The 56,885-nt window shown below is 69.3% G+C and carries 54 protein-coding genes and 2 tRNA genes (1 of these 56 running past the window's edge); 25 read left to right on the top strand and 31 right to left on the bottom strand.

The annotated features are described in order from the left end of the window. From AB0H49_RS15430 to AB0H49_RS15395, 8 genes are all read right to left on the bottom strand, one after another. Positions 1–45 carry the start of a translation initiation factor IF-2 N-terminal domain-containing protein gene (locus AB0H49_RS15430; protein ID WP_357251674.1) on the bottom strand. The gene continues 3,102 nt to the left of window position 1, outside the view, so 45 of the gene's 3,147 nt are visible here — the first part of the coding sequence; its start codon is at positions 43–45; its stop codon lies off the left edge, out of view. 533 nt (positions 46–578) lie between these two features. Next, entirely contained in the window at positions 579–995 is a 417-nt protein-coding gene (gene ndk, locus AB0H49_RS15425) for a nucleoside-diphosphate kinase (RefSeq protein WP_355000843.1), read from the bottom strand. A gap of 44 nt (positions 996–1,039) precedes the next feature. Continuing rightward, positions 1,040–1,231, bottom strand: a complete 192-nt coding sequence (locus AB0H49_RS15420) for a hypothetical protein (RefSeq protein WP_357251671.1) — start codon at positions 1,229–1,231, stop codon at positions 1,040–1,042. Then, on the bottom strand, positions 1,201–1,668 hold the full coding sequence (locus AB0H49_RS15415; protein WP_357251668.1) for a hypothetical protein: 468 nt from the start codon (positions 1,666–1,668) through the stop codon (positions 1,201–1,203). Before AB0H49_RS15415 ends, AB0H49_RS15420 begins: the two co-directional genes overlap by 31 nt. 87 nt (positions 1,669–1,755) lie before the next feature. Further along, positions 1,756–2,193: a DUF4233 domain-containing protein gene (locus AB0H49_RS15410; protein WP_357251665.1), complete on the bottom strand. Its 438-nt coding sequence runs from the start codon at positions 2,191–2,193 to the stop codon at positions 1,756–1,758. Positions 2,194–2,231: 38 nt separating this feature from the next. Further along, positions 2,232–3,602 (bottom strand): folylpolyglutamate synthase/dihydrofolate synthase family protein, encoded by a 1,371-nt coding sequence (locus AB0H49_RS15405; RefSeq protein WP_355001155.1) that lies wholly within the window; start codon positions 3,600–3,602, stop codon positions 2,232–2,234. Positions 3,603–3,685: 83 nt separating this feature from the next. After that, entirely contained in the window at positions 3,686–6,364 is a 2,679-nt protein-coding gene (locus tag AB0H49_RS15400) for a valine--tRNA ligase (RefSeq protein WP_357251662.1), read from the bottom strand. Positions 6,365–6,602: 238 nt separating this feature from the next. Further along, positions 6,603–7,553 (bottom strand): NAD(P)/FAD-dependent oxidoreductase, encoded by a 951-nt coding sequence (locus tag AB0H49_RS15395; RefSeq protein ID WP_357251658.1) that lies wholly within the window; start codon positions 7,551–7,553, stop codon positions 6,603–6,605. 91 nt (positions 7,554–7,644) lie between these two features. Here AB0H49_RS15395 and AB0H49_RS15390 point away from each other — a divergent pair, with 91 nt between their 5' ends. Further along, positions 7,645–8,244: an XRE family transcriptional regulator gene (locus AB0H49_RS15390; RefSeq protein WP_357251655.1), complete on the top strand. Its 600-nt coding sequence runs from the start codon at positions 7,645–7,647 to the stop codon at positions 8,242–8,244. Between the two features lie 103 nt (positions 8,245–8,347). After that, a complete protein-coding gene (locus AB0H49_RS15385; RefSeq protein ID WP_357251652.1) occupies positions 8,348–9,040 on the top strand; it encodes a hypothetical protein in 693 nt (230 codons plus the stop codon). Positions 9,041–9,044: 4 nt separating this feature from the next. On the opposite strand, the gene AB0H49_RS15380 is transcribed toward AB0H49_RS15385, so the two are convergent. Together AB0H49_RS15380 and AB0H49_RS15375 are read right to left on the bottom strand one after the other, a co-directional pair. Further along, positions 9,045–10,010, bottom strand: a complete 966-nt coding sequence (locus AB0H49_RS15380; RefSeq protein ID WP_355000850.1) for a YegS/Rv2252/BmrU family lipid kinase — start codon at positions 10,008–10,010, stop codon at positions 9,045–9,047. After that, on the bottom strand, positions 10,010–11,584 hold the full coding sequence (locus tag AB0H49_RS15375; RefSeq protein WP_355001156.1) for an FAD-binding oxidoreductase: 1,575 nt from the start codon (positions 11,582–11,584) through the stop codon (positions 10,010–10,012). The genes AB0H49_RS15380 and AB0H49_RS15375 overlap by 1 nt, the downstream gene beginning before the upstream one ends. Positions 11,585–11,723: 139 nt before the next feature. On the opposite strand from AB0H49_RS15375, the gene AB0H49_RS15370 reads away from it, so the two are divergent. Next, positions 11,724–12,347, top strand: a complete 624-nt coding sequence (locus tag AB0H49_RS15370) for a TetR/AcrR family transcriptional regulator (protein WP_355001157.1) — start codon at positions 11,724–11,726, stop codon at positions 12,345–12,347. Further along, positions 12,344–13,891 (top strand): glycerol-3-phosphate dehydrogenase/oxidase, encoded by a 1,548-nt coding sequence (locus AB0H49_RS15365; RefSeq protein ID WP_357251647.1) that lies wholly within the window; start codon positions 12,344–12,346, stop codon positions 13,889–13,891. The genes AB0H49_RS15370 and AB0H49_RS15365 overlap by 4 nt, the downstream gene beginning before the upstream one ends. A gap of 128 nt (positions 13,892–14,019) precedes the next feature. Here the strand turns inward: AB0H49_RS15365 and AB0H49_RS15360 are convergent, their stop codons facing one another. Continuing rightward, a complete protein-coding gene (locus AB0H49_RS15360; RefSeq protein ID WP_357251644.1) occupies positions 14,020–14,547 on the bottom strand; it encodes a GNAT family N-acetyltransferase in 528 nt (175 codons plus the stop codon). A gap of 382 nt (positions 14,548–14,929) precedes the next feature. Between AB0H49_RS15360 and AB0H49_RS15355 the strand changes: the two genes are divergently transcribed. The 4 genes from AB0H49_RS15355 to AB0H49_RS15340 all read left to right on the top strand — a co-directional run bounded on the left by AB0H49_RS15355 (position 14,930) and on the right by AB0H49_RS15340 (position 20,178). Further along, the gene (locus AB0H49_RS15355) at positions 14,930–16,099 is read left to right on the top strand and encodes an FHA domain-containing protein (protein ID WP_357251641.1); all 1,170 of its coding nucleotides are present in this window, start codon (positions 14,930–14,932) and stop codon (positions 16,097–16,099) included. Positions 16,100–16,181: 82 nt separating this feature from the next. After that, complete coding sequence (locus AB0H49_RS15350) at positions 16,182–18,491, top strand: FdhF/YdeP family oxidoreductase (RefSeq protein WP_357251637.1); 2,310 nt, start codon at positions 16,182–16,184, stop codon at positions 18,489–18,491. Positions 18,492–18,709: 218 nt separating this feature from the next. Beyond that, a complete protein-coding gene (fdhD, locus tag AB0H49_RS15345; RefSeq protein WP_357251634.1) occupies positions 18,710–19,546 on the top strand; it encodes a formate dehydrogenase accessory sulfurtransferase FdhD in 837 nt (278 codons plus the stop codon). Between the two features lie 98 nt (positions 19,547–19,644). Next, positions 19,645–20,178, top strand: a complete 534-nt coding sequence (locus AB0H49_RS15340; RefSeq protein ID WP_357251631.1) for a hypothetical protein — start codon at positions 19,645–19,647, stop codon at positions 20,176–20,178. 174 nt (positions 20,179–20,352) lie between these two features. Here the strand turns inward: AB0H49_RS15340 and mihF are convergent, their stop codons facing one another. Next, positions 20,353–20,667 carry an integration host factor, actinobacterial type gene (mihF, locus tag AB0H49_RS15335; protein WP_067787445.1) on the bottom strand — a complete coding sequence of 105 codons (315 nt, stop codon included), beginning with the start codon at positions 20,665–20,667 and terminating at the stop codon, positions 20,353–20,355. Positions 20,668–20,849: 182 nt separating this feature from the next. On the opposite strand from mihF, the gene AB0H49_RS15330 reads away from it, so the two are divergent. Then, positions 20,850–21,461 carry a dihydrofolate reductase family protein gene (locus tag AB0H49_RS15330; RefSeq protein WP_357251627.1) on the top strand — a complete coding sequence of 204 codons (612 nt, stop codon included), beginning with the start codon at positions 20,850–20,852 and terminating at the stop codon, positions 21,459–21,461. Positions 21,462–21,754: 293 nt separating this feature from the next. Then, positions 21,755–22,132, top strand: coding sequence for a nuclear transport factor 2 family protein (locus AB0H49_RS15325; protein ID WP_355000858.1), 378 nt, complete (start codon positions 21,755–21,757; stop codon positions 22,130–22,132). A gap of 68 nt (positions 22,133–22,200) precedes the next feature. Here AB0H49_RS15325 and AB0H49_RS15320 read toward each other — a convergent pair whose 3' ends face one another. From AB0H49_RS15320 to AB0H49_RS15295, 6 genes are all read right to left on the bottom strand, one after another. Then, positions 22,201–22,605: an STAS domain-containing protein gene (locus tag AB0H49_RS15320; protein ID WP_355000859.1), complete on the bottom strand. Its 405-nt coding sequence runs from the start codon at positions 22,603–22,605 to the stop codon at positions 22,201–22,203. Positions 22,606–22,836: 231 nt separating this feature from the next. Continuing rightward, positions 22,837–24,117 carry an ATP-dependent Clp protease ATP-binding subunit ClpX gene (gene clpX / locus AB0H49_RS15315; protein ID WP_141812266.1) on the bottom strand — a complete coding sequence of 427 codons (1,281 nt, stop codon included), beginning with the start codon at positions 24,115–24,117 and terminating at the stop codon, positions 22,837–22,839. Between the two features lie 441 nt (positions 24,118–24,558). Beyond that, positions 24,559–25,224 (bottom strand): ATP-dependent Clp protease proteolytic subunit, encoded by a 666-nt coding sequence (locus tag AB0H49_RS15310; protein ID WP_067787453.1) that lies wholly within the window; start codon positions 25,222–25,224, stop codon positions 24,559–24,561. 72 nt (positions 25,225–25,296) lie between these two features. Next, a complete protein-coding gene (locus AB0H49_RS15305; RefSeq protein WP_355000860.1) occupies positions 25,297–25,884 on the bottom strand; it encodes an ATP-dependent Clp protease proteolytic subunit in 588 nt (195 codons plus the stop codon). Between the two features lie 297 nt (positions 25,885–26,181). Further along, positions 26,182–27,543 (bottom strand): trigger factor, encoded by a 1,362-nt coding sequence (gene tig, locus AB0H49_RS15300; protein WP_355000861.1) that lies wholly within the window; start codon positions 27,541–27,543, stop codon positions 26,182–26,184. Between the two features lie 149 nt (positions 27,544–27,692). Beyond that, positions 27,693–28,250: an FKBP-type peptidyl-prolyl cis-trans isomerase gene (locus AB0H49_RS15295; protein ID WP_355000862.1), complete on the bottom strand. Its 558-nt coding sequence runs from the start codon at positions 28,248–28,250 to the stop codon at positions 27,693–27,695. Positions 28,251–28,486: 236 nt separating this feature from the next. Here AB0H49_RS15295 and AB0H49_RS15290 point away from each other — a divergent pair, with 236 nt between their 5' ends. From AB0H49_RS15290 to AB0H49_RS15280, 3 genes are all read left to right on the top strand, one after another. Next, on the top strand, positions 28,487–30,961 hold the full coding sequence (locus AB0H49_RS15290) for a phosphoketolase family protein (RefSeq protein ID WP_357251620.1): 2,475 nt from the start codon (positions 28,487–28,489) through the stop codon (positions 30,959–30,961). Positions 30,962–31,040: 79 nt separating this feature from the next. Next, positions 31,041–32,861, top strand: coding sequence for a 3' terminal RNA ribose 2'-O-methyltransferase Hen1 (locus AB0H49_RS15285; protein WP_357251617.1), 1,821 nt, complete (start codon positions 31,041–31,043; stop codon positions 32,859–32,861). Continuing rightward, positions 32,858–35,536, top strand: a complete 2,679-nt coding sequence (locus AB0H49_RS15280) for a polynucleotide kinase-phosphatase (protein WP_357251614.1) — start codon at positions 32,858–32,860, stop codon at positions 35,534–35,536. The genes AB0H49_RS15285 and AB0H49_RS15280 overlap by 4 nt, the downstream gene beginning before the upstream one ends. A gap of 447 nt (positions 35,537–35,983) precedes the next feature. Here AB0H49_RS15280 and AB0H49_RS15275 read toward each other — a convergent pair whose 3' ends face one another. Further along, entirely contained in the window at positions 35,984–36,490 is a 507-nt protein-coding gene (locus AB0H49_RS15275; RefSeq protein WP_357251611.1) for a hypothetical protein, read from the bottom strand. A gap of 22 nt (positions 36,491–36,512) precedes the next feature. Next, a complete protein-coding gene (locus AB0H49_RS15270; RefSeq protein ID WP_357251608.1) occupies positions 36,513–36,734 on the bottom strand; it encodes a hypothetical protein in 222 nt (73 codons plus the stop codon). A gap of 378 nt (positions 36,735–37,112) precedes the next feature. On the opposite strand from AB0H49_RS15270, the gene AB0H49_RS15265 reads away from it, so the two are divergent. Beyond that, positions 37,113–38,357, top strand: a complete 1,245-nt coding sequence (locus tag AB0H49_RS15265) for a serine hydrolase domain-containing protein (RefSeq protein WP_357251605.1) — start codon at positions 37,113–37,115, stop codon at positions 38,355–38,357. Between the two features lie 3 nt (positions 38,358–38,360). Here AB0H49_RS15265 and AB0H49_RS15260 read toward each other — a convergent pair whose 3' ends face one another. Continuing rightward, on the bottom strand, positions 38,361–38,753 hold the full coding sequence (locus AB0H49_RS15260) for a DUF1801 domain-containing protein (RefSeq protein WP_357251602.1): 393 nt from the start codon (positions 38,751–38,753) through the stop codon (positions 38,361–38,363). Positions 38,754–38,934: 181 nt separating this feature from the next. Here AB0H49_RS15260 and AB0H49_RS15255 point away from each other — a divergent pair, with 181 nt between their 5' ends. From AB0H49_RS15255 to AB0H49_RS15240, 4 genes are all read left to right on the top strand, one after another. After that, positions 38,935–39,303 (top strand): hypothetical protein, encoded by a 369-nt coding sequence (locus tag AB0H49_RS15255; protein WP_355000870.1) that lies wholly within the window; start codon positions 38,935–38,937, stop codon positions 39,301–39,303. After that, a complete protein-coding gene (locus AB0H49_RS15250) occupies positions 39,300–39,884 on the top strand; it encodes a hypothetical protein (protein WP_357251599.1) in 585 nt (194 codons plus the stop codon). The genes AB0H49_RS15255 and AB0H49_RS15250 overlap by 4 nt, the downstream gene beginning before the upstream one ends. Further along, positions 39,881–40,600, top strand: coding sequence for an ESX secretion-associated protein EspG (locus AB0H49_RS15245; RefSeq protein ID WP_357251596.1), 720 nt, complete (start codon positions 39,881–39,883; stop codon positions 40,598–40,600). The genes AB0H49_RS15250 and AB0H49_RS15245 overlap by 4 nt, the downstream gene beginning before the upstream one ends. A 221-nt stretch (positions 40,601–40,821) precedes the next feature. Beyond that, entirely contained in the window at positions 40,822–41,310 is a 489-nt protein-coding gene (locus AB0H49_RS15240; RefSeq protein WP_357251593.1) for an FBP domain-containing protein, read from the top strand. 172 nt (positions 41,311–41,482) lie between these two features. Here AB0H49_RS15240 and AB0H49_RS15235 read toward each other — a convergent pair whose 3' ends face one another. The 3 genes from AB0H49_RS15235 to AB0H49_RS15225 form a co-directional block, all read right to left on the bottom strand. After that, a complete protein-coding gene (locus tag AB0H49_RS15235; RefSeq protein WP_357251590.1) occupies positions 41,483–41,722 on the bottom strand; it encodes a hypothetical protein in 240 nt (79 codons plus the stop codon). Positions 41,723–41,766: 44 nt separating this feature from the next. Beyond that, positions 41,767–41,843, bottom strand: a tRNA-Pro gene (locus AB0H49_RS15230). A 47-nt stretch (positions 41,844–41,890) separates the two neighbouring features. Continuing rightward, positions 41,891–41,961: transfer RNA gene (locus AB0H49_RS15225), tRNA-Gly, on the bottom strand. A 673-nt stretch (positions 41,962–42,634) separates the two neighbouring features. Here AB0H49_RS15225 and AB0H49_RS15220 point away from each other — a divergent pair. Further along, complete coding sequence (locus tag AB0H49_RS15220) at positions 42,635–43,591, top strand: GGDEF domain-containing protein (protein ID WP_141812251.1); 957 nt, start codon at positions 42,635–42,637, stop codon at positions 43,589–43,591. A gap of 48 nt (positions 43,592–43,639) precedes the next feature. Here the strand turns inward: AB0H49_RS15220 and AB0H49_RS15215 are convergent, their stop codons facing one another. Then, positions 43,640–44,437 carry a DNA-formamidopyrimidine glycosylase family protein gene (locus AB0H49_RS15215; protein WP_357251586.1) on the bottom strand — a complete coding sequence of 266 codons (798 nt, stop codon included), beginning with the start codon at positions 44,435–44,437 and terminating at the stop codon, positions 43,640–43,642. 14 nt (positions 44,438–44,451) lie between these two features. Further along, on the bottom strand, positions 44,452–44,925 hold the full coding sequence (locus tag AB0H49_RS15210; protein ID WP_357251583.1) for a ribose-5-phosphate isomerase: 474 nt from the start codon (positions 44,923–44,925) through the stop codon (positions 44,452–44,454). Positions 44,926–45,653: 728 nt separating this feature from the next. Here AB0H49_RS15210 and AB0H49_RS15205 point away from each other — a divergent pair. Next, positions 45,654–46,550, top strand: a complete 897-nt coding sequence (locus AB0H49_RS15205; protein WP_355001158.1) for a M48 family metallopeptidase — start codon at positions 45,654–45,656, stop codon at positions 46,548–46,550. Between the two features lie 45 nt (positions 46,551–46,595). Here the strand turns inward: AB0H49_RS15205 and AB0H49_RS15200 are convergent, their stop codons facing one another. Next, positions 46,596–47,237, bottom strand: coding sequence for a disulfide bond formation protein DsbA (locus AB0H49_RS15200; RefSeq protein WP_357251580.1), 642 nt, complete (start codon positions 47,235–47,237; stop codon positions 46,596–46,598). A gap of 180 nt (positions 47,238–47,417) precedes the next feature. Here AB0H49_RS15200 and AB0H49_RS15195 point away from each other — a divergent pair, with 180 nt between their 5' ends. The 4 genes from AB0H49_RS15195 to AB0H49_RS15180 all read left to right on the top strand — a co-directional run bounded on the left by AB0H49_RS15195 (position 47,418) and on the right by AB0H49_RS15180 (position 51,152). Continuing rightward, positions 47,418–48,650 carry an FAD-dependent oxidoreductase gene (locus AB0H49_RS15195; protein WP_357251577.1) on the top strand — a complete coding sequence of 411 codons (1,233 nt, stop codon included), beginning with the start codon at positions 47,418–47,420 and terminating at the stop codon, positions 48,648–48,650. A gap of 106 nt (positions 48,651–48,756) precedes the next feature. Further along, on the top strand, positions 48,757–49,158 hold the full coding sequence (locus tag AB0H49_RS15190; RefSeq protein ID WP_355000880.1) for a YciI family protein: 402 nt from the start codon (positions 48,757–48,759) through the stop codon (positions 49,156–49,158). Further along, positions 49,155–50,387 carry a DUF6596 domain-containing protein gene (locus tag AB0H49_RS15185; protein WP_357251573.1) on the top strand — a complete coding sequence of 411 codons (1,233 nt, stop codon included), beginning with the start codon at positions 49,155–49,157 and terminating at the stop codon, positions 50,385–50,387. The genes AB0H49_RS15190 and AB0H49_RS15185 overlap by 4 nt, the downstream gene beginning before the upstream one ends. Positions 50,388–50,666: 279 nt before the next feature. Next, on the top strand, positions 50,667–51,152 hold the full coding sequence (locus tag AB0H49_RS15180; protein WP_357251570.1) for an NUDIX domain-containing protein: 486 nt from the start codon (positions 50,667–50,669) through the stop codon (positions 51,150–51,152). Between the two features lie 48 nt (positions 51,153–51,200). On the opposite strand, the gene AB0H49_RS15175 is transcribed toward AB0H49_RS15180, so the two are convergent. Next, a complete protein-coding gene (locus tag AB0H49_RS15175; protein ID WP_357251567.1) occupies positions 51,201–52,031 on the bottom strand; it encodes a phosphoribosylaminoimidazolesuccinocarboxamide synthase in 831 nt (276 codons plus the stop codon). Positions 52,032–52,357: 326 nt separating this feature from the next. Between AB0H49_RS15175 and pepN the strand changes: the two genes are divergently transcribed. Then, entirely contained in the window at positions 52,358–54,946 is a 2,589-nt protein-coding gene (pepN, locus tag AB0H49_RS15170; protein ID WP_357251564.1) for an aminopeptidase N, read from the top strand. 208 nt (positions 54,947–55,154) lie between these two features. Here the strand turns inward: pepN and AB0H49_RS15165 are convergent, their stop codons facing one another. The 3 genes from AB0H49_RS15165 to AB0H49_RS15155 form a co-directional block, all read right to left on the bottom strand. After that, the gene (locus tag AB0H49_RS15165) at positions 55,155–55,355 is read right to left on the bottom strand and encodes a DUF6186 family protein (protein WP_357251561.1); all 201 of its coding nucleotides are present in this window, start codon (positions 55,353–55,355) and stop codon (positions 55,155–55,157) included. Continuing rightward, positions 55,352–55,768: a hypothetical protein gene (locus tag AB0H49_RS15160; protein ID WP_357251559.1), complete on the bottom strand. Its 417-nt coding sequence runs from the start codon at positions 55,766–55,768 to the stop codon at positions 55,352–55,354. The genes AB0H49_RS15165 and AB0H49_RS15160 overlap by 4 nt, the downstream gene beginning before the upstream one ends. 111 nt (positions 55,769–55,879) lie before the next feature. Then, positions 55,880–56,683: an NAD(P)H-binding protein gene (locus tag AB0H49_RS15155; protein ID WP_357251556.1), complete on the bottom strand. Its 804-nt coding sequence runs from the start codon at positions 56,681–56,683 to the stop codon at positions 55,880–55,882. Positions 56,684–56,885 lie beyond the last annotated feature (202 nt).

Below are 56,885 nucleotides of genomic sequence, written 5' to 3'. Positions count from 1 at the left end.
ATCGGCATCCTGTGATGTTGTTTCCAGCGGCTCTTGATCGGCCACGAAGTCTCCTCGAGCCCCCGGGCGCGTCCCTCCCGGTACGGAGTGACGCGGCCAACGCGGGGGCGCTGTCCGTACACCTCACGCCGTCGACGCGAGGTCCTGTGGTCTCGCCCCGCGTGCCCGGTAGTCACCTGGTTCTTCGTCTTCGGGCTAACTGGTCACGCGGCGCCTGGCTGTTGGCTGAACTCCGCGGAAACGAGCGCTCATCCAGCGTGCCGACGCGAACTCCCACACCCTCAGCAACCGGGCGCGGCTGTCCGTGGCAGCGATGATCGGCATCGAACCGCGGTGTCATCCGGTCGGCATCGCCACCCACGATTCGCGTACCTGCGCGAACTGCCGGTGTCGTTGACGACCACTGCCAGTATCCCACACCGCGCGCCAGTGGTTCGCCATCGGCGCGTGACCGGCCCGATGCTCGGGGTTTGCCGCTTCGCTTCGACCCAGTGCGACAAGGGCCGATGCGGTGCGCGGGCCGTGCGGGCTTCGCCGCGCCGACGTGGTGCGGCGGCGCGGCGAGTACGCGGGGAAGCTCAGGCAGGGAACTCCGGGAACCAGAGTCCGATCTCGCGCTTGGCCGACTCCGGGGAGTCCGAGCCGTGCACGAGGTTGTACTGGGTCTCGAGGGCGAAATCGCCGCGGATGCTGCCCGGCACCGCCTTCTCCACGGGGTCGGTGCCGCCGGCGATCTGCCGGAACGCGGCGATGGCACGCGGGCCTTCCAGGACTGCGGCGACGACCGGGCCGGAAGTGATGAACTCGATCAAGGAGCCGAAGAACGGCTTCTCGGCGTGCTCGGCGTAGTGTTCCCCGGCCAGTTCCTCGGACACCTGCTTCAGCTCGAGGGCCGCGATCTTCAGGCCCTTGCGCTCGATACGGGCCAGCACCTCGCCGACCAGGCCACGGGCCACGCCGTCCGGCTTGATGAGTACCAACGTCTGCTCAGTCACGGCGCACAGCCTAATTGACTACTACTCCCGGTACCGAACCAGCGTCAGCCGCGATGCTCCCATCCCCGTTCGGTGCGCGTCAGCTCGACGAAACCGCAGTCCAGCAGCAGCGGCAGCGACTCGTCGCCGGGGTCGAGGTAATCGAGCAGACGGTCGATCCCGCCGAGCCGCAACCAGGGCGCGACCTGGCCGAACAGCCACCGGACTACCTCCGGCTCACCCTCTGTCCGACACACGTCTGCCCAGCCGCCGAGCCGCGAGATCCGCTCCGGCGGCGCCAGATCGGTGTCGATCTCGAGGTAACCGAGATCCGCGCCGCCGCGGGCGCAGCCGAGCGCAGCCAATCCTCCGGGCCGGTCGGGTCCCAGTTCGCGGCGACGAGCCACTCCAGTACTCCGGCATCGCGGTAACTGTCGGACACCTGCGAGCCCACGCCGTACCGCAGCAGATGCGCCGCGGCTACCACCGCACCGGCTTGTTCGGCGACCAGGGTGACCCGTTCGACGACCCACGGGTCGATGATCGTTTCGGTCGGACGCCGTTCCATCTGGCTCAACACGGTGTTGACGGAAAGGGATACGCCGGGGATGACGGCCGCGATGTGCGCGTTGACAAGCCTGGTCAGCTGGTCGCGATCGTCGCGGCGGAAGGAACGGATGACGAAATCGGGCATGACGAATCTCCGGTGTTCGGTCGAGAACGCTCGACGAGGGGATCCGCCAGGGGGACGGTACGGCGAAAACTATAGCAGCGCAGCCGGTTACGCCCGCCGGTTCATCCGCTGGCTGGGCAGCAGCCCCTGGTCCATGCGGCGCTTGACGTCGGAACGCAGGATCAGAATGAATGCCCAGACGGCCAAGAACAGCAAGCCGATGACGCCGATGGAGATGTGGATGAACGCGCCGAGAATCACCAGCACCTGAAGACCGAGGTTGAACGCGAGCGCCCACGGACGGCGCTGCAGACCGGCGCCGAGGATCATCAGCAGCGCGAGGACAACCAGATAGCTGCCGGAGAGCCAGCTGATCCCGCCGCCGACGTCGGCGACGACCGGCAGCGCGAGCAGCACCACGATGGACTCGAGGACCAGCGTGCCCGCCATGACGCCGCGCAGACCCTTCCACGGATCGGGCGCGGACGCCGCGGCCGGTTGTTCGGGCGCGGCCGCGTCCTTGTCGCGCTCGCTTGGCTCACTCATGCCGTGTTCACCGGCCCCTTCGTGGTTTTCGCCGCCACTCACGCGGGATCCTTTCCGAACAGTGCGCGCGCCGCCCCCGCCGTGACGACCGAACCGGTGACGATGACACCCGCCCCCGAGACAGCCTCGCCGGGATCGCCGACCTCTTCGGCGATGGCGATCGCGGTCTCCAGCGCGTCGGGCAGCGTGTCGGCGGTGACCACGCGCTCGTCGCCGAAGCGCTGCACCGCCAGGTTCGCCAGGCTGTCGACGTCCATGGCGCGCGGTGAGCCATTGGTGGTGACGACGATCTCGTCGAACACCGGCTCCAGCGCCTCCAGGATCCCCGCGGCGTCCTTGTCGCCGAGCACCGCGATCACGCCGACCAGCTTGCGGAAGTCGAATTCCTCGCCGAGCGTCGCGGCCAGCGCCCGCGCGCCCGCCGGGTTGTGCGCGGCGTCGATGAAGATGGTGGGCGCGCTGCGCATCCGCTCCATGCGGCCAGGGCTGGTGACCGAAGCGAAACCGGCGCGCACCGCGTCGATGTCGAGCTGACGTTCGGCGCCCGCGCCGAAGAACGCCTCCACCGCGGCCAGCGCGAGCACCGCGTTGCGCGCCTGGTGCTCGCCGTGCAGCGGCAAGAAGATGTCGTCGTAGACCCCGCCGAGGCCCTGCAGTTCGAGCTGCTGGCCGCCGACGGCGACGCGGCGCGCGAGCACCCGGAACTCGGAGCCTTCGCGGGCCACCGCGGCGTCCACCTCGACGGCCCTGCGCAGCAGGACGTCCATCGCCTCGGGTTCCTGCTGCGCGATCACCGCGACGGTGTCGCGCGGAACCAGGCTCTCCGGCGCGCGTTTGATGATCCCGGCCTTCTCCCCCGCGATCGAGGCGAGGTCGGGGCCGAGATAGTCGACGTGGTCCAGCCCGATCGGGGTGATCACCGCGACCTGTCCGTCGATCACGTTGGTGGCGTCCCAGGTGCCGCCCATGCCGGTCTCCACGACCGCCACGTCGACAGGGGCTTCGGCGAACGCCGCGTAGGCCATGCCGGTGAGCACCTCGAACTTGCTCATCGCGGGACCGCCTGCCGTGGCCGACTGCGCGTCGATCATCTCGACGTAGGGCTGGAGTTCGCGGTAGGTCTCGACGTACTTGGCCGGGCTGATCGGCGCGTTGTCGATGCTGATCCGCTCGGTGGCCAGCTGCAGGTGCGGGCTGGTGATGCGGCCGGTGCGCCGGTGCAGCGCGGTGAGCAGCGCGTCGATCATCCGGGTGACCGAGGTCTTGCCGTTGGTGCCCGCGATGTGGATCGCCGGATAGCTCTGCTGCGGCGAACCGAGCAGATCCATCAGGGTGGCGATGCGGGTGAGCGACGGCTCGATCTTGGTTTCCGGCCAGCGCTGGTCGAGTTCGGCCTCGACCAGCGCCATCTCGGCGAGTTCCACCGGCGACGGCCCGGACCCGAGCCGGGCGCCTCCGTCGTCGTCGCGGTACTGCCGCTCCGGCTCCTCGTTCACTTGACCGCCAGTTCCGCGAGCCGCGCCCCGATGCGCTCCACCTCGGCGGCGGCGACATCGCGACGGTTCTTGATCTTGGCAACCACCGGTTCTGGCGCCTTGGCGAGGAACGCCTCGTTGCCGAGCTTGGCCTCGGTACCCGCCAGTTCCTTCTCCGCGGCGGCCAGATCCTTCTCCAGGCGGCGGCGTTCGGCGTCCAGGTCGACCGCGCCGGAGGTGTCCAGCTCGACGGTCACCGTCGCGCCGCTCAGCCGCACCTCGACCGAGGCGGTGGCGGCGAACTCGGGGCCGGGCGCGGTGAGCCTGGCCAGGTTGGCGACCGACGGCTCCAGCGCCGTCAGATCGGCCTGCTCCAGACCGATCAGCTTGGCCGCCACCTTCTGCTTGTCGGCGAGGCCCTGGTCGCTGCGGAACCGGCGGATCTCCGTGATCAACCGCTGGGCGTCCGAAACACGCTGCGCCGCAACGGTGTCGGTGGCGATTCCGCTGGCCTGCGGCCATGCCGCGATCACCACGGACTCACCGCCGGTGAGCACCTGCCACAGCGACTCGGTGACGAACGGGATCACCGGATGCAGCAGTCGCAGCACCGAATCCAGCACGTTGCCGAGCACGGTCCTCGTCGCGGCCGCCCGCTCCTCGTCCTCCGAGAACTGCACCTTGGCCAGTTCCAGATACCAGTCGCACAGCTCGTCCCAGGCGAAGTGGTAGAGCGCCTCGCACGCCTTGCCGAACTCGTAGGCGTCGAAAGCCGAATCCACTTCCGCCAGAACCTGATCCAGGCGATCGAGGATCCACCGGTCGGGGTCGGTGAGCGCGGCGCGGTCGGGAAGCTCACCGGGCTGGGCGCCGTTCATCAGCGCGAACTTGGTGGCGTTGAACAGCTTGGTGACGAAGCTGCGCGAGGCCAGCGCGTGCGGCTCGCCGACGGACAGGTCACCACCCGGCTGCGCGCCGCGGGCCAGGGTGAAGCGCAGCGCGTCCGCGCCGTAGGCCTTGATCCAGTCCAGCGGGTCGATGCCGTTGCCGCGCGACTTCGACATCTTCTTGCCGAACTGGTCGCGGATCAGGCCGTGCAGGAAGACGTCCTTGAACGGCACCTGCACCGCGCCGGACTTGCCAGCGAGGATGGCCGGATCCGCGGAGACGAACATGCCGAACATCATCATTCTGGCGACCCAGAAGAAGAGGATGTCGTAGCCGGTGACCAGCACGCTGGTCGGATAGAACTTCTCCAGCTCCGGCGTGGCCTCCGGCCAGCCCATCGTGGAGAACGGCCACAGGCCCGAGGAGAACCAGGTGTCGAGCACGTCCGGGTCCTGCACCCAGCCCTCGGGGGCGGTCTCGTCCGGGCCGACGCAGATCACTTCGCCCTCGGGGCCGTACCAGATCGGGATGCGGTGGCCCCACCACAGCTGGCGCGAGATGGTCCAGTCGTGCATGTTGTCGACCCACTCGAACCAGCGCGGCTCCTGGCTGGCCGGGTGGATGACGGTGTCGCCGTTGCGCACCGCGTCACCGGCGGCCTTGGCCAGCGACTCCACCTTGACCCACCACTGCATGGACAGCCGCGGCTCGATGGGCTCGCCGGTGCGCTCGGAGTGGCCGACGCTGTGCACGTACGGACGCTTCTCGGCGACCACACGGCCCTCCGCGGCGAGCCGCTCGCGGACCTTGACGCGGGCCTCGAAGCGGTCCATGCCGTCGAATTCGGTTCCGGTGTTGGCGATGCGGCCGCGCTCGTCCATGATCGTCGGCATCGGCAGGTTGTGCCGCAGGCCGATCTCGAAGTCGTTCGGGTCGTGCGCGGGGGTGATCTTCACGGCGCCGGAGCCGAACTCCGGGTCGACGTAGTCGTCGGCGACGATCGGGATCTGACGGCCGGTGATCGGGTGCTCCAGGGTGGCGCCGATCAGCGCCTGGTAGCGCGGGTCGTCCGGGTGCACGGCCACCGCGGTGTCACCGAGCATCGTCTCCACGCGGGTGGTCGCCACGATGACGTGCGGTTCGTCGTCGTTCAGCGAGCCGTAGCGCAGCGAGATCAGCTCGCCCGCGACTTCCTCGTGCTTGACCTCGATGTCGGAGATGGCGGTGCGTAGCTCGGGCGACCAGTTCACCAGTCGCTCGGCGCGGTAGATCAGGCCCGCGTCGTAGAGGCGCTTGAAGATGGTCTGCACGGCACGGGACAGGCCCTCGTCCATGGTGAAGCGGTCGCGGCTCCAGTCGACGCCGTCGCCGAGGGCGCGCATCTGCCACTGGATGGCGCCGCCGGACTCGCGCTTCCAGTCCCAGACCTTCTCGACGAACAGTTCGCGGCCGAAGTCTTCCTTGGTCTTGCCGTCGACGGCGAGTTGCTTCTCCACCACGGTCTGGGTGGCGATGCCCGCGTGGTCCATGCCGGGCAGCCACAGCACCTCGTATCCCTGCATGCGCTTGCGGCGGGCGAGGGTGTCCATCAGCGTGTGGTCGAGGGCGTGGCCCATGTGCAGGGTGCCGGTCACGTTCGGCGGCGGCAGCACGATCGAGTACGCGGGCTTGCCGCTCGCGGTGTCGGCCTGGAAATAGCCAGCGGCTACCCAGCGCTCGTACGTCTCGGCCTCCACGACGCTGGGGTCCCAGCTCTTGGGGAGGGCATCGGCACGATTACGCGAGTTGTCAGGGGCTGCGCTGGTCACTCCGTGATTCTAGGGGTTGGCTCGACATGACCTCGCCGCCTCCCCGCGCCCACGCTCCCGGCGCGGACTCGGCGGCACGAACCACAGGGGTGCGGAAACGAAAGGAGGCGGAGTCTTCGGTGGATGAGGGACACCGAACACTCCGCCTACGCCTCACAGCTTACCGGCGATCCGCGGAACAGCCCCGAATCCTCGAGCAATTCTCAGCTTTGGGCGGCACCCCGGGAACGCGACCGTTTCAGCGCATCGGAACAGAGACCGTGGACTCCTCTTCGACCAGGTCACCGTTGATCGCGATGGCGGCCGCCGAGCCCGCGCCCGCGGCGGAGATCACCTGGGCGCCCGGGTCGGCGACGTTACCCGCCGCCCACACCCCTGCCACGCTGGTCCGTCCGCGCGCGTCGGTGACGACCCAGCCGTCCGGACCCGTCGCGCAGCCGAGCGCGGCCAGCACGTCGCCGTTGGGCACGAAGGTGGGTGCGACGAACACCGCGGCGCGCGGCACCGCTCGCCCGTCGGCCAGCTCCACGCCGCGCAGCTCGCCGTCCTCGACCACCAGCCGCGCGACCTCGCCGGGCACGACCCGCACGCCACGCGCGGCCAGCCGGGCCAGATCGTGCTCGGACAACTCCATCGTGTGCGGGAAGAACGCCACGTCGGCCGACCATTGCGGCAGCAGCAACGCGACGTGCACAGCCCGCGCTACAGCACCAGGCTCGGTGCCGCCGAGCACGCCGAGCGGTCGATCACGCACCTCGTAGCCGTGGCAGTACGGGCAGTGCAGCACGTCCGCGCCCCAGCGCTCGCGTACGCCGGGCAGGCCGGGCAGCACGTCGCGCAGGCCGGTGGCGACGAGCACCCGCCGGGTCGTCAACCGCCCGCCGCCCGCCAGATGGAGCGTGAATTCGCCCGTGTCCTCGTTCTTTTCGGCGCCGATCACCTCGTCGTCGATCAGCTCGCCACCGTATCCCGCGACTTCCGCGGCGCCGATCGTCAGCAGCTCGCCGGGCGGGAGCCCGTCCCGCGACAGGAAACCGTGCATCTGCGTGGCGGGGGCGTTGCGCGGCGCTCCGCCCCTGACCACCGCGACCCGCCGCCGCGCCCTGCTCAACACCAGCGCCGCCGACAATCCCGCCGCGCCGCCGCCGACGACGACCACGTCGTGGATCGTCTTGTCTCTTTCGCTCATTCGCGATCACCTCCGGCGTTCAGGCTGCCGAGGAGGACCGGTATCGGCAACAATATTTGCCGTTTCCGGGAAGTGAGCGTGCACTGGGAACATGTACGACCAACCAGGCGTCACACAGGCGCTGGCCGAGATCGGCCCACGGCTGAAGGCGTTGCGCACCCACCGCGGCATCACGCTGACCGCGCTCTCGGCGACCACCGGCATCTCCAAGAGCACGCTCTCGCGGCTGGAGTCCGGACAGCGCAGGGCCAGTCTGGAATTGCTGCTGCCGATCGCGCTGGTCTTGCAGGTGCCGCTCGACGAACTGGTCGCGGCGCCCAAAATCGCCGACCCCCGCGTGCACACCACGCCCCGGCAGGTCAACGGCTACACCGTCCTGCCGCTGACCGCGCGGCCCGGCCCGCTACAGGCGTTCAAGATGATCCTGCCGCCCGAGCGCAAGGATCCCGATCCTCGCGTGCACGAGGGATACGAGTGGCTCTACGTGCTGTCCGGCAGGTTGCGGCTGGTCCTCGGCGAACACGACCTGATCATGGGTCCCGGCGAGACCGCGGAATTCGATACCCGGCAACCGCATTGGTTCGGCAGCACCGGGCGTGGGCCGGTGGAGATTTTGAGCCTGTTCGGCAGCCAGGGTGAGCGGATGCACGTGCGGGCGAGGCCGCGTCGCGCGGCGGCAACCCATCGGTAGGCCGACGACAAACCGGCCGGTCGCGACGAATCATCCTTTCCGTCGCGCGATCTCAGGGTTTTCCCGGTTGCCGAATCGGACCGGACTAGGGAGTCTGGAAGGGGTGAACCCCCCGCTCGATGCGCTACCCCTGCACTCCCCCGAGCCGCGCATGCCGCTGGCCGCCGTCGGCGCGCTGACACCGGTCGGCGTGCACGACCTGCGCGGTCGGACGATCGATGAATTGCGTTACCCCACAACGGCGGCCCTGATCTTCGCCGGAGTGCCCGGAGCGGGCAAGAGCACAGCGCTGCGGAAGTTCTTCGGTGCGACGGCGCAGGCCGAGGAGCCGCCCACCGGACCGTCCGGTTCGATCGTCCTGGATTCCCAGCACGCGCGGAACCGCTGGCGGCACCGGCTCGGCTGGCTTCCCTATCCGCTGTGGCGTCCGGTCGTGCACATCGCGCACTACGCGGGGATCAAGGCGGCGCTGCGGGACGCCGACGGCCCGGTGGTGATCCACGATTGCGGCACCTTCGGCTGGAGCCGCAGGATGATCGCGCGCTGGGCGGCCGCCTACCGCAGGGATCTGCACGTCGTCATGCTCGACGTGCCCCCGACGGTCGCCAGGGCCGGACAGTACGCCCGCGGCCGCCGCATCAACGGAATGTTCTTCACGTTGCACTGCCGCCGCTGGGACCGCCTGATCCGGGACCTGGACACCGAGGACCGGGACGCGCCCGTTCCGTCCTCGTCCGTCGTCATCGTGGACCGTTCCACCGTCGATCGCATGAGTCGCGTCGCGTTCGACGGCTGAACGCTCAGGGCACGAGCACCGTCAGCGCCTCGGGCACCGCGCGCAACGTGATCGGCAGCGTCCCCGCCGGTTCGCCGTCCGCAGTAGCGGGCGCGCCCGGCGCGGTGAGAGTCACCGCGGCGGCACGGTATTGGGCCACGGCGGGATGGTCGATGCGTTTGCCCGCGGAGAGGGCGGGCAGCAGCCGCAGCATCTCCAGCCGCGGCACCGCGCCGACGACCGTGAGATCCAGCAAACCGTCGTCCATCTCGGCGTCGGGGCAGATCAGCATGCCGCCGCCGTAGGTGCGGGTGTTGCCCACCGCGACCATCACCGCGTCGGTCTCGATCACGCCGTCGCCCGGCGGATTGTCCACCGCGCCTTCGGCCACGCCGGACAGCTCGATCCGGTAGGGCACGGTGAAACCGCCGGTGATCTCGGCCAGCGCGGCGAACGTGTAGCGGAGCCTGCCCTTGGGCCAGCTCATGCTGTTCGCGCGCAACGTGACTCGCGCGTCGAAGCCGGTGCCGGTCACGGTGGCGAACCACATCGGAGTGAAATCCGGTGCGGGCGACTCGATCCGGCCCAGGTCCATCGCCTTGCGGCGCCCGGCGAGCACCACGTCGACCGCGGCGGCGGGATCGTCGGTGGGGATGCCGAGCGCCCGCGCCAGGTCGTTGCCCGTGCCGCTCGGCACCAGACCCAGTGGGACGCCGGTCTGCGCGACGGCCTCCAAGATCACGCAGATCAGGCCGTCGCCGCCGACACACACCACCGCGTCGGGACGGGCGTCGGGATCCGGGTTCGCCAGCGAATCACGCACCAGCCGGACGGATTCGGCGGCGGACGGCGCGCGGATCTCGGTGACCTCGACACCGCGCTCGGTGAGCCGGGCGATGGCCGCCGTCGCGGTGTCGTGCCCCTTGCCCGCGCCGGAGAGCCGGTTCGTGACGACCAGCGCCGAGCGAAGGGCGCTTACCTGCCGATCCATCAGATCAGTTTTCCAGGATTGAGGATGCCCGCGGGGTCCAATTCCCGTTTCACCGCGCGCAGCACCCGGATGCCCAGCTCACCGACCTCGGCGGGCAGCCACGGGCGGTGGTCGGCGCCGACGGCGTGGTGGTGGGTGATGGTGCCGCCCGCGGCCATGATCGCGTCACCCACCGCGCGCTTGGCGATCTGCCACTGCGCGATCGGATCGTCGAGCTGTTTGGCGACGATGGTGAAGTACAGCGAGGCGCCGGTCGGATAGGTGTGCGAGATGTGGCACATCACCAGCGGCGGCGTGCCCTGCGCGCCGAGCGAGTCGGTCAGCGCCGCGGTCACCTTCGCCTTCAGTTCGGCGACGTTGGACCAGGTCGTCGCGGTCTCCAGCGTCTCGCACAGCACCCCGACGTCGAGCAGCGCGTCGCGCATGTAGGGCGCGGCGAACCGGCCGTGCTCCCATTCGCGGGCGGGCTGTTCGCCGAGCGCTGTGCCGCCCGCGGCTGTCAGCAGCGCGGTGGCCTCGGCGGAGCGGGCCGCGACATGCTCGGCGCTGCCCTCGAAGGTGGTGATCGCGAGGCAGCCCGTCACCGCCTGGCCGCCGATGTCGCCGGAGCGGGCCAGGTTCAGGCCGGTCTCGGCCTCGTCGGACAGCCGGAACACGGTCGGCGCGGCGCCCGCCTGCACCACGGTGCGCAGCGCGGCCGCGCCGGCGGCGAAGTCGGGGAACGACCACGCCTGGTACGCAGTGGTTTCCGGGAGCGGATGCACGCGCAACGTGACCTCGGTGATCACACCGAGCGCGCCCTCGGAGCCGACGAACAGCTCGCGCAGATCCGGCCCTGCGGCGGAGGCGGGCGCGCGGCCCAGTTCCAACGAGCCGGTCGGAGTGGCGACCTTCAGGCGCTGCACCATGTCGTCGAAGCGGCCGTAGCCCGCCGAGGCCTGACCGGAGGACCTGGTCGCCGCGAAACCGCCGATGCTGGCGAATTCGAAACTCTGCGGGAAGTGGCCGAGCGAAAGTCCGTGCGCGGCAAGCAGTTCCTCGGCTTGTGGTCCGGTGAGGCCAGCGCCGAGCGTCGCGGTGCCGCTCACCGGGTCGACCTCGGTGAGTCCGTCGATGCGGCGCAGGTCGAGTGCGATGACGGTGTCGAACTGGCCGCGCACCGGATCGACGCCGCCGACGACGCTGGTGCCGCCGCCGAAGGGCACCACCGCGATACCGTGCTCGGCGCAGTAGGCGAGCACCGCGAGCACCTGCTCGTGGTCGGCGGGAAAGACGATGGCGTCCGGCGCGTCTTGCGGACCCTCGGCGCGGCGCCGCAGCAAATCCAGGGTGCTCTTGCCACCGGCGCGCCGTAGTCGATCGTGATGGTCGGCCGACACGTTGTCCGCGCCGACCACCTCGACCAACCCGTCCCGCTGCGCCGGCGTCAACGCCGACGCGCGGAGCGGCACGTCACCCTCATCGCGGCGCGCCACCGGATCGCCGGACACCCCGAAGACCTGCGCGAGCAGGCCGCGGATCTGCGCCGAAAGTGGCTTGTGTCCGGCCGGGATACCCCAGGCGTCCCACACCATACTCGGTACCCGCGCGTCCGCGCCCGGGTTTGCCGCGGGAACGGAATGCCCGCCTGGCTGCTGCGTCTCGACCATGCGTTACAGTTTGACATAGACTGTCAAGCAGTAACTGTCCGTCCCCGCTCGAAGCCCGGTGGTGATTCTCGTGACCGACGACCCGGACGCCGAACTTTCGGCCATCGACCTGGCCATCTTCGACGCCGCGCGCGCCTGCGTCCAGGAGTTCGGTGTCCGCCGGACCACGCTCACCGAGGTGGCGCGGCGCGCCGGCGTCAGCAGGCCGACCGTGTACCGCCGCTGGCCCGACACCGGCGCGCTGGTCGCCGAGCTACTGGTCCGCGAACTGCGCGGCATCCTCACCGCGGCCATGCCCGAGTCCGGCCCGGCGCGGGCACGACTGGTCGAAGGCGTGGTCGAGGGCGCGGGGATGGTGCGCTCGAATCCATTGTTCGGCAAGATCTTCCGCACCGACACCGATCTGATGCTCACCTACGTCTTCGGCAGGCTCGGCCGCAACCAGCGCACCCTCATCGAACTGTTCGCCGCGGGGATCCTGGACGGCCAGCGCGATGGCTCCATCCGGCCCGGCGATCCGCTCCAGCTGGCCACCATGCTGCTGCTGATCGTCCAGTCCGCGGTGCAGTCGGCGGGGACGGTCGCGCCATTGCTGCCCGCCCCCGAGCTGGACACCGAACTGGCCCGCGCCATCGATGGCTACCTCCGCCCCGGCGAACCCGAAGGACGACGAAAGGTTCTGGCATGACCGACAATCCGGTGACCCGCGGGAATTCCGCGCTCAATGCCGAGCGCCGCGCGCGCGAGCTGCGCGCACTCGGCGACGGCGGCGCGATCGATGTACTGGTGATCGGCGGCGGCGTCACCGGGGCGGGCGCGGCGCTGGACGCCGCCGCGCGCGGGCTGCGCACCGTGCTGGTGGAGCGGCACGATCTCGCGTTCGGCACGAGCCGCTGGAGTTCCAAGCTGGTGCACGGCGGTTTGCGCTATCTGGCCAGCGGGCGGATCGGGATCGCGCACGAGAGCGCGGTCGAGCGCGGCATCCTGATCACCACCACCGCACCGCATTTGGTGCGTCCGCTGCCGCAGCTTGTTCCGCTGCTGCCGAATATCAGTGCGGCGCAACGGTCATTGATTCGCGCTGGGTTCGTCGCAGGTGACGCACTGCGCCGCGGCGCGGGCACGCCTGCCTCGATCTTGCCGCGGTCGCGGCACGTCGCCGCCGCGGAGGCACTGCGTTTGGCGCCGACCGTGCGCAGGGCGGGTCTGCGCGGCGGGCTTCAGGCATGGGACGGGCAGCTGGTGGACGACGCGCGGCTGGTCGTCGCGCTGGCCCGCACCGCGGCGGCCGAGGGGGCGACAGTTCTCACGAGAGTGGAAGCCTCTGACGTGACCGGAGATTCGGCCACCCTGCGCGACACGCTCTCCGGCGAGACCCTTTCCATCCGGGCCCGCGCGGTGGTCAACGCCACCGGCGTGTGGGCCGACCAGGTCGACCCGAGCATCGAACTGCGCCCGAGCCGCGGCACCCACCTGGTGTTCTCCGCCGAGTCCTTCGGCGGGCTCAGTGCCTCGCTCACAGTGCCGGTGCCCGGTAGCACCAGCCGATTCGTCTTCGCCTTCCCCGCCGCGCACGGGCGGGTCTACCTCGGGCTGACCGACGAAGACGCGCCGGGCCCGGTGCCCGACGAGCCGCAGCCCACCGAGGCCGAGATCGACTTCCTGCTCGACACCATCAACACCGCACTGCGAGAACCGTTGACCCGCGCCGACATTCGCGGCCGGTACGCGGGCTTGCGCCCGCTGCTGAAGACCGACGACGGCAGCACCGCCGACATCTCCCGCCAGCACGCCGTGCTGAACTCGCCGACCGGCGTGATCACGATCGTCGGCGGCAAACTCACCACCTACCGGCAGATGGCCGAGGACGTCGTCGACGCGGCGGTGCGCCACGCCCGCCTCGACGCGGCACCCTGCTCGACCAAGCGGCTACCGCTGGTCGGCGCGGTCTCCGGCGCGGCACGGGATCGCCTCGCCGCCGCCCCGCTGCTGGTGGAACGCTACGGCAGCGAGGCGCCCGCCGTCACCGCCCTCGCGGCCCTCGACCCGGCCTTGCGCGAATCGGTCGCCCCCGGAATGGATGTCATCGGCGCCGAATTCGCCTTCGCCCTTTCCCACGAGGGCGCACTGCACGTCGACGACCTACTCGACCGCCGCACCCGCATCGGCTTGGTTCCGGAAGACCGCGCCGCCGCCCTCCCCGCGGCCACCGCGGCACTCGCCACGATCTGAGCGAGCTTCGCGAATCGCCTATGCTCTGGAACCGCCGCCTGGCACCCCACTTGCGTACGGAATGAGGCGATTAGAAGGTGTCGACCGGGCCTCGAAGCCACCTGATCAGTGTTGCGAGGCGCTGATGATCAGTCGCTGACCCACGTCGCCAGTTCCGCGCGCATGCAGGCGCGGGGCCAGCGGTCCAGGCCATGGTCGGCTTCGGCCGCACGCAGGGCGCGCAGGCCCGGCGTTTCCTCGGCGGGCGCCAGGTAGCGGAAGCCGAGGCGCTCGTAGTACGGCCCGTTCCAGGTCACTTCGGTGAAGGTCGTCAGGGTGATGGCGGGCAGGTCGTGGGTGCGCGCCCAGTCGACGGCGCGGTCGATGAGCCGCTTGCCGATGCGACGACCGGCGTATTCCGGGTCGACCGACACCTGGTCGACGTGCGCGTTGCCGTCGACGATGCCGAGGACGAGGTAGGCGATCGGCCGGTCGGCGTCGTCGGTCGCGACCCAGGCACGCCCGGCGCGCTGGAATCCACGGAGGGTGTCGAGCGGCGGCGGCTCGTCGTCCGCGACAGCCGTCATGCCGATGTCGGCGAAAGGTTTTCCGGCCGCGCGTTCGATGTCCTGGAGAACGGGCAGGTCGGCCTCGGTCGCCGGTCTGATGGATGCCATGCCAGGAGTATTGCCGGACAGCCGGACGAAGTCGCGCGGATTTCCCGCTTCGTCCGTTCCACTAGGTTCAGCCGCCGGAGCCGCGATACCGGCGACGCGAGTCGACTCTCGGTCACGTATCAGCAACCCGGCAGCGGCAGACCGCGACCGCAGTGATCGGAACGACAACGAAGCGCCCGACAACACCGGTCGGCCGCGAAGTCGACTCGATCACGGCCGACCGATCCGCCGGGCGCGTGTCTTCGCCCGACTCTCCGGGTTGCCCTGCGGATTCCCGGTGCGGAGCGACCGGTCGGCCGGTTGCCCGCTCCTCGATCTGCCCGATCACGTACCGTGCGAACCTCTATGCTGGACGCCGGTAGTGCGCGGGAAGGAGGCGCGGGTGCGCAAGAACCCGTCGACCGTAGGGATCGCGCCGGGCGATGGTCTGATTGCACGCTTCGGCGCGGTGGTGGTGTATCTCGCGGGTGAAACCGCTTCCACCGACCGGATTCTCGGTGCGATCGAGGCGGTCGCCGAGGGTGACCATCCCGGGGCCGCGATCGCCCAGCGACTGGCCGCCGTGGTATTCGTCAGCGGCTCCGAACCACCGCCGTTCGGTGTGGTCGCACCGACCGACGACGGCACGGTGATCCTGCTGCGCGGAAAGGTCGCCGCCGAGATCCACGGCGCGGAGGGCGCACGCAGGATTTCCGGCGCGCGTGCGTTCACCTGGGTGGACGAGATCGTGCGCGAGCCGGTGCGCCGGATCACCGTGGGTGCCGACACCGGCTCCGCGATCACCGCCCTGCCTCGCACCGACCTGCGCGCGGGCACGGTGCCCGGCGGCGGCTTCGAATGGCGTGTTGCCGTGCGTCGCGCGGGCGCGCCGAAGTCCCCACAGCGCGCCGCTGTCACCGCGAAACCCGGCGCCACCGAACCGCCCGCGACCGCGCCCGCGGGCTTCGAGGCCCTGACCGACGACTCCGACGACGCTCGAAGCAACGACGTCCCCGTCGACACCAGCGCCGGTCGACCGTCCGCGACCGATCGCCCCCAGGACATCGGCACCAGGGCGATGCCACTCGCCTGGTCGCAAACCGCCGGCTTCCGACCCGAACCCGTTGCCTTGCAGAAGAACCCGGCAACCCACGGCGTCCGCGTCCCACCGCCTCGGCCGCCGAAGGGCTCGCCGCAGGCCGACGCCCCCACGGGCGCGCTGGTCTTCGAGGACACCGCCTACCCGCTGGACCGCCCATACGTCATCGGCCGCAGCCCCGCCGCCGACGACTCGGTGCGCAACGCCATCGCGTCCCCGCTGGCGGTGCCGAGGGACCGCCACGTCTCGCGGGTGCACGCCTACGTCTCGCTCAATCGCGGCAAGGTCTTCGTCCGCGACGCGTCCACCCCCGCGGGCACCTACGTCGCGGGTCCCGGCACGGACGCCTGGACCCGGATCGGGACCGCACCGGTCGAGCTGCCGCCGGGCTGGCGTATCCGGATCGGTGAGAAGGTCCTCACCCACCGCACCGACGAGCGCCATCCGGCCACGGCCCAGACCCGGAGATCCTGAAGCGACCGGCCCCGCTCCGCGGCCTACGATGCGAAGACTGCGCCAGCTGAGACAGTCATCGCGCGGAGAGGACAATAGGGACATGCATCGTCACGGCCCCACCGAGGACATCGACGAAACCGCGCTGACCGTCACCGCGCCGAAAGAGCAGGCCGCGGGGGTCACGGCGGTGGCCGTGGCGCTGAAACGCTCGGTCGAGGAGATGGGCGTCGTCCGCACCGCCCGCACCCTGGCCAGGCTCAACCAGGTCGACGGCTTCGACTGCCCCGGCTGCGCGTGGCCGGAGCCGAGCGGGCACCGCCGGCCCGCGGAGTTCTGCGAGAACGGAGCCAAGGCCGTCGCCGAGGAGGCGACGCTGCGCACCGTCACGCCGGAGTTCTTCGCCGCCCACTCGGTCGACGAACTGGCCGGGAAATCCGGCTACTGGCTAGGTCAGCAGGGCAGAATCACCCATCCGATGGTGCTGCGACCCGGCGACACGCACTACTCCCCCATCGCCTGGGACGAGGCCTACCGCCTGATCGCCGACCAGCTGCGCGCGCTGTCCTCGCCCGACGAAGCCGTGTTCTACACCTCGGGCCGCACCGCCAACGAGACGGCGTTTCTCTATCAGTTGCTGGTCCGCGGTTACGGCACCAACAATCTGCCGGACTGTTCGAACATGTGTCACGAGTCCTCCGGCGCGGCGCTGCTCGGCTCCATCGGCATCGGCAAGGGCTCGGTCTCGATCGACGACTTCGGCAAGGCCGATCTGATCATCGTCGCGGGCCAGAATCCCGGCACCAATCATCCACGCATGCTCAGCGCGCTTGCCGACGCGAAGGCCAACGGGGCCAGAGTGATCGCGGTCAATCCGCTGCCGGAGACCGGCCTGCTCGGCTTCCGCGACCCGCAGACCGTGCGCGGCGTCACCACCGGCGTCGCCATCGCCGACGATTTCCTGCAGATCCGGCTCGGCGGCGACATGGCCCTGTTCCAAGGCCTCGGCAAGCTGCTGTTCGACGCCGAGGACCTGGCCCCGGGCACCGTGGTCGACCGCGCGTTCGTCGACGCGCATTGCGCGGGGTTCGCCGACTACGAAAAGCACACGCGCGCGGTCGATCTCAGCGCCGTGCAGACCGCGACCGGACTGTCCATGGCGGAGCTCGAGCGCACCGCGCGGCTGCTCGCCGAGTCGCGCAGCACCATCATCTGCTGGGCGATGGGTCTGACCCAGCAGGCGCACGGCGTCGCCACCATCGAGGAGGCGACCAACCTGCTGTTGCTGCGCGGGATGATCGGCAAGCCGGGCGCAGGCGTCTGCCCGGTGCGCGGGCACTCCAACGTGCAGGGCGACCGCACGATGGGCATCTGGGAGAAGATGCCCGACGCCTTCCTCGACGCGCTCGACCGCGAGTTCGGCATCACCAGTCCGCGCGAACACGGCTGGGACACAGTGAATTCCATTCGGGCGATGCGCGACGGCCGCGCCAAGGTGTTCTTCGGTATGGGCGGCAACTTCGTCTCGGCGACCCCCGACACCGAAGTCACCGAGGCCGCGCTGCGTAATTGCGCACTCACCGTGCAGGTCTCGACCAAACTCAACCGCAGCCACGTGGTGCACGGGCGCACCGCGCTGATCCTGCCCACCCTCGGCCGCACCGACAAGGACGTCCAAGCCGGGACGAAACAGCAAGTGTCGGTCGAGGATTCGATGTCGATGGTGCACCTGTCCACCGGTCGGCTCGAACCCGTCAGCGATCAGCTGCGCAGCGAGGTCGCCATCGTCTGCGAACTCGCCCTCGCGCTGTTCGGCCCGGACCATCCCGTACCGTGGGCGCGCTACCAGCGCGACTACGACAAGATCCGCGACGCGATCGCCCGCGTGGTGCCCGGTTGCGCCGACTACAACACCCGCGTCCGGCAGCGCAACGGTTTCGTCCTGCCGCATCCGCCGCGCGACAGCCGCGAATTCCGTACGTCCACCGGTCGCGCCAACTTCGCGGTCAACGAGCTGACCTGGGTGCCGGTCCCCGAAGGCAGGCTCATCCTGCAGACACTGCGCAGCCACGACCAGTACAACACCACCATCTACGGCCTCGACGACCGCTACCGCGGCGTGCACGGCGGACGGCGGGTGGTCCTGGTGAACCAGGACGACATCGCCGAATTCGGCTTCGCGGACGGCGATCTCGTCGATCTCGTCTCCGAGTGGACCGACGGCGTGGAGCGTCGCGTGCGAGGCTTCCGCGTGGTCGCCTACCCGACGCCGCGCGGCAACGCCGCCGCCTACTATCCCGAGACCAATCCGCTCGTCCCCCTGGACCACGTTGCGGCGCGGTCCAATACGCCGGTCTCCAAGGCGGTGACCATCCGGCTGGAGCGGCACGTGCACATCGGAGCAGTGTCGTGAACCATCAGCACAGCGTGCACCGACGCGCGACGCGGACGAGCGCCAGCGAGGCCGGGTCGTGAACGAGCGTCAGCGAGCGAACCATCAGCACAGCGTGCACCGACGCGCGACACGGACGAGCGCCAGCGAGGGCGGGTCGTGAACGAGCGTCAGCGAGCGAACCATCAGCACAGCGTGCACCGACGCGCGACGCGGACGAGCGCCAGCGAGGCCGGGTCGTGAGTCGGGTTACCGCGCGCCGCCGCACGCTGCGACTTTCTCCCACCGGCGAGATCCAGCGTCCGGACACGCTGGCCGTGGAGGAGCCGCTCGAGATCCGCCTGAGCGGGCAATCGCTGACGGTCACCATGCGCACCCCGGGCTCCGACATCGACCTCGTGCACGGATTCCTGTTGAGCGAGAACATCATCGGGTCCGCCGAAGACGTGGTCAGCGCCCGATACTGCGCGGGAACCGACGCCGAGGGCCGCAACACCTACAACGTGCTCGACGTAGAACTGCGCATCCCCGCACCCGCTCGCGCCCGCAACTTCCTCACCACCAGTTCGTGCGGACTCTGCGGGAAGACCGCACTGGACGACGTCCGGGCCCGCACCCGCTACCCGCTCCCGGCCGACGCGGTGGCCGTGGATCCGGCCGCGCTCGCCGCGATGCCCGAGACCCTGCGGGCGCGGCAGTCGGTCTTCGATGCCACCGGCGGTTTGCACGCCGCGGGCCTGTTCACTGCCGACGGGACCGCGCTCGCGGTGCGGGAGGACATCGGCAGGCACAACGCGGTGGACAAGGTACTCGGCTGGGCGTTGCGCGAAAACCGCGTTCCGGCATCGGATCTGGTGCTCATTGTGAGCGGAAGGGCGTCCTTCGAGCTGGTCCAGAAGGCGGTGATGGCGGGGGTGCCGATGCTCGGCGCGGTGTCGGCGCCGAGCTCGCTCGCGGTCGACCTGGCCGATGAATCCGGCCTGACCCTGGTCGGTTTCCTGCGCGGGGACACCATGAACGTCTATTCCGGCGCGCACCGCTTGGAGCGGCGGTCCTCCGCGCGTCCCGCGAGCTGACTCCGGCTCGCGGCCGAGGCGGCTATTGCCCGGTACCCGATGTCCGTTTTACCGTGACTGCACCCCCGAACGCTCTTCGGCGAGGAACGGAGCCAACGATGCGGATCTCGGTAGAAGGAAAGTCTGGCGGCGTGCGCGTCCGTATGCGTTTCGAGCAGCACCGTCGCCGCTGGCTCGCCGTACGAATCATGTTGGGAATATTGACCTTCCAGGGCGCGGTGATCGGCCTGTGGGCGGTGCTCGCGCCGCACTCCTGGTACACCAGCTTCCCCGGATTCGGTATGCACTGGATCGCCGTCGACGGCCCCTACAACCACCATCTGGCCGGCGACGTCGGCGCCTTCTTCCTGGCCCTCGCCGCGGTGAGCGGCTTCGCGCTGTGGCGCGGGGGCAGCGCGCTGTCGCAGGCCGCAGGGCTGGGTTGGCTGGTCTTCGCCACCCCGCATCTGATCTACCACGCGTTTCACCGGCCGGACGCGATGAGCGGCGTGAGCTTCACGCTGAGCCTGCTCGCCGCCGCGGCCCTGCTGGCGCTCGGCACGGCCTGCCTGCTGGTGCCGCCGCGCGGTCCGCAGGCGACGGATCCCAAGCCGATCGACTTCCATTTCCCGCGCCGCCGCCCGACGCGCTGAGCGCGGGTCGTGCCGAACGACCGTTCCGACCCGGCCGAAGCGCGGGAAGTGCCTGGCCGGAGGCGATGCGCGTCGCACGGGAAGCCCGGGGAGACCGTCGGCGCGAGCCGCTGGTAGGTCACCTCGGGCGTGCTGGCGTGCGCCTCCGGCTCGAGCCAGGTCGCTGCGGCGCCCTCAGTCCTTGAGTGCCTCGAGCAGCGCCGCCCGCTGCCGAGCACCCAGTCCGCCGATGCGGCGATCCTCGGGGATCTCGGCCTGATCCATCAGCTTCGCGGCCTTCACCGGACCGACGCCGGGCAGGGCCTTGATCACCGCCGCGACCTTGGTCTTCTTCACCAGATCGTCGGACTCCGCCTTCTTCAGCAGGTCGGCGACCGACACCTTGCCGGCCTTCACCTTGCCGATCAATTCGGAGCGCGCCTTGCGCACCGCAGCCGCTTTGGCCAACGCCTCGGTGCGTTGCTCGGCGGTCATCGTGGGCAGTGCCATGTCTCCTCCGCTTTCACTCGTCACTCGAACATCTGGTTGACCGCACCGAGTAAACAGCACCGCACCGGCGGCACACCGACGACACACCGGTCAGAGTTTGCGATGAGTTTTCTGGCGCGCCGCCGTCAGAACCGGTGAAGGGCAGGCGCGAAGCGCGCGAACCGGACGAAAGGAAGCCCGCCATGGAACTGTCGCTCACCCAGTTCGTCACCATCGACGGCGTCTGCCAGGCCCCGGGCGGACCGCAGGAGGACACCGAGGACGGCTTCACACACGGAGGCTGGACCGCGCCCTACTTCGATGAGGCGGGGGGCGAGTTCATGAACCAGGTGTTCGCTCGCGCCGACGCCTTCCTGCTCGGCAGGCGCACCTACGAGATCTTCGCGGGCTACTGGCCGCAGCACGACGACCCCGCGGACCCGATCGCCTCGAACCTCAATGCCCTGCCGAAATATGTTGGCACCCATACTCTCTCGCACGCCGACTGGGCGGGCACCGAACTGCTGCGCGGCGATCTGGCCGAACGAGTCGCCGACCTGAAGTCCCGCCCGGGCCGCGAGATCCAGATCCATGGCAGCGGCAACCTCGCCCAGACCTTGCTCGCCGCCGGCCTGATCGACACCCTGCACCTACTGACCTTCCCGGTCCTCCTCGGCACCGGCAAACGCCTCTTCTCCACCGGAGCCACCGCGACCGCCTTCCACCTGACCGACTCCCGCACCACCCCCACCGGCGTCCACATCACGACCTACCGCGCCGCGGGCATCCCCGAATACGGCACCGTCGGCGAGTAGCCATCCGTCCATCGCCGCGATCTTTGTGATCTACGTAACACATCGAGCGGCGGCAGCGAAAGTCAGTACGTCAGCATTCGTTCGGGATCAAGGTTCAACGGCGAACCAGGGGGATCAACGGAGCTCCCCATCTCGGGCGCGATTCGTCGACGACGAATCGTCACCGCGTCCCGGCGAGGCAGGCACAACCGCACAACGATCCGCGTCCCGATGAACGGCCTTCGGGCTACACGGCGCGGGCCCGGGCTGCTAGCCTCCGAATTGGAACACGTTTCAATTCGTCAGGGGTTGACATGACAGAACAGATTCGCGACGTCGTCGAGCAGTACGTCAAGCTGGTCGGCACCGGGCCCACGGAAGCCATCGTGGAGCTCTACGCACCGAATGCGACCGTCGAGGACCCCGCGGGCACGCCGCTGCGGCAGGGCCACGACGCCATCCGCGAGTTCTACTCCGTGTTCGACAACCTGGACCGCTCGACCGCGCTGCACGCCGATACCGTGCGGGTCGCGGGCAACCACGCCGCCTTCATGTTCGACGTGATCACCAAGGTCGGCGATCAGCGCTTCACGCTGACGCCGATCGACACGATGGAGTTCGACGAGCAGGGCAAGATCGTCAAGATGCGCGCCTACTGGAGCCAGGACGACATGCGCGCCGAACCGATCTGATCCGAGCCACCCACGACGCGGACGCCGCCCCGGAATCGCATCCGGGGCGGCGTCGAGTCGTCTGGAAGTTATGCCGCGTCGAGCAGCGCGCCCGTCAGGGCGGTCGCCGTCTCGAAGGTCACGACATCGGCGGCCACTCGGAGCAGCCGGTCCACGCACGGCGGGCCGGTCACCAGAAGCAACCGCCCTCCGGTCTGTTCGAGCACGGAACGCGCCTCGAACAGCACGCGCAGCCCTGGAATGCCGAAGAACGTCACCATGGACAAATCGACGACCACGCGCGGGGCGGCGGTGTCCAGAGAGCCGATCAGATGCCGCCGAAACTCCTCGACGGTGAATTGGTCCACCTCGCCCGCCACGGCGCACAGCGTGATCTCGTCACCCGGGGCGGTGATCGAAACCCGTACCCGCGCAGCGGGATCGGGCTGGTGCGTTCGGGCGTCGGTGGATTGGGTGGCGAATACGGTCGACATGCGGACCCCGGTCCCGTCGCGCCCGGCACCGAACATGCGCCGGGCGAATTTTCGTCCCGGCTGCCCGAGGCCCCGGAACTGAGCTGGCTACTCAACCCTGACCTCCGAGTACCCGGACAGACAGGTCAGTACACCACCGATTACGAATCAATCTCGACAATTCGGACATGTCCGAAACAAATCCGGGCCCGCGGGACAATTTCCCGCGGGCCCGGATTTCGAGTTCCGAAATTACGCCGACTTCTCCCGGCGCTCGGCGCGCTGCTGCTTGCGCGGCACGATGGTCGGCAGCACGTTGTCGTTGACGGTGTCGGCGTTGACGACCACCTTGGCGACATCGTCGCGGCTCGGGATGTCGTACATCACCGGCAGCAGGACTTCCTCCATGATGGCGCGCAGACCGCGAGCGCCGGTGCCACGCAGGATGGCCTGGTCGGCGATGGCCTCCAGCGCGTCCTGGGTGAACTCCAGCTCGACGCCGTCCATCTCGAACAGCCGGATGTACTGCTTGACCAGCGCGTTCTTCGGCTCGGAGAGGATCTTGACCAGCGAGTCCTTGTCCAGGTTCGTCACCGACGCGACGACCGGCAGACGGCCGATGAACTCCGGGATCAGACCGAACTTGATCAGATCCTCGGGCATCACCTCCGCGAAGTGGTCGGTGGTGTCGATCTCGGCCTTGGAGCGCACCTCGGCGCCGAAGCCGATGCCGCGGTGGCCGGTACGGTCGGAGATGATCTTCTCCAGCCCCGCGAACGCGCCCGCCACGATGAACAGCACGTTGGTGGTGTCGATCTGGATGAACTCCTGGTGCGGGTGCTTGCGTCCGCCCTGCGGCGGCACACTCGCCTGGGTGCCCTCCAGGATCTTCAGCAGCGCCTGCTGCACGCCCTCGCCGGAGACGTCGCGAGTGATCGAGGGGTTCTCGCTCTTGCGGGCGATCTTGTCCACCTCGTCGATGTAGATGATGCCGGTCTCGGCCCGCTTGACGTCGTAGTCGGCGGCCTGGATCAGCTTCAACAGGATGTTCTCGACGTCCTCGCCGACGTAACCCGCCTCGGTGAGCGCCGTGGCGTCCGCGATCGCGAACGGCACGTTCAGCATCTTCGCCAGGGTCTGCGCCAAGTAGGTCTTGCCGCAGCCGGTGGGGCCGAGCATCAGGATGTTCGACTTGGTCAGCTCGACGGTCTCGCCGCGGCTGTCGCGACCCTTGTCGCCCGCCTGGATGCGCTTGTAGTGGTTGTAGACGGCCACGGCGAGAGTGCGCTTGGCGGTGTCCTGCCCGATGACGTAGTTCTCCAGGAACTCACGGATTTCGGCAGGCTTGGGCAGCTCGTCGAGTTTGACCTCGCTGGACTCGGCGAGCTCCTCCTCGATGATCTCGTTGCATAGATCGATGCACTCGTCACAGATGTACACGCCAGGTCCCGCAATGAGCTTCTTGACCTGCTTCTGGCTCTTTCCGCAGAACGAGCACTTCAGCAGATCGCCGCCGTCTCCGATGCGCGCCATCTCGTGGGTCCCTACTTCCTTGTCCGCGTGCAACCGTCTGTCCAGGTTGCCAGCAATCCGCCGAACTCGTGTGTAATCGCGAACACTTCGAGCATTTCGGGCGGGTCGAGCTATGCCGTCAACCGAGAGCAAAGGTCCCTAGGTCGACCGTACCCGGTGTGCGCGACGGAGGTCGACAACTCGAGCATGTTTCTCGCCGGGGTTGTGCGTGTTCTCACGACATCGAAACACGTTCGGCACATGTTCCGCCGGTGAGCGGCCGGTCCCGACGCCCGGCCAACCGCCGTGATGTCTCGCGCCGTCCGCCACCCTCGCGAACGGTCGATGACACCGTAGCGGAAGCGGCCGGACAGTCCGCCTTCGACACACTGCCCGGCCGTATTCCCCTGAGACACAGCAACTTGCGAGCGATCCCGCGAATGGGAAAAGCCCGCGAACGCCTTACTTCTGCGCGCTCAGCTTGCGGTAATCGAACACCGTGTCGATGATCCCGTATTCCTTGGCCTCCTCGGCCGTCAGGATCTTGTCGCGGTCGGTGTCCTTGCGGATGGTGTCCGCGTCCTTGCCGGTGTGCCGCGCGAGGGTGGTCTCCATCAGGCGGCGCATGCGCTCGATCTCGGCGGCCTGGATCTCCAGGTCCGAGACCTGACCCTGGATGCCGCCCTCCAGCGAAGGCTGGTGGATCAGCACGCGGGCGTTGGGCAGGCAGGCGCGCTTGCCGGGGGTGCCCGCGGCGAGCAGCACGGCCGCGGCGGAGGCCGCCTGGCCGAGGCAGACCGTCGCGACGTCGGCACGCACGTACTGCATGGTGTCGTAGATGGCCATCAGCGAGGTGAACGAGCCACCCGGCGAGTTGATGTACATCGTGATGTCGCGGTCGGGATCCAGCGATTCCAGCACCAGCAGCTGCGCCATGATGTCGTTCGCCGAGGCGTCGTCGACCTGCACGCCGAGGAAGATGATGCGCTCCTCGAACAGCTTGTTGTACGGGTTGGACTCCTTGACACCGAAGCTCGAGTGCTCGATGAAAGAAGGCAGGATGTAGCGCGACTGCGGCGAGGCAGGCGCGATGCCGGAGAGGCCGGCGCGTGGGTCGATCAGAGCCATTTCGTCTCCAAAGTCTATGTGTTCAACGACGGTTGACTGACGGCGCGGGCCGGAACCAGGTCCGGCCGCCGCTCACTTGGCCGCGCCGTTGGCCTGCTTGGCGTGGCTGATCACGTGGTCGATGAACCCGTACTCGAGGGCATCCTTCGCCGTGAACCAGCGGTCGCGGTCGGCGTCGGCGGTGACCTGCTCCACCGACTTGCCGGTGTGCAGCGCCTGGAGCTCGTTGAGCTCGCGCTTGGTGTGGGCGAACTGCTCGGCCATGATCGCGATGTCGGCCGCGGAACCGCCGATGCCCGCCGAGGGCTGGTGCATCATGATCCGCGCGTGCGGCAGCGCGTAGCGCTTGCCCTTGGTGCCCGCGGTCAGCAGGAACTGGCCCATCGATGCCGCCAGACCCAGGCCATAGGTGGCGATGTCGCACTCGGACAGCTGCATGGTGTCGTAGATGGCCATGCCAGCGGTCACCGAGCCGCCGGGCGAGTTGATGTAGAGCGCGATGTCCTTGGTCGGATCCTCCGCCGTAAGCAGCAGGATCTGCGCGCACAGCTTGTTCGCGATGTCGTCGTCGACCTGGCTGCCGAGGAAGATGATGCGCTCCCGCAGCAGGCGCTCGTACACCGAATCACTGAGGTTGAGACCAGCAGTCGCGGATGTCATGACCCCTGCCTGGTTGATTGTCACGGATACCTGCCTTCTCTTCTCACCGGCTTGTCACTGCAAGCTGAACAGCGCTGAGTGCCACACAGCCATCACTGGTTCGTTGCCACAAACATTAACGAAGCAGGGCGGCACCGAACTCCCGGTACCGCCCTTTCTTCGCTCACAGCGCAATTACGTTCGTGCTCGGTCGCGCTGTGTACGAGGGCGCGTTGTGACTCTTGTTCACTCGCTACGCTCGCTCACAGCGCAATCACAACATCACACGGTCGTGTCTCGCGCTGGTGTTTCACAGATCTACTCGGCGCTCTCGGCCTCGGTCTCGTCGGCGGAATCCGCGGGCGCGCCGAACATTTCGGCGGTGTCCACGGCGTTGCCCTCGGAGTCGGTGACCTTCACCTTGCCGACGACACCGGCCAGCGCCTTGCCGCGGCGCACGTCGGCGAACACCGCGCCGAGCTGACCGGCCTGCTGCACCTGCTGGATGAACTGCTCCGGGGACAGGCCGTAGCGCTGCGACTGGAACAGGATCCGCTCGGTGAGCTCCTCCTGGCCGACCTGGGTGTTCTCCGCCTCGGCGATGGCGTCCAGCAGCAGCTGGGTCTTCACCGACTTCTCGGCGGCCTCCTTGGTGTCCTTGTCGAACTCCTCGCGGCTGGAGCCCTGCGCCTCGAGCGCCTCGGCCAGCTTGGCCTCGTCGTGGTCGAAGCCGTGCACGGCGTCGTGCACCACTGCGTCGATCTCGGCCTGCACGACCTTCTCCGGCAGCGGAATCTCGGTCGTCTCCAGCAGGGTCTCCAGGACCTTGTCGCGGATCTCGCCCGCCTGCTGCACCTTCTTGACCCGCTCGACCCGGCTCTTCAGGTCTTCCTTGAGCTCGTCGAGGGTGTCGAACTCCGAAGCGAGCTGGGCGAACTCGTCGTCGGCCTCCGGCAGCTCGCGCTCCTTCACCGACTGCACGGTCACCGTGATGACGGCTTCCTTGCCCGCGTGCTCGCCCGCGACCAGCGTCGAGGTGAACTCCTTGGACTCACCGGCCGACAGACCGACGATCGCCTCGTCGAGGCCCTCGATGAGCTGGCCCGAGCCGACCTCGTGGGACAGGCCGGTGGTGGCGGCGTCGGCCACCTCCTCACCGTCCACGCTGGCGGCGAGATCGATGGAGACGAAGTCGCCGTCCTGGACCGGACGCTCCACGCCGGTCAGGGTGCCGAAGCGCTGGCGCAGCGAGGTGAGCTGCTCCTCGATGTCCTCGTCGCCGATGCTGAACGCGTCGACGGTGACCTCGATCTCCTCGTAGCTGGGCAGCGCGATCTCGGGGCGCACGTCGACCTCGGCGGTGAACGCGAGCTCCTGGCCGTCCTCGATCTTGGTGATCTCGATGTCGGGCTGGCCGATGACCTTCACCTCGGCGGTGGTGACGGCCTCGCTGTAGCGGCCGGGCAGCACGTCGTTGACGACCTGCTCGAGGACGGCGCCGCGGCCGAGGCGGGCTTCGAGGAGCTTGGCGGGCGCCTTGCCCGGGCGGAAGCCGGGGATGCGGACCTGCTTGGCGAGGGCCTTGTAGGCGCGGTCGAAGTCCGGCTTCAGTTCCTCGAAGGGCACCTCGACATTGATCCGGACCCGGGTCGGGCTCAGCTGCTCGACGGTGCTCTTCACGGACATGCTCCTTGGTTCGTTGTTCGTTCGGGTTGGCGCGACTCCAGCGGGGGTGCGCGTACGCATCCCGACCAGGTTAGTTGACCGGCCGTCGGCGCCTGCAATCGGTCACGGCGCGGCGCACCCCGCGGCGCCGCGACCGGCTGCGTTCAGTTGCCGACGGCGACCGCGTCGGTGACGAAGACCAGCGTCTCGTTGGGCTTGATGCCGCCGCTGCCCGCGCCGTAGCCCAGGTTCGGCGGGATGATCAGCAGCCTGCGCGCGCCCTGCTGGACACCGACGAGGCCCTGGTCCCAGCCGGGGATGACCTCACCGGCGCCGAGGTTCAGCTGGAAGGGCTTGCCGCGATCGAACGAGCTGTCCAGCTTCTTCTTGTCCGACCAGGTCACCAGCACGTAGTTCATGGTGAGCGGCTGGTCGGCCACCGCGCCGGGGCCGCTACCCGCGACCAGATCCTTGACGATCAGCTGGGTGGGCGGGTCGCAGTCACCGGGGATGGTCACGGTCGGCGTCTCGCCGAAGCCGCCCGTCACCCCGATGTCCTCGGCCGTGCATTCCCTGCCGTGCTTGGCCTGCGCGGCGGCGGGGCTGGTGGTGGTGGCCGTCGCGGTGGCGGCGGTGTCCTTGTCGTCGGAGCCGCAGGCGGCCAGCGTGAACGCGGCCGCGGCGATGGCCCCGACACCGATGATCCTGCCGAGTGTGTGCATGCGGCGGACCCTAGACCAACCAGCGCCCGCGCGCCTAGCGACGACCCGGCACCCGCGCGCCCAGCGACGCCCCAGCGTCCGCGGGCGCACGACGACACAGCGCCCGCGCGCGCAGCGACGACACAGTGCCCGTGCGTCCAGTGGCGGTTTCCGGCAATCTCGGGGTGTCGCCGCCCGTAAACGGGTAATGCGGCCGGTGAAGCGGATTTCCCAGCGACCGTGAGGAGAGTCGGCGGATGACGCAGATGGCCAGTGCCGGGGGCGACACCTCGGCGGACAATGTCGGCGCGCGAAGCGGCGTTTCCATCGCGCCCAGGCCCTATCGGCTGAGCGAGGCGTCCGGGCCGCTGGATCGCGCGGAGCTGACCGCGATCGACGCCTGGTGGCGCGCGGCGAACTATCTGTCCGTCGGCCAGATCTATCTGATGCAGAACCCGCTGCTGCGCGAACCGTTGCGTCCCGAGCACATCAAGCCTCGGCTGCTCGGGCACTTCGGCACGGTTCCCGGGCTCAATCTGGTGTGGGCGCACGCCAACCGGGCGATCCGTCGCCGCGAGCTCGACGCGGTGTTCGTCGCCGGTCCCGGTCACGGCGGTCCCGGCCCGAACGCGTGCGCCTGGCTGGAGGGTACGTATTCCGAGCTGTACAGCCACATTCCGCGCGACGGCGCGGGGATGGGCGCGCTGTTCGCCCAGTTCTCCTTCCCCGGCGGGGTGCCGAGTCACTGCGCGCCCGAGACACCCGGCTCCTTCCACGAGGGTGGCGAGCTGGGCTATTCCCTGCTGCACGCCTACGGCGCCGCGCTCGACAATCCCGACCTGATCGTCTTCTGTGTGATCGGCGACGGCGAGGCCGAAACCGGACCGCTGGCAGGCAGCTGGCACGCCAACAAGTTCCTCAACCCCGGACGCGACGGCGCGGTGCTGCCGATCCTGGCGCTCAACCAGTACAAGATCGCCAACCCGACCATCCTCGCGCGGATTCCGGAGCACGAACTCATCGAGTTGCTGCGCGGATACGGCTACGAACCGATCGTCGTGGCGGGCGACGATCCGGCGACGGTGCACCAGGCGATGGCGGGTGCTGTCGACGGCTGCCTCGATCGGATCGACCGGATTCAGCGCGCCGCCAGGTCCGGCGCCGACGGCGCGCCCGCGAACTGGCCGATGATCGTGTTGCGCACCCCGAAGGGCTGGACCTGTCCTCCGTTGGTGGACGGCGACCCGGTCGAGGGCACTTTCCGCGCCCATCAGGTGCCGCTGCCCGCCGCGCGGAACAACGATTCGCATCGCGAGGTGCTCGAGCAATGGCTGCGCTCGTATCGCCCGGAGGAACTGTTCGACGAGGCGGGACAGCCGGTGCCGGAACTGCTCGACCAGGTGCCCGCGGGTGATCGGCGGATGAGCGCGAACCCGGTGGCCAACGGCGGCATGCTCGTTCGCGATCTGCTTCTGCCGGACTGGCGCGATTTCGGCGTCGAGGTGGACGCGCCCGGCGGCACGAAACACGAGGCCACCCGGGTGCTCGGCGGCTGGCTGCGTGAGGTGACCCGGCGCAACCCGGACAACTTCCTCACCTTCGCGCCCGACGAGCTGGCCAGCAACCGGCTCCAGGACATCCTGGAGGTCACCGGACGCGACTGGCAGGCCGAGATCGGTGAATACGACGTCGCGCTGGACCGCACCGGCCGGGTGATCGAGGTACTTTCCGAGCACATGTGCCAGGGCCTGCTCGAGGGCTATCTGCTGACCGGCAGGCACGGGGTGTTCACCTGCTACGAGGCGTTCATCCACATCGTCGACGCGATGTTCAACCAGCACGCCAAATGGCTGGACGCCAGCGCGGCGGTGTCATGGCGGCGGCCCATCGCCAGCCTGAACTATCTGCTGTCCTCGCACGTCTGGCGGCAGGACCACAACGGGTTCACCCATCAGGATCCCGGCTTCCTGGACGTGGTGCTGAACAAGAAGCCCGAGATCGTGCGGGTGTATCTGCCGCCGGACGCCAACACCCTGCTCTCGGTGTACGACCACTGCCTGCGCTCGCGGCACTACGTCAACGTGGTGGTGGCGGGCAAGCAGCCGCAGGAGGATTGGCTCTCGGTCACCGAAGCGGCGGTGCACTGCGCACGAGGCCTTGGCATTTGGGAGTGGGCTGGCAACAACGACGCTGTCGGCAGCACACCGGATGTCGTGCTGGCGTGCGCGGGCGACGTGCCGACGCTGGAGACTTTGGCCGCCGCGGCGATACTCCGTGATCGGTTGCCGGACTTGCGAGTTCGCGTGGTCAACGTGGTGGATCTGATGCGGCTGCTGCCTGCGGAAGAGCACCCGCACGGCCTACCCGACAGCGAGTTCGACACGCTGTTCACCAGGAATCGCCCGGTGATCTTCGCCTTCCACGGCTACCCGTGGCTGGTTCACCGGCTGACCTACCGGCGCACCAACCACGATGAGATACACGTCCGCGGCTACAAGGAAGAGGGCACCACCACAACGCCTTTCGACATGGTGATGCTCAACGACCTGGACCGGTACCACCTCGTCATGGACGTCATCGACCGGGTGCCCGACCTGCGCGAGAAGGCCGCCGGGCTGCGCCAGGAGATGGTCGACGCCCGCTGGCAGGCGCGCGCGTGGACCAGGGAGTACGGCGCCGACATCCCGTGCGTCGCGGAGTGGAGCTGGCCCGAAGTCAGCCTCTCAGGCTAGCCGCGCGGCGGGAGCGACAGCCGGTTGTTCACATATCGGCGCCCGAATGGTTTGTGCCATATGGAAGTTCATCGTCGCTGTGGAAAACTTCCTTGCGGCCATGGGGTGGGTCGGCGACGATCGCAGCATGCTGCTGACGATCACCTGCACGCGACCGGAGGGCGCGGACTGGCCCGCGACCGACCTCGGGTTCCTGCTGCACAAAAACCCCGAGCGGGTGCAGGCGTTCGAGCAGTCCTACGGCACGGCGCACGTGGTGTATCCGGAGGCGGATCCGGCGCGCTGTACGGCGGCGTTGGTTCTCGAGGTGGACCCGATCCGCCTGGTGCGCGGACGTTCGCGTAGCACACCGGATTTCAGCCTCGGTCAGTACGTCAACGACCGGCCGTACGCGGCGTCGTCACTGCTGTCCGTGGCGATCGGCGCGGTGTTCCGCACGGCGCTGCACGGGCAGTGCAAAGCGCGTCCGGAACTCGCGGTCGCCGAGCTGCCGTTACGGATCGAATTGCCCGCGGTGCCGTGCAAGGGCGGTGCCGAGGCCGCGGAGCGGGTGTTCGCGCCGCTCGGCTGGCGTGTCTCGACCACGCCGCTCCCGCTCGATCCGGCTTTTCCGGAGTGGGGCGATTCGCACTACCTGCGGTTGGCGCTCACCGGTGAGATGCGACTGGCCGACGCCCTCTCACACCTGTACGTTCTGCTGCCCGTCCTCGACGGAGCCAAGCACTACTGGATGGCCGCCGACGAGGTCGACAAGCTGATCCGTGCGGGCGACGGGTGGTTGGCCGAGCACCCGGAACGCGGGTGGATCGCCCGTCGCTACCTGGCCCGGCGTCAGTCGCTCGTTCGCACCGCACTGGCGCGTCTGGCGGAGATCGACGAGGCCGATCCGGACGATCTCGGCGCGGTGGAGGACTATGTCGACGGCGCGAATGCCTTGGGCGACAACGCCTCCGGGGCATTTGACACTGCTGTGCACGTCGGTAGCGCCGCGTCTTCGCATGCGGACAGTTCGATCTCGGGCCAGACCGCGGACTCCACGGGTTCACGGGGGCTCGGCTCGACGACACAGATCGCCCTGCTCGATGCGGCCGAGGCTCCTCGCTCGTCGCCGGACGACGCCGCATCCGACGGAATGCGGGCCGACACGCGCGCGGTGGCGCCGCATACGGGTGAACCTGCACTGACTGATGCCGCTGCGGGCGCGTCTGCCGTCGACTCGGCGGGCGAGCGACGCACCGACGAAACCCGTACGCCGTCACTGGCGGTGCAGCGGCGGGCGGCGGTGCTCGCCGCGCTGGGTGAGATCGGGGCGCAGCGGGTGCTCGATCTCGGGTGCGGCGAGGGCGCGCTGCTGCGAGAGCTGTTGGCGGACCCGATGTTCACCGAGATCGTCGGCGTCGACGTGTCGACACGGGCGCTGCACATCGCCAAGCGCAAGCTGCGGCTGGACCGCATGCCGGAGCGTGTCGCACGCAGGCTCACGTTGCTCCAGGGAGCGCTCACCTACACCGACGCTCGCCTGCGCGGCTACGACGCGGCGGTGCTGATGGAAGTGATCGAGCACGTCGACCCGCCGCGCCTCGGCGCGCTCGAGCACGCCGTATTCGCCACGGCCACACCCGGTTCCGTCGTGGTGACGACACCGAACTCGGAGTACAACGCGACCTACGAGACCTTGCCCGCGGGCGAGTTCCGCCACGACGACCACCGGTTCGAGTGGACCCGCGCCGAATTCGCCGCCTGGGCGACCGGCGTCGCGCAGCGCAACGGGTACCGCGTTCAGCTGCGCCCCGTGGGCGCCGAGCACCCCGAGCTCGGTGCGCCCACACAGCTGGCGCTGTTCACCAGGGCCGACGGACCCCGGCCCACCGGTGAAGACACGAAAGGAGCCGTACGATGACCGAACTGTCCATCCCTGAACTCTCGCTCGTCGTGCTCATCGGCAGCACCGGCTCGGGCAAGTCGACCTTCGCGCGCAAGCACTTTCCGGCCACGGCCGTGGTCTCCTCCGATGCCTGCCGCGGCATCGTCAGCGACGACGAGAACGACCAGTCGGCCACACCGGACGCCTTCGCGCTGCTGCACCACATCGCGGGCATCCGGCTGCGCCGCGGCTTGCGCACGGTGATCGACGCGACGAATGTGCAGCCGCGGGCGCGTCAGGAACTGGTCGCGGTGGCGCGCGCCAACGACGTGCTACCGGTCGCCATCGTGCTCGACGTGCCGGATGCGGTGTGCCTGCAACGCAATGCGCTGCGTCCCGACCGTTCGCATCTCGCCGCGCACGTGGTGCATCGCCAGCAGCGGGAGCTGCGCCGCGGCCTGCGCGGACTGGAGCGCGAGGGTTTCCGCAAGGTGTACGTGTTGCGCGGGACAGAGGAGATCGAGGGCGCGACCCTCGTCGACGAGAAGGCGTGGAACGACAAGCGCGAACTCACCGGACCGTTCGACGTGATCGGCGACGTGCACGGCTGCCGCGCCGAACTGGAGACGCTGCTCGGCGAGCTCGGGTACGCGCTGGAGCGTGACGAGGCCGGGCGTGCGGTCGGCGCGCGTCATCCGCGCGGGCGCACCGCGGTGTTCGTCGGCGACCTGGTCGACCGCGGCCCGGATACCCCGGGCGTGCTGCGGCTGGTGATGGGTATGGTCGCCGCGGGAACGGCGCTGTGTGTCACCGGAAATCACGAACACAAGCTTGTTCGCGCGCTGGACGGCAAGAAGGTCAGGATCGGGCACGGCCTTGCCGAATCGCTGAGCCAGCTCGAGGCGGAGGACGAGGATTTTCGCAAGGCGACGCTCGACTTCTGCCGCGGACTGATCAGTCATTACGTGCTCGACGGTGGCAACCTCGTCGTAGCGCACGCCGGGCTGAAGGAGGAGTACCACGGCCGCGCGTCCGGCCGGGTCCGCGCGTTCGCCATGTACGGCGAATCGACTGGCGAGACGGACGAATACGGTCTGCCGGTGCGCTACCCGTGGGCCTCGGACTACCGCGGCCGGGCCACCGTGCTGTACGGCCACACCCCGGTGACCGAGCTGCGGTGGGTGAACAACACGCTCTGCCTGGACACCGGCGTGGTGTTCGGCGGTCGCCTCACGGCGCTGCGCTACCCCGAGCGCGAGCCGGTATCCGTTCCTGCCGAACAGGTTTGGTACGAGCCGGTACGCCCGCTCGCGCCTGCCGTAGCCACCACGACCGACACCACCGCGGCCGTGGTGCACCGCGATCCGGGCGTGCTGGATCTAGACGACGTGCTGGGACGCCGTGTGGTGCACACCCGCCACCACGGCCGCGTCGGCGTGCAGGAGGAGAACGCCGGGGCTGCCCTGGAGGTGATGAGCCGCTTCGCGATCGATCCGCGCTGGCTGGTGTACCTGCCTCCGACGATGGCGCCGTGTGCGACCTCGTCGCTCGACGGCTACCTCGAGCACCCGGCCGAGGCATTCGCCTACTACCGGGGCGAAGGGGTGGACCGGGTCGTGTGCGAGGAGAAGCACATGGGCTCGCGAGCCGTCGTCCTGGTGACCCGCTCGGCGGCGGTCGCGCGGGACCGTTTCGGCGTCGAGGACGACGGCACGGGCGCGATCTACACGCGCACCGGGCGCCCGTTCTTCGACGACCCCGCCCAGACCGAGACATTGCTCGCGCGAGTCCGCGCGGCGGCCGAGACCGCGGGTCTGTTCGAGGAACTACGCAGCGAGTGGCTGCTGCTGGACACGGAGCTGCTGCCGTGGTCGGCGAAGGCCGTCGGCCTGCTGCGCAACCAGTACGCGGCCGTCGGCGCCGCGGCGAAGGCCGCGCTGGACGACACCGCGGCGGTGCTGGCGGCGGTCGCCACGCGCGGCCAGGACGTCACCCAGCTGGCCGAGCGCACCGCGGCGCGGCGCGCGGACGCCGCGGCCTTCACCACCGCCTACGGCCGCTACTGCTGGACGACCGACGGTCTTGCCGGGCTGCGTCTCGCGCCGTTCCAACTGCTCGCCACCGAGGGCGTCAACCACGCCACCCGCGACCACGCCTGGCACCTGGCGGTGATCGATCGCCTGGTCGCCGCCGATCCGGAACTGTTCACGCCGACGCGCCGGATAGTGGTGGATCTCGCCGATGCCGACAGCGAAGCGGCCGCGACGGCGTGGTGGACCGAACTCACCATCGCGGGCGGCGAAGGCATGGTCGTGAAGCCGCTCGGTTCCCTCGTCCGAAGCCGGTCGGTCGACCGTCCCGGTACCGACGATGAGCGTGGTCCCGAGGGAAGCGGTTCGGCACCGGACACTTCGGACACGGCCAGCACTCCGAACCGAGACGAGTCGGCCCGCCTGGTTCAGCCGGGCGTGAAATGCCGTGGACCCGAGTACCTTCGGATCATCTACGGCCCGGAGTACCTGCGCGAGCCCAACCTTCACCGCCTGCGCACCCGCGGTCTCGGGCGCAAGCGGTCGATGGCGCTGCGCGAGTACGCGCTCGGATTGGAGGCGCTGGACCGGTTCGTCGCGGGCGAGCCGCTGTGGCGGGTGCACGAGGCGGTGTTCGCGGTGCTGGCCCTCGAATCGGAGCCCGTCGACCCGCGCCTGTGAACGGCGGTGCCCGGCGCCGTGAACGGCTCCACCCGGTGACCTCGTAGAAGACCTCCGGCGGCTTGGTCGGCTCGACCGTGCGCACGACCGAGCCGACCCGGTCCCGCGGGCGCAGCGTTGGGCAGCATCGCCTCGTCGAGGCCGTCGGACGGCGTGCGCAGCGGAAGGAAGCGCAACTGCTGGATGCCGCCACGTCGGTCCGCCAGGCCGCAGGCGCGCCAATCGACCCCGCGATCACCTGCTGGACGCTGGCGAGAGTTCACCGACGACGCGCGGGCCGAACCCAGGACAACGGGTACGGATCCCCTGATCTTGCGGTCGGCGCCGCGCCGGTCGGTGCCATGCTGGCCGGTGCCGCGCAGGTCGGCGCCATCCTGGCCGGTGCCGTGCCGGTCGGCGCCGCGCTCTTCGATGCCGCGCCCCGGTGTCCCGCCGGTCGATGCCGCGCTAGCCGGTACGCCGCCGGTCGGCGCCGCGCTGGCCGGTACCGAGCCGGTCGCCGGCGCGCTCATCGATACCGCGCTGGCCGGTGCCCCGCCGGTCGATGCCATGCTCATCGGCACCATGCTGGCCGGGCGCCGTCCTCGTCGGTGCCGCGCTAATCCGCCCCGCGCTGGCCGGTACAGAGCCGGTCGATGCTGCGCGGTCGATGCCCCGCTGGTCGAGGCCGCGCCCGGTCGACGCCATACCGGTCGACGCCACGCTGGTCGACGCCACGCTGTCCGGAGGCCGTTCTCCTCGGTGTCGCGCTAATCGGGTGTCGCGCAAATCCGCGCCGCGCTGGTCGACGCCGCGCTGGCAAATGCCGCGCTCATCGGTACCGCGCTGGCCGGTGCCCCGCCTGTCGACGCCACGCTCCTCGGCACCACGCTTGTCGGCACCACGCTGGCCGGGTGCCGTCCTCGTCGGTGCCGCGCAAATCCGCGCCGCGCTAATCCGCGCCGCGATGGTCATGTCGCGCCAATCGGGTGCCGCGCTAATCCGCGCGGCGCTGGCCGGTGCAGCGCGCCTCGGCACCACGCTCGTCGATGCCGCGCCGGTCGGTGGCGTGCCGGTCGGTGGCGTGCCGGTCGATGCCGCGCCGGTCGATGCCGCGCCGGTCGATGCCGCGCCGGTCGGTGGCGTGCCGGTCGGTGGCGTCTTTGTATTGAGAAGGCTCGGGGCGGCAGGGAGCCCGGTCGAGGCCGGAGGAGTTCACCGTGAACTCGGGGCGTTACCGGCGTGCCGACCTTCGTTCTCGACCGCTGTACGCGATCGGGGGCGGACGGCGTCCAGAGGACTTTCAGAGCGGCTCGATGGCCCTTCGCGTCCCGGCTTCGACGCCGATAGTCGCTTGGCAGCTGGGCGGCATCCGACGATCGGCGCAGGTCGTGGGGGTTCTCGCGCCGCCGCGTGCCCGGAGTGAGAAGTGCTGAGGCATCGAAAGGTTGACGCTGGGTACTCCCCACCCAGTGGGAACGACCGTTGCGGACGGATCGTGACGGCCGTTACAGTCTGCTAGCAGGGCGCTTGCAAGAGTAAGCAGCCCGCCTGCGCGGTTCGGCCGCGCGCAGCCGACAGACAAAGGAGTCTGACCATGACTGCACCCCTCGACAACGGGCAGGCTCGAGAGTCCGACACCCGGACGATGCTGATCGACGACCGCTTCACCGGGCTGGCCTCGAAGTTCTTCGGCATGTTCCGTCGCAAGAGCCAGGGCGGCGGCGCGCTCGCGGTCTATCTGAACGGCAAACCGGTGCTCGATGTGTGGGCGGGCTGGGCGGACCGCGACCGGCCGTGGCGCGCGGACTCCATGGCGCTGTCGTACTCGACCGGCAAGGGTGTGGCGGCCACCGTCGCCCATCGGCTCATCGATCGCGGACTGCTCGACGTCGACGCCCCGGTCGCCGACTACTGGTCGGATTTCGCCGCCAACGGCAAGGCGGACATCACCCTGCGCGATGTACTGAACCACCGCGCGGGTCTCCAGCGCATCCGCGGCTTGCTGCCCGACCCGCACGACTTCCTGGACCACGACGCGGTCTCCGCCGCGATGGCCGCGTCCGCGCCGGATCCGTTGCGGCTACGCGCATCCGGTTACCACGCCATCACCTTCGGCACCCTGGTGGCCGAGATCGCCCAGCGCGCGACCGGTCGCGACTTCACCGATCTGGTCCGCTCCGAACTCGCCGAACCGCTAGGCGAGCGCGACTTCTTCTACGGCGTTCCGCAACACGAGCGGCACCGGCTGGCGACGCTGTCACCGCGGATCGGCGTCGCCAGGGTTCCGATCGACCGGCTGATCGCGCCCTTCGCACCGCTGCAACTGGTGTATGCCGCCCGCGGCGCGGTCTACGACGGCTGGGCCGACATGTCGATCGGCACCCGGCCCTACGACGCGATGATGCCCGGCTGGAACGGGGTGTTCACCGCCCGCGCGCTGGCCAAGATGTACGGCGCGATCGCCAACGACGGCATGGTGAGCGGCCGCCGACTGCTGCGCGCCGAGACGACCCGGCGCATCGCGGAGATGCCGCCCAACGGCCGCTTCGACTACGTGCTCGGCGCGGCGCCGCACTTCGCGCTCGGCTACCACCGCGCCATCGTCGGTCCGCGCATCACCCGAAGGGCGTTGGGGCACTTCGGGATCGGCGGATCGGGCGGCATCGCGTTCCCCGAACTCGGCCTCTCCGTCGCCTTCGTCACCAATCGTCTCGGCAACCACGCCATGTCGGTCGGCGACGCCAGGCTGCCGATGCTCGCCGCCCGCGCCGAGCGCATCGCCCGCGCCGCCCGCGGCCAAGCGCCGATCCCGGTCGAGCCGGAAGCAGCGGCCAGCTGAAAATCAGCGCCCCTTCAGTTTTCGCCATCCGCCCGCGCGGTTGTCGGCGATGATCTGGCGGAACATGGCCGAAAGGGCGCGGGCATTGACGGTCTCGCCCTCGCGAATGGCCACGGTGCGCGCGGTCTTGTTGTCGTGCCCGCCGGTGATGATGCCCTCGGGGTCGGGGACGATGCCTCCGTCGTAGAGGAACACGTTGACGTGCGTCTTCGCGGCGAGCAGCGCGCAGATATTGCCGTCGAGCACGAAGTACGGCTGGACGGTGCGCTTGATGGTCTCCTCGACCTCGGGGTCGGCGGCGTGCACCAGGTCGCGAACCTCGCGGCAGATCGCCTGCTGCCACGCGGGCAGGGCGTCGATGTAGGCGTCGACGCGTGGGTCGGCCACATACGGCATGTGCCGATCGTGGCACAGATACCGGTCCGAGGACAGTGTTCGGATCGGAGCACAAGCCCTCACCGACGACGCTGTGCGATCCACGAACCGTGCACGATTCACCGGAAAGGCGCGCTCGAGCGCTGATAGGCTGCCTTGCTCACGACCGTCGTGCCGAGGGAGAGCGAGGGGGCCGATTCCAGTGCAACCGGAACAGGCACGGGCCGCCGGAGTGTTCGATGCCGCGCTGACCGGTGAGCTGCGCATGTCGGAACAGACGGCGCTGCGACTGGCGTCTGCCTGCGACGCGCTCATCGACGGATTGCGCCAGCTGCGCGGCACCGATCTCGGCGAGGTGAGCGGTTTTCCCGATCTGCCCTCAGGAGTCGCGCTGACCCGCGGATTCGCGGCCAAAGGGCAGGAATTCGCGGACACGCTGACCGCGCTACAAGAAGCGGCCCTGCGCTACAAGGCCGGATATCTGGCGGCCGGGCAGTTGGTGTCCGAGGCCGACGCCGCCCAGCGCGCGGCGCTGGAACTGGCCGCCGACCGCCTGGACGAGGGCGCGTGACCAGCGCGCCCGACGCCGTCGACGCGGCGACCGACCCGCCGTACGTCACCGATCGGGAATCCTTCGACGCCTACACCCACCGTGAGATCTGGGAACTCGTGCACGAGGCGTTGCGTCCCGCCGAGCTGGGCCGCATCGCCGAGGGCTGGCAGGCCGGAGCCGAGGCGCTCGACGAGTTGTTCGCGGCGTTCGCGGCCGCGGTGCGCCGCGAGTTCGCGGAATGGCACGGCGAAGCGGCGACGGCCGCGCGCGAATCGACCGAGCGTTTCCTCCGCGCGGGCGCGACCGTGCGCGACGTCTGCGCCGAACTGCACCGGTTGATGGAATCGAACTCGACTGCGGCCCAAGCGATCCGCGATGCCATTCCGCCGCCGCCCGAACCCTACGTGCCGAATCTGGACCCGGTGCTCGAGGCGATCGAGGGCGGTCCGCGCAAGATGGCACACGACATCGCCGCCGCCGAGGCGCTCGCCGACGCGCAGGACACGCTGACCTTCGGCTACAACTCCACCCTCGTCGCCTCCGGCGACGCGGTGCCCGTCTTCGGCACACCCGAACCGAGCGGCGAGGGCGCGCGGTGAAGTGGGTCTTCACGCCGGACGAGTTCACCTACGTGTGGTCGGTCGAAACCGGCCTCGATCGCCGCCCCTACCCGATCAACATGGCCCACCGCGGCACTGTCCGCAGTGAAAACGACTGGGACAAGCTGAAACTCGCCAAACGCTTCCCCCGCAACGCGGATCCCGACCTGACCGGCGCGCTCACCCTCTGCGCCCGCGGTGACGTCACCACCATCACGGTCTCCGGCGACCGCTACGTCCAGGACGGGCGCGCCGACGAGCCCATCCTCGCCTTCGGCGCCACCCACCTCGTGTGGGGAACGGTGATCGTCGCGGGGCCCTGCGACGTCAGCGTGATCGCCTGCCACGCAAAGAAAGTCGCCCATCACCTGGTGGCCGCCATGGGCTCGGCTCCCCCCGGCCGCCTCGCGCCGATGCGTGAACCACGCGAGGCCGTCCTGCACGAAGATCCCCACCTCTGGCAGCAGCAATCCGAGGCCGCGCTGCGCGCCGCCGCGCTCCGCGAGACCCTGCACCGGCCGATCGACGCGCGCGGCTTCATCACCGTCACCGTCGCACCGGAAGACCCGATGTCACCGCCGACCCGCCACCGCACGTGGCTGGACTTCACCGACGACGGACGCTACCTACTGACGACCACCACCGATCTGACCCTGGCACCGGTCACCGACCCCGCACTCGCCACCCATCTCACCCGCTTGGCCGCCATCCGCTGACGGTGGATGCGCTGACAAGTCCGCCTCCCAGCAAACCCCGTCCCAGCCTTCTAATTTCCGGTCGCGCGGAGCCTCAGCTCGGGACGTCGAAGCCGAGTCCGGTCGGTCGACTGCGCGCGTCAGCAGCGGCCGTGGACGCAAAAATCCGTTGTTCCACGGTGGCGGGGTCCGTAACGTCGCGTCGGTTTGTCCACCATCGACCGGAAGGAGTCGACACTGTCATGAAACCTGTCACCGAACGCGATATCAGGTCGTCGTTCGTCAACTGTTCCAAGGGAGACGCCAAGCGGCTGACCGTGCCACGCGACCTCGCGGAGCGGCCATGGGACGATCTGGATTTCCTCGGCTGGGGAGATCCGTCGCTGCCGGGCCGCTGCTACCTCGTGGTGCCACAGGACGAACGGCTGGTCGGGGTCGCGTTGCGCTACGAGACCGGCGGGACCGGCAAGCCGCAGCTGTGCGCGCTCTGTCTGACCACGCACACCGGCGGTGACGTGGTCCTGATGACCGCGCACAAGGCGGGCGATTCCGGTCGCCGCGGCAACTCGATCGGCACCTACATGTGCACCGATCTGGCCTGCTCGCTGTACGCGCGCGGCAAGAAGCGCCCCGCCCTCGGCAGCCGCTATCGCGAGGACCTCACGCTCGAGGAAAAGATCGACCGGGTCCGCGACAACATGAACGCCTTCCTCACCAGGCTCTACAGCTGACCCACCCATAGCCCGTTCGAAAGGAGGTAGATGCCATGTGCCGACACTCGACACCCCGCATCCCGACAGCACCCGAGTCCCCTCTCCCCCAACGGGACTCGGGATGCCCGGGATTCCTCTCCGGTCGAGACGCGCCGACCCACCCGGCCCGCCCCGTCCGGAGAGGAATCCCCTACGCCCAGCACTTGTTGCACACGCCCTTGCCACGACGACGCGCCTCGACCGAGGTCACCTGTTCGACCGGCGCGATCCGTCTGCCGAGTCGACGCGAGTTCTCGACACCCTGCCGATATCCGGGACAATCGACGCCACGATGGAAGACCCGCCCGCTCTCCGTCACGATCCCCGGGGTCGCGTCGGGCGGCCAGGGCTTCTGAAACTGGGTGGGGCCGTGCCCCATCGCATCCACCACGGCGATCAGGGTACCGATCCCGATCGGGCCGGGAGGTCGAAAACTGGTCGGGGTGACAGGATTTGAACCTGCGACCCTCCGCTCCCAAAGCGGATGCGCTACCAAGCTGCGCTACACCCCGAGGCCTCGCGGTGGCGGGGGCCGCCGACGAGTATGAATCTTGCGTTGAGCGGGTGACGGGAATCGAACCCGCACCATCAGCTTGGAAGGCTGAGGTTCTACCATTGAACTACACCCGCAGGCATACGACATCGATGGGATCGCCACGATGTCGTGTGCACCACGCACTGTACCGAATCCGGTTCGGGAAACGCCAATCGCCCCCGTACACGCGCTGCGCCATCGGCCGTCGCCCCTGATCACCGCGCGTGGGTGGCCGAACAAGTCGCACACAGCTTTCGCACGCGACACACAGGCACCGCCTCTGCGTGACGTATGGACCGTATGTGCGATCCCAGCTCTCGAGTTGCAGCGTCCCGCGCCGAGCCTCGATCCGCTCCATGTGGAGCCCACCGTGCCGCCGGATTCGGGCCGGAACCGGTGTCCCCGGGCCCGCCGACGCGTTGGCCTACGCCCCTTCGAGCAGGACCCCCGTTTCAGCACACTCCCGGCGCGTCGACCCGCGACTCTCCAGCGAACGAAAACTCATGTGTAACATCCGCGCCGCTGGAACGATCACACATCCGATCGCCATTCGCGAGGCATCGAAAACTCGTTGTAAAACGCCGTTTTTCAGTGCCGAGTGGCTTGCTAGGATCCTTTTTGCCGGACGGGGGTATCTGGAAAGGGGGCGGTGAGCGTGCGCCGAGCGAGGTGGACACAACCGCGTAGCAGTAGTGATCGGGGTGAGGCCGGCACCTGTGTGCGCACAGGGCACCCGGGTACCGACGTTGCCCACGGTCGGTGAATGCGATGGCGACCGACATCGAACCGCCAGTCGCCGCGATGTGTCGCGCCTGGGCACGGGCCGTGTGCTCCGAACCCGGCTCGCACACGACGCCGCATCAGCTGGAACCTGTTCTGATCGAGCTGGTCGAACGGCTGCTGTATCTGGCCAGGCACGAGCCCTTCCCGGTGCCGGAGGCGCGGATGCTGGGCGCTCGCCTCGCCGAGCCGCCGTTCGAGCGGACCAGGATGCTCGCGCAGGCCAGTCGCTGGCTGCTCGGCTTCCCCTCCGGCAGGCCGGGCTCGTTGGTGGCGACCCGCTGGCCGTTCGTGGCCAGCCAGGCCATCGACAGCTACGCCCAGGCCCTGCAGGAGCGAGCGCTGGCCCAGCAGGAGCAAAGTCTTTCGGCCAAGGTGTCGCTGCGGGTGCAGGAGATCGCCGCCCTCCAGCATCGGCTCCGCCACGAGGCCACCCACGACGCGCTGACCGACCTGGCCAACCGGACCTTGCTCCAGGACCAGGTGCGCCGCATGGCCACCGACCCGAACAGCTGCGTGGGGCTGCTGCTCATCGACCTGGACCGGTTCAAGCAGATCAACGACGGATACGGGCACGCGGTCGGCGACGAGGTGCTCGTCGAACTGGCCAACCGGCTGCGTGAGGTCTGCCCGCCCGACACGGTGATCTGCCGGTACGGCGGTGACGAGTTCGTGCTGGCGGTGAACCGGGACGGCAAGACCCTCACCGAGATCGCCAACCGCATCGTGGGAGCGCTGCGCGACCCGGTGTGGTCGTCGGCGGGTCCGGTGCCGGTCTCGGCGAGTGTGGGCACCGCCTACAACCCGCCGGGCGCCCCGTGCGACTTCACCGATCTGCTGCGGCGCGCCGATCGGGCGATGTACTCGGCCAAGACGGCGGGCGGGCGACGGTTCGCGTTCTCCGATTCCGACGAACCGGAGATAGACGCGGCCGTCGCCGGCTGAACCCCCGCAAACCGCGTCCGCGGGCGGGGGTGACGCTGCCGAAGGAGTTCAGCTCGGCTGGCAGGTGGGACACCAGAAGAGGTTGCGACCTTCCAGCACCGCGTGAGCAACCGGCTCGGCACACACCCGGCAATCCGAGCCGAGGCGGCGGTAGACGTAGGTGCGCGGACGGTCGGGGGCGTAGGACGGTTCGCCGTGATCGTGCTCGGGACGGACGACGTGCATACGTCCGGTCGCCACGCCCACGGGCATCAGCTCGACCAGATCCGACCAAAGGGCGCTCCACTCTTCGGCACTCAGGTCGACGCCGGGACGGTAGGGCGAAATACCGTGCCGGAAGAGCACTTCGGCGCGGTAGACGTTGCCGACACCGGCGATCACGCTCTGGTCCATCAGCAGCGCGCCGATCGGCCTGCGGGAACGGCGGATTCGCGCGAAGGCGCGGTCCGGATCGGCGTCGGGACGCAGCGGGTCGGCGCCGAGGCGGTCGGTCAGCGCCTCGACCTCCGGCGGCAGCAGCACCTCGCAGGCCGCGGGACCGCGCAGATCCGTGCCGAAGTCGTCGCCGACCATCCGCATCCTGACCTGCCCGACGGGCACGCCCATTGGTGGTTCCGAGTCGTAGAACTTGCCGTAGAGCCCGAGATGCACGTGCACCGCGAGGCCCGATTCGTAGTGATGCAGCAGGTGTTTGCCGTGCGCCTCCGAGCGCACGAGTCGCTGTCCGTCCACCAGCGCGGCGCCGTCGGCGAACCGGCCCTGCGGACTCGACACCCGCACCACACCGCCGGCGAAGGCTTGCTGATGCTGGTTCGCCAGGCGGTGCAGCGTGTGCCCTTCAGGCATTCGTCGACGTGACCTCAGTACGCCGGGACGGCGGGAGCGACACCGGTCTTCTCGTACTCGGCCAGGATGTCGATGCGGCGCTGGTGGCGCTCCTCCTCGGACCACGGCTGGGAGACGAACGCGTCGACGATGGCCAGCGCCTCCTCGGTGGAGTGCATGCGGCCGCCGATGCCGATCAGCTGCGCGTTGTTGTGCTCGCGGGCCAGCTTCGCGGTCTCCACGCTCCAGGCGAGGGCGCAGCGGGCGCCGGGCACCTTGTTCGCGGCGATCTGCTCGCCGTTGCCGCTGCCGCCGAAGACCAGGCCGAGGCTGCCCGGATCGGCGACGGTGCGACGAGCCGCTTCGATGCAGAAGGCGGGGTAGTCGTCCAGGGCGTCGTACTCGAGGGCGCCGCAGTCGACGACCTCGTGGCCCGCCTGCTGGAGATGGGCCTTGACGTGATTCTTCAGTTCGAAACCGGCATGGTCGGCACCCAGGTATACGCGCATGGCTGCGATTCTGTCAGGCCGCGCGACAGCCGATCCGGGTGGGCACCGTCCGCCATCAACACCAGCGCCGTCCGGCGCGAATCTGCTGACACGAGGCGTGCCCGCGGGCACTGACCAGCGAGTGTCCGACAGCACAGCGGCGCTGGCCCTCGGACGCGAGAACCCCGCCCCTACCGATGAATAGAGTGCATTCCATGCAGCCGCACGAACCGACGCCGCCGGACCGAGCCGACCAGCCGGAATCCCCGTACGCGCCGCCGAGCGGGTGGGGGCAGGAACAGCAACCGCCGCAGCCCGGCTCGGCGATACCACAGCACACCGGCGCCCAACCGGCCTACGGCACCGAGACTTCGAAGCCTTACAGCACTGAACCCACGTCACCCTACGACGCTGGATCCACACCCCCTCACGACGCCGGGGCCACCTCGCCCTACGGCGCTGGGTCCACGTCGCCTTACGGCGCCCAGCCGACGCCGCCTCCCGGCGCCGGATCCACCTCGCCCTACGGCGCTGGATCCACGTCGCCTCACGGCACCCCAACGACGCCGCCTCCCGGCACTGGATCCACCTCGCCCTACGGCGCTGGATCCACGTCGCCTCACGGCGCCCAGCCGACGCCGCCTCCCGGCACTGGATCCACCTCGCCCTACGGCGCTCAGCCCACGTCCCCCTACGGCGCCGGTCCGATGACGCCCTACGGCGCACCACCCCCCGTACCGCCGAAGAACATGCCGCGCGGCCTCTCCCCGTTCGGGATGCCCGCCAGGCACAGCTGGGAGATCCCGCTGCTCGTCCTGGTGGTGGTGTGCACGACGGTCGCCTACCTGATCGCCATCGTCATGCTCGTCGTGGTGCTCGCCGACGGCGCGGTGCCGAGCGACTATCTGCTGTTGCTCGTCTTCGCGCCGATCCTGGTCTGGGTGGGGCGCGGTATCAACTACGCGTCGCAGCGGGTGAACGGCGTGAAGATGTCGCCGACGCAGTTCCCCGAGGGCTATCAGATGGTGGTCGAGGCGGCGGCCCGGTTGGGTATGGCGAAGGTACCCGACGCCTATGTGGTGCTCGGCAACGGCCAGATCAACGCCTTCGCCTCCGGGCACGGCTTCCGGCGCTTCGTCGTCGTCTACAGCGACCTGTTCGAAATCGGCGGCAAGGCACGCGAACCCGACGCGCTCGCGTTCATCATCGGCCACGAGGTCGGCCACATCGCCGCCGGACACACCTCGTACTGGCGACAGCTGGGCATGTTCCTCGTGCCGTTTCTGCCGATCCTGGGCAGTTCGCTGATCCGTTCGCAGGAGTACACCGCCGACAACCACGGCTACTGCAACCGGCACACCGGCGCGGCCGCGGCCATGGGCACGCTGGCGGCGGGCAAGTACATGAACACCCTCGTCGGCTTCGACGAGATGGCCGACCGCGCCGCGACCGAGAAGGGCGGGTTCGTCTGGTTCGTCAACGCCCTGTCCTCGCACCCGGTGCTGACCTGGCGGATGTGGGCGCTGCGCGACCGCAGCAGGCACGGAAAGCTCTTCCTGCGCCCGAGCCCGCAGCCGCCGATGGGCGCCGTGCCGTATGGCCCGTACGGCGAGGTGCCGAGTCTGCCGCCGAAGCCGGTGCCCTGAGCCGACGAGCCGGGCGCCGCGAACGCGCGGCGCCCGGTTTCGCGTTCAGTCGAAGACCGGGTCCTCGGTCCTGGTCCGCTTGAGTTCGAAGAAGTGCGGGTAGGAGGCCAGCGCGACGACGCCGTCCCAGACCTTGCCCGCGTCCTCGCCGCGCGGAATGCGCGAGAGCACTGGACCGAAGAACGCCACTCCGTTGACGTGGATGGTCGGGGTGCCGACGTCCTGGCCAACCTTGTCCATGCCCTCGTGATGGCTCTTGCGCAGCGCCTCGTCGTACTCGGTGCTCTCGGCGGCCTTCGCGAGCTCCGCGGGCAGGCCCACCTCGGCGAGCGCGTCGGCGATCACCGCGGCCAGGCTCTCCTGCATGGTCGGCCGCTCGTATTCGGCCTTGCGATCGTGGATGCGGCTGCCCATCGCGGTGTAGAGCGGGGCGAGCACCTTGTCGCCGTGGTCCTTGGCGGCGGCGATGGCGACGCGCACCGGACCCCAACCGCTGTTCATCAGTTCGCGGTACTGCTCGGGCAGATCGCGGCCCTCGTTCAGCACCGCGAGGCTCATCACGTGGAAGCGCGCCTCGATGTCGCGGACCTGCTCGACCTCCAAGATCCAGCGGGAAGTGATCCAACACCAAGGGCACAGCGGGTCGAACCAGAAATCGGCGACGTTCTTCTCGGCCGTGTCGGTCACGGGTCGTTCCTCTCGATCGCATGCAAGAAGCGCGGCGCGCGAGCGCCGTCATCCGGAACCAACCACGCCGCCGGACGATTCGTTCCCGCCCCGAACCGATGTCCGGATACGGCGTTGCGGAACACCCGCCGACAGTAGGCTCGACTGGGCACGCGTTTCCTCCCGAGAAGGAGTCCGCAAATGACCTCGGAGCGGCGTTTCGTGATCGTGGGCGGTGGACTTGCCGCGGCCAAGCTGGCGGAAGCCTTGCGCGACAACGACTTCGACGGGAAGATCACCCTGGTCAGCGCCGAGGAGCACCTGCCGTACGAACGACCGCCGCTGTCCAAGGAACATCTGTTCGGCAAGAAGCAGCTCGCGGACTTCACCGTGAATCCGGCGCAGTGGTACCGCGACCACAATGTGGACCTGCTGCTCGGCACGACCGTCAGCGCGATCGATCGGGACGCCAAGACGATCACGCTGCCGGACGGCTCCACGCTCGCCTACGACAAACTCGCGCTGGCCACCGGATCCACGCCGCGCACGTTGTCGCTGCCCGGAGCCGACACCCCCAACGTCTACACGCTGCGCTCTATCGAGGACTCCGACACCCTCATCGGCCTGTTCGGCCAGAGCGACCGGCTCGCGATCATCGGCGCGGGCTGGATCGGTCTCGAGGTCGCGGCGGCCGCCCGCGCCGCCGAGATGGACGTCACCATCGTGGAGACCGCCGAACAGCCGCTGCTCGGCGCGCTCGGACCCGAGATGGGCGCGGTCTTCGCCGACCTGCACCGGGCGCACGGCGTCGATCTACGCCTCGGCGCCCAAGTCGAGGAGATCACCACGCACGACGGGATCGCGACGGCGATCGCCGACGGGCTGCGGCTGGCCGACGGGACAACCGTCGCCGCCGACGCGGTGCTGGTCGCGGTCGGCGCCAAGCCGAATATCGAGCTCGCCGCCGAGGCGGGACTCGAGGTGGACAAGGGCGTGCTCGTCGACGCGAGCCTGGTCACCAGCGATCCGGACATCGTCGCCGTGGGGGACATCGCCGAACAGCAGCATCCGCGGCTCGACCGCCGCATCCGGGTGGAGCACTGGGCCAACGCGCTCAACCAGCCCGCGGTCGCGGCGGCGACCATGCTCGGCAAGTCGGCGACCTACGACCGGCTGCCCTACTTCTTCACCGATCAGTACGACCTCGGCATGGAGTACACCGGCTACGCCGCGCCCGGCGGGTACGAGCGGGTCGTGGTACGCGGCGATCTGGACCAGCGCGAGTTCGTCGCGTTCTGGTTGGACTCGGAGAATCGCGTGCTCGCGGGCATGAACGTCAACGTGTGGGACGTGACCGACCGGATCAAGGAGCTGATCACCGCGGGCGAGCCGGCCGACCCCGACCGCCTGGCAGACACCTCGACGTCACTGTGATCCAGATCACTGAACCTCGCGTGAGCGATGTGTCGAAGAGGCGCGCCCCGCTCCGACCTACCTACGAGAGCGCCGAAGGGGCGCGCCGATCCGCGAGGAGCCGACCATGAAGTACATGCTGATCAAGACCTACAGCGAAGCCGCCTACTGCGACACCCCGATCTCGGAGTGGGAGCCGGAGGACCTCGAGGCGCACATCGACTTTCAGCGTGCGCTGGGCGAGGAACTGGCGAAATCGGGCGAGCTGGTCGACGCGCAAGGCTTGGCGGGACCGGAGAGTGCGCGCATCGTCAGCGCCGACGGCCGCTCCGCCCCGGTGATCACCGACGGCCCGTTCCCCGAGACCAAGGAATTCCTGGCGGGGTACTGGCTCGTCGACGTGGACAGCCCCGAACGCGCGTTGCAGATCGCCGCCCAGGCCTCGGCCGCGCCCGGCCCCGGCGGAAAGCCGATCGGCGAGTACATCGAAGTGCGCGCGGTGATGAGCGCTCCCGCCGCCGAGCTGTGACCCTGTCCTCCGACGCCGAGGCCCTGCTGCGCGAACTGGCCCCCCAGGTCCTCGGCGTCCTGGTGCGCCGTTTCGGCGACTTCGACACCGCCGAGGACGCCGTCCAGGAGGCCCTGCTCGCCGCCGCGACCCAGTGGCCCGCGGCGGGGCTGCCGGACAATCCGCGCGGCTGGCTCGTCCAGGTCGCGCAGCGCAGGATGGCGGACGTGGTGCGCGCCGAAGCGGCGCGGCGGCGCAGGGAGGCAACTGTTTTCGAGCGCGAGGTGCCGGACACCGAGACCGTCGACCGGGACGACACCCTGGCGATGTTCTTCCTGTGCTGCCACCCCGCGTTGTCCTCGGCGAGTGCGATCGCGTTGACGCTGCGGGCGGTCGGCGGACTCACCACAACGGAGATCGCGCGCGCCTTCCTGCTGCCGGAACCGACCACGGCCCAGCGCATCGCGCGGGCCAAGAAGCGCCTCGCCGCGCTCGATCGTCCATTCGTCAGGCCCGATGCCGCCGAGTGGCGAGAGCGACTCGGCTCGGTGCTGCACGTGTTGTATCTGATCTTCAACGAAGGGCACACCACTACGTCGGGCGCCGAATTGCAGCGAACCGACCTCTCCGGCGAGGCGATCCGGCTGACCCGCGCCGTGCACCGGCTGCTGCCCGACGACGTCGAGGTCACCGGTCTGCTGGCGCTCATGCTGCTGACCGACGCTCGCCGTGCCGCCCGCGTCGGTCCGCACGGCGAGCTGATTCCGCTGGCCGAGCAGCAACGAGGTCGATGGGATCGAGCGATGATCACCGAGGGCGTGCGACTGGTCACCGGCACCCTGTCGCATGGACTCACCGGCGCCTACCAAGTGCAGGCGGCGATCGCGGCCGTGCACGGGCAGGCGCCGCGTGCGGAGGACACCGACTGGCCGCGAATCCTGGCGCTGTACAACCTGCTCGAACGCATCGCGCCGAATCCGGTGGTCACGCTGAACCGAGCCGTCGCGGTCGCGATGGTGCACGGTCCGTCGGCGGGGCTGGCGCTGATCGACACCCTCGAGGAGCCGCTCGCGGGTGCTGGTCATCGGCTGGACGCGGTGCGCGGGCACCTGCACGAGATGGCGGGTGAGTATCCGGTTGCCGTCGCGCACTACACTGCGGCGGCCCGCCGGACCACGAGTGTGCCGGAGCGGGATTATCTGACGCTGCGTGCGGCGCGACTGCGCCAAGAGACCGCCGCGAAACGCTGACCGGGCTCTGAGTGCTCTGCGCGTCGGAGTCCCGCAGCTGCACCGCGAGACCGCCTCGCAGCGCTGAGCAACTCTGTGCGCCGGTATCCCGCGACTGCGCCCGGGCCGATCTCGGTTCAAGGCGCGCGGTTCGCGGCACTCGTGTGAATGGTCCGCACCGCACCGGGAGCACCGGCGCCACACGACCCTCCCATAGGCGGTCCAAGCCGCACCACATCGCTGCCGACACGACCTCCGACCATCGGGCGCTCCGGTCGAGTGGCGCGGCAGACTGCTGGTGTGACAGCGACATTCAGCGCGGGCGTACTCCTGTTTCGCACCACGTCGGGCGATCCCGAAGTCCTGCTCGGCCACATGGGCGGGCCCTTCTGGGCGCGCAAAGACAACGCGGCCTGGTCGATCCCCAAAGGCGAATACGACCCGGACACCGAGGACGCCGCGCTGGCTGCCCGCCGCGAATTCACCGAAGAGCTGGGATTGCCCGCGCCGGAAGGAGAATGGATCCCGCTGGGCGAGGTCCGGTACAGCAGCGGGCGCAAGCGGCTCGTCGCGTGGGCCGTGGAGGGCGACCTCGATCCCGCCCAACTCGACCCCGGCACCTTCGAGATGGAATGGCCGCCGCACTCCGGCCGTCTCGTCGCCTTCCCCGAGATCGACCGCGCCGAATGGTTCGATCTGGCGACCGCTCACGACAAACTGATCGGCGGGCAGCGGCCCTACCTGGACCGCCTCACCGAACACCTGCGCGCGGAAACCGAGACCTGAACCGGACCGACGACGCTCGGCCCTGAAAACGCGGAGCCTGGCCAGAACTCAGGCCGAGGCCCACTTCACGCCGGTGATGAGCTCGAACGCCTCCTGATACTTGCGGCGAGTCGCCGCCACGATGTCGGCCGGAATCTCCGGACCCGGAGGCTCCTTGTCCCAGCCGGTCGAGGTGGACCAGTCCCGGACGAACTGCTTGTCGAAGGAGGGCTGCGGGTGGCCGGGCTCCCACTGATCGGCGGGCCAGAAGCGCGAGGAGTCGGAGGTGAGCACCTCGTCGCCGAGGGTGAGAACGTCACCGTCCCAGCCGAATTCGACTTTCGTGTCGGCGATGATGACGCCCTTGCTCGCGGCGTGCTCGGCGCCGCGCAGGTAGATGTCGAGGGTGCGATCGCGCAGTTGCTCGGCGACCTCGCGGCCCTCCTGGTTCACCACGTCGGCGAAGGTGATCGGCTCGTCGTGACCCTCGGACGCCTTGCTGGTGGGGGTGAAGATCGGCTCGGGCAGCTTGTCGCCGTCGCGCAGGCCGGGCGGGAGCGCGACGCCGGACACGGTGCCGGTGCGCTCGTACTCCTTCAGACCCGAGCCGGTGAGGTAGCCGCGCGCGATGCACTCCACGTGCACCATCTTCAGCGGCTTGACCCGCACGCCGCGGCCCGCGAACTCCGCGGGGACGTCGGTGGTGGACAGCACGTGATTGGGCACGTCGGCGAAGAACTGGAACCACCAGTTCGACAGCTGCGTCAGCAGCGCGCCCTTCTCCGGGATCGGCGTCGGCAGCACCACGTCGTACACCGAGACCCGATCGGAGGCCACCAGCAGCAACGTGTCGCCGTCCTCGTACAGGTCGCGCACCTTACCGGCGTGCACATGCTTCAACGTGGAGCCTCCGAATCCGTGGATGTGTGTCTGCGCTGCACAGGAACGATACCGCCGCGCCGCGTCCGGCCCGTTGCCGCCGCCTCCGCCCGGCGGCCGCGTGCATTGGTCTCGCTAGCGGCCGCATGCGCCCATCAGTCGGTATTCGTCCCGGCCATGCGCAGTCGAGGGACCGACTTCGTCCGGCTGTGCCCACTAGGGTTGGCCGAGAAAGTTCCGCGCGGGCGGTCCCGCCCGGTGGCATTGTGGACGCTGTCGCGCTCCCGGTGGGCGATCCCGCCGCGAGCTCGCACCGTGCCGTGTTCGTCGAAGAGCGAAGGAGTTCCATGTCTGCCCCGAATCTCACCCGCGACCAGGCGATCGAGCGCGCCGCCACGGTCAGCGTCGAGAACTACCGCATCGAACTCGATCTCACCGACCAGCCGACCGGCACCGACGGCGCGGTCGGCGAGACGTTCGGCTCGAAGTCCACCGTGACCTTCACCGCGACGCCGGGCGCGAGCACTTTCATCGACATCGTCGCGGCCGGCGTGCGTTCGGCGGTGCTCAACGGCACCCCGCTCGACATCTCCGACTACGACGAGGCCAAGGGCATCGCCTTGCACAACCTGGCCGAGCGCAACGAACTGGTCGTCGAGGCGGACTGCGTGTACTCGCACACCGGCGAGGGCTTGCACCGGTTCGTCGATCCCACGGACGACAAGGTCTACCTGTACTCGCAGTTCGAAACCGCCGACGCCAAGCGCATGTTCGCCTGCTTCGACCAGCCGGACCTGAAGGCCACCTTCGACATCACCGCCACCGCGCCCGCCGACTGGGAAGTCGTCTCCAATGGTGCGGGCGGCAAGCGGGAATCCGGCGGGCTCGCCGTGCACACCTTCGCCACCACGCCGCGAATGAGCACCTACCTGGTCGCCATGATCGCTGGCCCGTACGCGAAGTGGACCGACACCTACACCGACGAGCACGGCTCGATCCCGCTCGGCATCTACTGCCGCGCGTCGCTGGCCGAGCACATGGACGCCGACCGCCTCTTCACCGAGACCAAGCAGGGTTTCGGCTTCTACCACGCCAACTTCGGCGTGCCCTACGCCTTCGGCAAATACGACCAGCTGTTCGTACCGGAGTTCAACGCGGGCGCGATGGAGAACGCGGGCGCGGTGACCTTCCTGGAGGACTACGTCTTCCGTTCCAAGGTGACCCGCGCGTCCTACGAGCGCCGCGCCGAGACCGTGCTGCACGAGATGGCGCACATGTGGTTCGGCGACCTGGTCACCATGAAGTGGTGGGACGACCTGTGGCTGAACGAGTCGTTCGCCACCTTCGCCTCGGTGCTGTGCCAGTCCGAGGCCACCGAGTACACCAACGCCTGGACCACCTTCGCCAACGTGGAGAAGTCCTGGGCGTACCGGCAGGATCAACTGCCGTCGACGCACCCGATCGCGGCCGACATCCCGGACCTCGCCGCGGTGGAGGTCAACTTCGACGGCATCACCTACGCCAAGGGCGCGAGCGTGCTCAAGCAGTTGGTGGCCTACGTCGGGCTGGAGCCGTTCCTGGCGGGTCTGCGCGACTACTTCGCCGAGCACGCCTACGGCAACGCCACTTTCGACGACTTGCTGACCGCGCTGGAGAAGTCTTCCGGCCGCGACCTGTCGACCTGGGGCTCGCAGTGGCTCAAGACCACCGGCCTCAACATCCTGCGGCCCGACTTCCAGGTCGACGCCGACGGCAAGTTCGGTTCCTTCGCGGTCGTCCAGGAAGGCGCGGCCCCCGGCGCGGGCGAGCGGCGCGTGCACCGGCTCGCGGTCGGCGTCTACGACGACCAGGACGGCAAGCTGGTCCGCACCCATCGCGTCGAGCTGGATCTCGATGCCGCCGAACGCACCGAGGTGCCCGAGCTGGTCGGCGTACCGCGCGGCAAGTTCGTGCTGGTCAACGACGACGACCTGACCTACTGCTCGGTGCGGCTGGACGCCGACTCGCTCGACGTGCTCGTCAACCGCATCGCCGACATCGCCGAGCCGCTCCCCCGCACGCTGGCCTGGTCGGCCGCGTGGGAGATGACCAGGCAGGCCGAGTTCAAGGCCCGCGATTTCGTCGCGCTCGTGCAGCGCGGCGTCGGCGCGGAAACCGAGATCGGCGTGGTGCAGCGGCTGCTCATGCAGGCGCACACCGCGATCGGCAGCTACGCCGATCCCGCGTGGGCGGCTTCGGTGGGCTGGCCCGAATTCGCCGACCGCCTGCTGGAATTGGCGCGCGAAGCCGAGCCTGGCTCGGACCACCAGCTCGCCTTCGTCAACGCGCTGACCGGCGCGCGGCTGTCGGCCTGGCACACCGAGGTGCTGCGCGAACTGCTCGACGGCGATCCGGCCTCGGTCGGTCTCGGCGGACTCGTGGTCGACACGGATCTGCGCTGGCGGCTGGTCAGCGCGCTCGCCGCGGCGGGCGAGATCGACGCCGAGGGCACGGCTTCTCCGACCATCGACCGCGAGCTCGCCAACGACCCGACCGCGGCGGGCAAGCGCCAGGCCGCGGCCGCGGCGACCGCGCGGCCGATCGCCGAGGTCAAGGAACAGGCGTGGACCCGGGTGATGGACGACGACTCGCTGCCCAACATCACCGCCCGCGCGATCGTCGGCGGCTTCGCACCGGCCGGTCAGGGCGAGCTGCTCGGCTCGTTCGTCGAGCGGTACTTCGCCGAGATCCCCGCGGTGTGGGAGCGGCGCTCCAGCGAGGTCGCGCAGACGGTTGTCGTCGGCCTGTACCCGGCGTGGGAGATCACCGACGACGCGGTCGCTGTCGCGGACAAGTTCCTCGCCGGGAATCACCCGCCCGCCCTGCGCCGCCTGGTCTCCGAGGGCAAGGCGGGCATCGAACGCTCGCTGCGCGCGCGGGCGTTCGACGCACGATAGTCCGGATCGTCCGGAGGAGACCACATCTCCTCCGGACGCAATCCGTCGGCCTCGCCGCAGTGGAAGCCGTCGGGCCCACCGTTTGAACGCCTCAGCCGCCACCAATGCGCGGCGTGCGATCCCTGTGCGCCCCCGCTTGGCCGAAGGTTCAGCGCGCCGCGCCGGGCACGGCATCCCGAGCTGATCTACGTCAGGTCGGCGGGGATGTTCAGCGAGCGAGGAAGTGCCAGCCGAGCCACGCCCAGCAGAGCACCGCGAGAATGCGCACCGAGCGGTGGTCGAGGGCGGCGGCAGCCACTTCGGTCAGCGGGGTGATCAGATCCCGGCGGAGATGAGCGAGCGCGGTCAGGCCGAGGGCTAGCGCGAAGAGGGCGACGAAACCCGCGATGACGATGGCGCGCTCGGTCATCGCGTCGCCAGCCAGCAGCCGACGGCCAACCAGACCAGCCAGCCCGCGAAGCGCAGCGGGCCCTGTTCCAGACCCGGATCGAGCAGGGTCGAGAGAGTCGGATGCTGGTCGCTGGGCTTAGTCCAATCCGGTTGGCGCACAAAGGCATACGCCTCCCATCCGGCGATCGCGAGCAGCAGCGCGGACCACATCGCGGTGCCGCGGCGCAGCGGCGGGTCCTTCGGCCGCACCGAGCTCCGGGAACGGATGGCCCGGATCAATACGGCCACGCCGACGACCACCACCAGCACTGTCGCGGCCCAGCCGAACGGTCGAGTTACGGACCCGACCGCCGCCACCGCGACGACGCAGACAACAGCGAGCACGCGCCATCCGCTCGACGGACGCGCTCCCGGCGTCGACTCCGCTGCCATCGTCGCAGGATACGACCACGACAGACCCGGAGCGCCACGTGGCGCTGCCGCCACTCCGCAGAACCGATCGGCTTCGGCGGTTTCCGCCCACCGGCGGCTGAGCCGCCCGGCTCAGCGGAACAGGTCGACGTTGTCCCGCGCCCACTGCGCGAAGGTGGTGGCCGGTGCGCCGGTGAGGTCCGCGATCACGGTCGTGGCCTGTTGCGGGTGTTCGACCATGCTCGCGATCCCGTCGACGTACCACTGCGCGTACTCCCCCATATCCGGTTCGAGCAGCCGGATGGCTTCGTCACGTGGCAGCTGAACGACGGTGAGGTCCCGTCCGAGGGCGGCGCCGATGGCGCGGATCTTCTCGGCCCTGGTGAGCGTCTCCGGGCCCGTCAGCTCATAGGTTTTGCCCGCGTGCCCCTCGGTGAGCAGCACCTTCGCCGCGACGCGGGCGATGTCGTCCATGGTGAGTGGCGCGTTCGCGGCGTCCGGGTGCGGATCGCGGATCTCGTCCGAGGCTTTGATCTGTCCGGCCCAGATGGTGGCGTTCTCGGTGAACTCACCGGCGTACAGGTGGGTCCAGTCCAGGCCGGAACCCTCGACGGCCTTCGCGATGGGCTGCCAGTCGGTGGACGCGTCACCCGACAGATCCACGATATGCCGGATGCCCGCCGCCTTCGCCAGCTCCACCACCTCGTTCACCGTCTCCAGCACCGGCGCGAGATACATGCGGTCGACACCCTCGAAGGCGGCGGGCAGCGAGGACAGCCGCCGCAGATAACCGTGCGCGACCTCGACACCCGCGGGGAACGCCGCGCGCTCGGGATGGTTCGACAGCGCACGCACGTCCGTCGCGCCGCCCGCGAGCAGGTGGTCCACTACCATCCGTCCGATGTTGCCGGTCGCTCCCGTGACAAGAATCTTCATCTTCCCAAGGTGCTCGCACTCCGCCGCTCGCGACAACCCCCAATTCCGCAGCGACGCAGGCACACCCGGAAACGCGAGCGGCGGGGGGGCCCCCCCCCACCGCGGGGGCGCCGGGGCCCCCCAGGGGCGGGGGGGGGGGGGGGCCCAGAGCGGGGGAGCGAAAACGAGCCCCCCCACTCAAAACAAACACCAAGAGGCCCAC

The organism is Nocardia sp. NPDC050713, assembly GCF_040654315.1.
Lineage (GTDB): Bacteria > Actinomycetota > Actinomycetes > Mycobacteriales > Mycobacteriaceae > Nocardia.
The sequence above is the reverse complement of the archived record's forward strand: the minus strand, read 5'-3'. Positions and strand labels throughout refer to the sequence as shown.

Coding starts and splice junctions, on each gene's coding strand:
- AB0H49_RS15275 (WP_357251611.1), bottom strand. CDS start 36,490: ATGACCATCGCGGCGCGGATTAGCGCGGCGCGGATTTGCGCGGCACCG.
- AB0H49_RS15280 (WP_357251614.1), top strand. CDS start 32,858: ATGACCGAACTGTCCATCCCTGAACTCTCGCTCGTCGTGCTCATCGGC.
- AB0H49_RS15405 (WP_355001155.1), bottom strand. CDS start 3,602: ATGGCGCTGGTCGAGGCCGAACTCGACCAGCGCTGGCCGGAAACCAAG.
- AB0H49_RS15390 (WP_357251655.1), top strand. CDS start 7,645: ATGTACGACCAACCAGGCGTCACACAGGCGCTGGCCGAGATCGGCCCA.
- AB0H49_RS15260 (WP_357251602.1), bottom strand. CDS start 38,753: ATGCCGTATGTGGCCGACCCACGCGTCGACGCCTACATCGACGCCCTG.
- AB0H49_RS15210 (WP_357251583.1), bottom strand. CDS start 44,925: ATGCGCGTATACCTGGGTGCCGACCATGCCGGTTTCGAACTGAAGAAT.
- AB0H49_RS15215 (WP_357251586.1), bottom strand. CDS start 44,437: ATGCCTGAAGGGCACACGCTGCACCGCCTGGCGAACCAGCATCAGCAA.
- AB0H49_RS15290 (WP_357251620.1), top strand. CDS start 28,487: ATGACGCAGATGGCCAGTGCCGGGGGCGACACCTCGGCGGACAATGTC.
- AB0H49_RS15305 (WP_355000860.1), bottom strand. CDS start 25,884: ATGACATCCGCGACTGCTGGTCTCAACCTCAGTGATTCGGTGTACGAG.
- AB0H49_RS15410 (WP_357251665.1), bottom strand. CDS start 2,193: ATGAGTGAGCCAAGCGAGCGCGACAAGGACGCGGCCGCGCCCGAACAA.
- AB0H49_RS15265 (WP_357251605.1), top strand. CDS start 37,113: ATGACTGCACCCCTCGACAACGGGCAGGCTCGAGAGTCCGACACCCGG.
- AB0H49_RS15310 (WP_067787453.1), bottom strand. CDS start 25,224: ATGGCTCTGATCGACCCACGCGCCGGCCTCTCCGGCATCGCGCCTGCC.
- AB0H49_RS15295 (WP_355000862.1), bottom strand. CDS start 28,250: ATGCACACACTCGGCAGGATCATCGGTGTCGGGGCCATCGCCGCGGCC.
- AB0H49_RS15325 (WP_355000858.1), top strand. CDS start 21,755: ATGACAGAACAGATTCGCGACGTCGTCGAGCAGTACGTCAAGCTGGTC.
- AB0H49_RS15330 (WP_357251627.1), top strand. CDS start 20,850: ATGGAACTGTCGCTCACCCAGTTCGTCACCATCGACGGCGTCTGCCAG.
- mihF (WP_067787445.1), bottom strand. CDS start 20,667: ATGGCACTGCCCACGATGACCGCCGAGCAACGCACCGAGGCGTTGGCC.
- AB0H49_RS15415 (WP_357251668.1), bottom strand. CDS start 1,668: ATGCCCGATTTCGTCATCCGTTCCTTCCGCCGCGACGATCGCGACCAG.
- AB0H49_RS15360 (WP_357251644.1), bottom strand. CDS start 14,547: ATGGCATCCATCAGACCGGCGACCGAGGCCGACCTGCCCGTTCTCCAG.
- AB0H49_RS15165 (WP_357251561.1), bottom strand. CDS start 55,355: ATGACCGAGCGCGCCATCGTCATCGCGGGTTTCGTCGCCCTCTTCGCG.
- AB0H49_RS15350 (WP_357251637.1), top strand. CDS start 16,182: ATGCATCGTCACGGCCCCACCGAGGACATCGACGAAACCGCGCTGACC.
- AB0H49_RS15220 (WP_141812251.1), top strand. CDS start 42,635: ATGGCGACCGACATCGAACCGCCAGTCGCCGCGATGTGTCGCGCCTGG.
- AB0H49_RS15155 (WP_357251556.1), bottom strand. CDS start 56,683: ATGAAGATTCTTGTCACGGGAGCGACCGGCAACATCGGACGGATGGTA.
- AB0H49_RS15160 (WP_357251559.1), bottom strand. CDS start 55,768: ATGGCAGCGGAGTCGACGCCGGGAGCGCGTCCGTCGAGCGGATGGCGC.
- AB0H49_RS15240 (WP_357251593.1), top strand. CDS start 40,822: ATGAAACCTGTCACCGAACGCGATATCAGGTCGTCGTTCGTCAACTGT.
- AB0H49_RS15395 (WP_357251658.1), bottom strand. CDS start 7,553: ATGAGCGAAAGAGACAAGACGATCCACGACGTGGTCGTCGTCGGCGGC.
- clpX (WP_141812266.1), bottom strand. CDS start 24,117: ATGGCGCGCATCGGAGACGGCGGCGATCTGCTGAAGTGCTCGTTCTGC.
- AB0H49_RS15190 (WP_355000880.1), top strand. CDS start 48,757: ATGAAGTACATGCTGATCAAGACCTACAGCGAAGCCGCCTACTGCGAC.
- AB0H49_RS15375 (WP_355001156.1), bottom strand. CDS start 11,584: ATGGTGTGGGACGCCTGGGGTATCCCGGCCGGACACAAGCCACTTTCG.
- AB0H49_RS15205 (WP_355001158.1), top strand. CDS start 45,654: ATGCCGCGCGGCCTCTCCCCGTTCGGGATGCCCGCCAGGCACAGCTGG.
- AB0H49_RS15320 (WP_355000859.1), bottom strand. CDS start 22,605: ATGTCGACCGTATTCGCCACCCAATCCACCGACGCCCGAACGCACCAG.
- AB0H49_RS15195 (WP_357251577.1), top strand. CDS start 47,418: ATGACCTCGGAGCGGCGTTTCGTGATCGTGGGCGGTGGACTTGCCGCG.
- AB0H49_RS15340 (WP_357251631.1), top strand. CDS start 19,645: ATGCGGATCTCGGTAGAAGGAAAGTCTGGCGGCGTGCGCGTCCGTATG.
- AB0H49_RS15380 (WP_355000850.1), bottom strand. CDS start 10,010: ATGGATCGGCAGGTAAGCGCCCTTCGCTCGGCGCTGGTCGTCACGAAC.
- AB0H49_RS15365 (WP_357251647.1), top strand. CDS start 12,344: ATGACCGACAATCCGGTGACCCGCGGGAATTCCGCGCTCAATGCCGAG.
- pepN (WP_357251564.1), top strand. CDS start 52,358: ATGTCTGCCCCGAATCTCACCCGCGACCAGGCGATCGAGCGCGCCGCC.